General features: G+C 63.4%; 52 protein-coding genes, 2 tRNA genes, 1 pseudogene and 1 riboswitch. Of the genes and pseudogenes, 24 read left to right on the top strand and 31 right to left on the bottom strand.

Features of this window, described 5'->3' with window-relative positions; all coding sequences use genetic code 11:
• The first annotated feature begins 126 nt into the window (after positions 1-126).
• Together X744_RS166625 and X744_RS166630 are read left to right on the top strand one after the other, a co-directional pair.
• A complete protein-coding gene (locus X744_RS166625) occupies positions 127-1,125 on the top strand; it encodes a DUF1624 domain-containing protein (RefSeq protein WP_023757162.1) in 999 nt (332 codons plus the stop codon).
• Positions 1,122-1,598, top strand: coding sequence for an isoprenylcysteine carboxylmethyltransferase family protein (locus X744_RS166630; protein ID WP_023757161.1), 477 nt, complete (start codon positions 1,122-1,124; stop codon positions 1,596-1,598). The genes X744_RS166625 and X744_RS166630 overlap by 4 nt, the downstream gene beginning before the upstream one ends.
• 38 nt (positions 1,599-1,636) lie before the next feature.
• On the opposite strand, the gene X744_RS166635 is transcribed toward X744_RS166630, so the two are convergent.
• Complete coding sequence (locus X744_RS166635) at positions 1,637-2,812, bottom strand: ROK family protein (RefSeq protein ID WP_023757160.1); 1,176 nt, start codon at positions 2,810-2,812, stop codon at positions 1,637-1,639.
• Between the two features lie 114 nt (positions 2,813-2,926).
• On the opposite strand from X744_RS166635, the gene X744_RS166640 reads away from it, so the two are divergent.
• The 5 genes from X744_RS166640 (at position 2,927) to X744_RS166660 (ending at position 9,428) form a co-directional block, all read left to right on the top strand.
• The gene (locus X744_RS166640) at positions 2,927-4,198 is read left to right on the top strand and encodes an ABC transporter substrate-binding protein (protein ID WP_023757159.1); all 1,272 of its coding nucleotides are present in this window, start codon (positions 2,927-2,929) and stop codon (positions 4,196-4,198) included.
• 117 nt (positions 4,199-4,315) lie between these two features.
• A complete protein-coding gene (locus tag X744_RS166645) occupies positions 4,316-5,200 on the top strand; it encodes a sugar ABC transporter permease (RefSeq protein WP_023757158.1) in 885 nt (294 codons plus the stop codon).
• Positions 5,200-6,051, top strand: a complete 852-nt coding sequence (locus tag X744_RS166650; protein WP_023757157.1) for a carbohydrate ABC transporter permease — start codon at positions 5,200-5,202, stop codon at positions 6,049-6,051. The genes X744_RS166645 and X744_RS166650 overlap by 1 nt, the downstream gene beginning before the upstream one ends.
• A gap of 67 nt (positions 6,052-6,118) precedes the next feature.
• On the top strand, positions 6,119-7,258 hold the full coding sequence (locus tag X744_RS166655; protein WP_023757156.1) for an ABC transporter ATP-binding protein: 1,140 nt from the start codon (positions 6,119-6,121) through the stop codon (positions 7,256-7,258).
• Positions 7,259-7,283: 25 nt separating this feature from the next.
• Positions 7,284-9,428 (top strand): beta-galactosidase, encoded by a 2,145-nt coding sequence (locus X744_RS166660; RefSeq protein ID WP_023757155.1) that lies wholly within the window; start codon positions 7,284-7,286, stop codon positions 9,426-9,428.
• 41 nt (positions 9,429-9,469) lie between these two features.
• Here X744_RS166660 and X744_RS166665 read toward each other — a convergent pair whose 3' ends face one another.
• The 3 genes from X744_RS166665 to X744_RS166675 all read right to left on the bottom strand — a co-directional run bounded on the left by X744_RS166665 (position 9,470) and on the right by X744_RS166675 (position 11,667).
• Positions 9,470-9,856 carry a MerR family DNA-binding transcriptional regulator gene (locus tag X744_RS166665; RefSeq protein WP_006203215.1) on the bottom strand — a complete coding sequence of 129 codons (387 nt, stop codon included), beginning with the start codon at positions 9,854-9,856 and terminating at the stop codon, positions 9,470-9,472.
• A 113-nt stretch (positions 9,857-9,969) separates the two neighbouring features.
• Entirely contained in the window at positions 9,970-11,388 is a 1,419-nt protein-coding gene (mgtE, locus tag X744_RS166670; protein WP_023757154.1) for a magnesium transporter, read from the bottom strand.
• A 194-nt stretch (positions 11,389-11,582) separates the two neighbouring features.
• Positions 11,583-11,667: transfer RNA gene (locus X744_RS166675), tRNA-Leu, on the bottom strand.
• 178 nt (positions 11,668-11,845) lie between these two features.
• Here X744_RS166675 and lipB point away from each other — a divergent pair.
• Positions 11,846-12,589, top strand: a complete 744-nt coding sequence (gene lipB / locus X744_RS166680) for a lipoyl(octanoyl) transferase LipB (protein ID WP_023757153.1) — start codon at positions 11,846-11,848, stop codon at positions 12,587-12,589.
• A 21-nt stretch (positions 12,590-12,610) separates the two neighbouring features.
• Here the strand turns inward: lipB and X744_RS166685 are convergent, their stop codons facing one another.
• From X744_RS166685 to X744_RS166795, 24 genes are all read right to left on the bottom strand, one after another.
• A complete protein-coding gene (locus tag X744_RS166685; protein WP_023757152.1) occupies positions 12,611-13,861 on the bottom strand; it encodes a peptidase M50 in 1,251 nt (416 codons plus the stop codon).
• A 406-nt stretch (positions 13,862-14,267) separates the two neighbouring features.
• The gene (locus X744_RS166690) at positions 14,268-14,951 is read right to left on the bottom strand and encodes an ABC transporter ATP-binding protein (RefSeq protein ID WP_023757151.1); all 684 of its coding nucleotides are present in this window, start codon (positions 14,949-14,951) and stop codon (positions 14,268-14,270) included.
• Positions 14,948-16,234, bottom strand: a complete 1,287-nt coding sequence (locus X744_RS166695) for a lipoprotein-releasing ABC transporter permease subunit (protein ID WP_023757150.1) — start codon at positions 16,232-16,234, stop codon at positions 14,948-14,950. Before X744_RS166695 ends, X744_RS166690 begins: the two co-directional genes overlap by 4 nt.
• Positions 16,235-16,305: 71 nt before the next feature.
• A complete protein-coding gene (gene proS / locus X744_RS166700) occupies positions 16,306-17,634 on the bottom strand; it encodes a proline--tRNA ligase (protein WP_023757149.1) in 1,329 nt (442 codons plus the stop codon).
• 633 nt (positions 17,635-18,267) lie between these two features.
• The gene (locus tag X744_RS166705) at positions 18,268-18,552 is read right to left on the bottom strand and encodes a DUF1467 family protein (protein ID WP_023757148.1); all 285 of its coding nucleotides are present in this window, start codon (positions 18,550-18,552) and stop codon (positions 18,268-18,270) included.
• On the bottom strand, positions 18,549-18,953 hold the full coding sequence (gene mce / locus X744_RS166710; protein ID WP_023757147.1) for a methylmalonyl-CoA epimerase: 405 nt from the start codon (positions 18,951-18,953) through the stop codon (positions 18,549-18,551). The genes X744_RS166705 and mce overlap by 4 nt, the downstream gene beginning before the upstream one ends.
• A 108-nt stretch (positions 18,954-19,061) precedes the next feature.
• Positions 19,062-20,732, bottom strand: coding sequence for a ribonuclease J (locus X744_RS166715; protein ID WP_023757146.1), 1,671 nt, complete (start codon positions 20,730-20,732; stop codon positions 19,062-19,064).
• 118 nt (positions 20,733-20,850) lie between these two features.
• Positions 20,851-20,976, bottom strand: coding sequence for a hypothetical protein (locus X744_RS1000000174905; protein WP_245266388.1), 126 nt, complete (start codon positions 20,974-20,976; stop codon positions 20,851-20,853).
• An 805-nt stretch (positions 20,977-21,781) separates the two neighbouring features.
• Positions 21,782-23,218 (bottom strand): NADH-quinone oxidoreductase subunit NuoN, encoded by a 1,437-nt coding sequence (nuoN, locus tag X744_RS166720; RefSeq protein WP_023757145.1) that lies wholly within the window; start codon positions 23,216-23,218, stop codon positions 21,782-21,784.
• An 18-nt stretch (positions 23,219-23,236) separates the two neighbouring features.
• Complete coding sequence (locus X744_RS166725; protein ID WP_023757144.1) at positions 23,237-24,742, bottom strand: NADH-quinone oxidoreductase subunit M; 1,506 nt, start codon at positions 24,740-24,742, stop codon at positions 23,237-23,239.
• Positions 24,742-26,715, bottom strand: coding sequence for an NADH-quinone oxidoreductase subunit L (gene nuoL / locus X744_RS166730; RefSeq protein WP_023757143.1), 1,974 nt, complete (start codon positions 26,713-26,715; stop codon positions 24,742-24,744). The genes X744_RS166725 and nuoL overlap by 1 nt, the downstream gene beginning before the upstream one ends.
• 10 nt (positions 26,716-26,725) lie before the next feature.
• A complete protein-coding gene (gene nuoK / locus X744_RS166735) occupies positions 26,726-27,034 on the bottom strand; it encodes an NADH-quinone oxidoreductase subunit NuoK (protein ID WP_019858930.1) in 309 nt (102 codons plus the stop codon).
• 1 nt (position 27,035) lies between these two features.
• Positions 27,036-27,656 carry an NADH-quinone oxidoreductase subunit J gene (locus X744_RS166740; RefSeq protein WP_023757142.1) on the bottom strand — a complete coding sequence of 207 codons (621 nt, stop codon included), beginning with the start codon at positions 27,654-27,656 and terminating at the stop codon, positions 27,036-27,038.
• A 232-nt stretch (positions 27,657-27,888) separates the two neighbouring features.
• Positions 27,889-28,380, bottom strand: coding sequence for an NADH-quinone oxidoreductase subunit NuoI (gene nuoI, locus X744_RS166745; protein ID WP_013531098.1), 492 nt, complete (start codon positions 28,378-28,380; stop codon positions 27,889-27,891).
• The gene (gene nuoH / locus X744_RS166750; RefSeq protein ID WP_023757141.1) at positions 28,380-29,423 is read right to left on the bottom strand and encodes an NADH-quinone oxidoreductase subunit NuoH; all 1,044 of its coding nucleotides are present in this window, start codon (positions 29,421-29,423) and stop codon (positions 28,380-28,382) included. The genes nuoI and nuoH overlap by 1 nt, the downstream gene beginning before the upstream one ends.
• 2 nt (positions 29,424-29,425) lie before the next feature.
• Positions 29,426-31,336 (bottom strand): NADH-quinone oxidoreductase subunit NuoG, encoded by a 1,911-nt coding sequence (nuoG, locus tag X744_RS166755; protein WP_023757140.1) that lies wholly within the window; start codon positions 31,334-31,336, stop codon positions 29,426-29,428.
• A 73-nt stretch (positions 31,337-31,409) separates the two neighbouring features.
• Positions 31,410-32,105, bottom strand: coding sequence for an NADH-ubiquinone dehydrogenase subunit (locus X744_RS166760; protein ID WP_023757139.1), 696 nt, complete (start codon positions 32,103-32,105; stop codon positions 31,410-31,412).
• Between the two features lie 102 nt (positions 32,106-32,207).
• Complete coding sequence (gene nuoF / locus X744_RS166765) at positions 32,208-33,512, bottom strand: NADH-quinone oxidoreductase subunit NuoF (protein ID WP_023757138.1); 1,305 nt, start codon at positions 33,510-33,512, stop codon at positions 32,208-32,210.
• Positions 33,513-33,522: 10 nt separating this feature from the next.
• Positions 33,523-34,812: an NADH-quinone oxidoreductase subunit E gene (locus tag X744_RS166770; RefSeq protein ID WP_023757137.1), complete on the bottom strand. Its 1,290-nt coding sequence runs from the start codon at positions 34,810-34,812 to the stop codon at positions 33,523-33,525.
• Positions 34,813-36,003, bottom strand: coding sequence for an NADH-quinone oxidoreductase subunit D (locus tag X744_RS166775; protein ID WP_023757136.1), 1,191 nt, complete (start codon positions 36,001-36,003; stop codon positions 34,813-34,815).
• 48 nt (positions 36,004-36,051) lie between these two features.
• Complete coding sequence (locus tag X744_RS166780; protein WP_031259544.1) at positions 36,052-36,441, bottom strand: four helix bundle protein; 390 nt, start codon at positions 36,439-36,441, stop codon at positions 36,052-36,054.
• A gap of 21 nt (positions 36,442-36,462) precedes the next feature.
• Positions 36,463-37,065 (bottom strand): NADH-quinone oxidoreductase subunit C, encoded by a 603-nt coding sequence (locus tag X744_RS166785; protein ID WP_023757134.1) that lies wholly within the window; start codon positions 37,063-37,065, stop codon positions 36,463-36,465.
• A gap of 4 nt (positions 37,066-37,069) precedes the next feature.
• A complete protein-coding gene (locus X744_RS166790; RefSeq protein ID WP_023757133.1) occupies positions 37,070-37,651 on the bottom strand; it encodes an NADH-quinone oxidoreductase subunit B in 582 nt (193 codons plus the stop codon).
• Positions 37,642-38,007, bottom strand: a complete 366-nt coding sequence (locus X744_RS166795) for an NADH-quinone oxidoreductase subunit A (protein WP_010910112.1) — start codon at positions 38,005-38,007, stop codon at positions 37,642-37,644. The genes X744_RS166790 and X744_RS166795 overlap by 10 nt, the downstream gene beginning before the upstream one ends.
• Positions 38,008-38,325: 318 nt before the next feature.
• Between X744_RS166795 and X744_RS166800 the strand changes: the two genes are divergently transcribed.
• The 8 genes and pseudogenes from X744_RS166800 to X744_RS166835 all read left to right on the top strand — a co-directional run bounded on the left by X744_RS166800 (position 38,326) and on the right by X744_RS166835 (position 48,666).
• A complete protein-coding gene (locus tag X744_RS166800) occupies positions 38,326-39,525 on the top strand; it encodes a winged helix-turn-helix domain-containing protein (RefSeq protein WP_023757132.1) in 1,200 nt (399 codons plus the stop codon).
• Between the two features lie 28 nt (positions 39,526-39,553).
• Positions 39,554-39,759: riboswitch (cobalamin riboswitch) on the top strand.
• A 38-nt stretch (positions 39,760-39,797) separates the two neighbouring features.
• Positions 39,798-40,232 (top strand): DUF1636 family protein, encoded by a 435-nt coding sequence (locus X744_RS166805; RefSeq protein ID WP_023757131.1) that lies wholly within the window; start codon positions 39,798-39,800, stop codon positions 40,230-40,232.
• The gene (gene cobW / locus X744_RS166810) at positions 40,229-41,266 is read left to right on the top strand and encodes a cobalamin biosynthesis protein CobW (protein ID WP_023757130.1); all 1,038 of its coding nucleotides are present in this window, start codon (positions 40,229-40,231) and stop codon (positions 41,264-41,266) included. The genes X744_RS166805 and cobW overlap by 4 nt, the downstream gene beginning before the upstream one ends.
• Before the next feature lie 18 nt (positions 41,267-41,284).
• Positions 41,285-45,034: a cobaltochelatase subunit CobN gene (locus X744_RS166815; RefSeq protein ID WP_023757129.1), complete on the top strand. Its 3,750-nt coding sequence runs from the start codon at positions 41,285-41,287 to the stop codon at positions 45,032-45,034.
• Positions 45,031-46,543 (top strand): annotated as a pseudogene (gene cobG / locus X744_RS166820) (precorrin-3B synthase). Before X744_RS166815 ends, cobG begins: the two are co-directional and overlap by 4 nt.
• Complete coding sequence (locus X744_RS166825) at positions 46,518-47,150, top strand: precorrin-8X methylmutase (RefSeq protein WP_023757127.1); 633 nt, start codon at positions 46,518-46,520, stop codon at positions 47,148-47,150. The pseudogene cobG and the gene X744_RS166825 overlap by 26 nt, the downstream one beginning before the upstream one ends.
• Entirely contained in the window at positions 47,147-47,905 is a 759-nt protein-coding gene (locus tag X744_RS166830; RefSeq protein ID WP_023757126.1) for a precorrin-2 C(20)-methyltransferase, read from the top strand. The genes X744_RS166825 and X744_RS166830 overlap by 4 nt, the downstream gene beginning before the upstream one ends.
• The gene (locus X744_RS166835) at positions 47,902-48,666 is read left to right on the top strand and encodes a precorrin-3B C(17)-methyltransferase (RefSeq protein ID WP_023757125.1); all 765 of its coding nucleotides are present in this window, start codon (positions 47,902-47,904) and stop codon (positions 48,664-48,666) included. The genes X744_RS166830 and X744_RS166835 overlap by 4 nt, the downstream gene beginning before the upstream one ends.
• Here X744_RS166835 and X744_RS166840 read toward each other — a convergent pair.
• Positions 48,630-49,406: a cobalt-precorrin-6A reductase gene (locus tag X744_RS166840; protein ID WP_023757124.1), complete on the bottom strand. Its 777-nt coding sequence runs from the start codon at positions 49,404-49,406 to the stop codon at positions 48,630-48,632. The genes X744_RS166835 and X744_RS166840 overlap by 37 nt on opposite strands.
• A 1-nt stretch (position 49,407) precedes the next feature.
• Here X744_RS166840 and X744_RS166845 point away from each other — a divergent pair, with 1 nt between their 5' ends.
• From X744_RS166845 to X744_RS166880, 8 genes are all read left to right on the top strand, one after another.
• Positions 49,408-50,649 (top strand): bifunctional cobalt-precorrin-7 (C(5))-methyltransferase/cobalt-precorrin-6B (C(15))-methyltransferase, encoded by a 1,242-nt coding sequence (locus tag X744_RS166845; protein WP_023757123.1) that lies wholly within the window; start codon positions 49,408-49,410, stop codon positions 50,647-50,649.
• Positions 50,646-51,032 carry a cobalamin biosynthesis protein gene (locus tag X744_RS166850; protein ID WP_023757122.1) on the top strand — a complete coding sequence of 129 codons (387 nt, stop codon included), beginning with the start codon at positions 50,646-50,648 and terminating at the stop codon, positions 51,030-51,032. The genes X744_RS166845 and X744_RS166850 overlap by 4 nt, the downstream gene beginning before the upstream one ends.
• Complete coding sequence (gene cobM / locus X744_RS166855; protein WP_023757121.1) at positions 51,029-51,793, top strand: precorrin-4 C(11)-methyltransferase; 765 nt, start codon at positions 51,029-51,031, stop codon at positions 51,791-51,793. Before X744_RS166850 ends, cobM begins: the two co-directional genes overlap by 4 nt.
• A complete protein-coding gene (gene cobA / locus X744_RS166860) occupies positions 51,790-52,608 on the top strand; it encodes a uroporphyrinogen-III C-methyltransferase (protein WP_023757120.1) in 819 nt (272 codons plus the stop codon). The genes cobM and cobA overlap by 4 nt, the downstream gene beginning before the upstream one ends.
• Entirely contained in the window at positions 52,605-53,918 is a 1,314-nt protein-coding gene (locus X744_RS166865) for a cobyrinate a,c-diamide synthase (protein ID WP_023757119.1), read from the top strand. Before cobA ends, X744_RS166865 begins: the two co-directional genes overlap by 4 nt.
• 3 nt (positions 53,919-53,921) lie before the next feature.
• A complete protein-coding gene (locus X744_RS166870) occupies positions 53,922-54,698 on the top strand; it encodes an adenosylcobinamide-GDP ribazoletransferase (RefSeq protein ID WP_023757118.1) in 777 nt (258 codons plus the stop codon).
• Between the two features lie 39 nt (positions 54,699-54,737).
• The gene (gene cobT, locus X744_RS166875) at positions 54,738-55,748 is read left to right on the top strand and encodes a nicotinate-nucleotide--dimethylbenzimidazole phosphoribosyltransferase (protein ID WP_023757117.1); all 1,011 of its coding nucleotides are present in this window, start codon (positions 54,738-54,740) and stop codon (positions 55,746-55,748) included.
• A 63-nt stretch (positions 55,749-55,811) separates the two neighbouring features.
• On the top strand, positions 55,812-56,099 hold the full coding sequence (locus tag X744_RS166880; RefSeq protein ID WP_023757116.1) for a hypothetical protein: 288 nt from the start codon (positions 55,812-55,814) through the stop codon (positions 56,097-56,099).
• A 116-nt stretch (positions 56,100-56,215) separates the two neighbouring features.
• On the opposite strand, the gene X744_RS166885 is transcribed toward X744_RS166880, so the two are convergent.
• Positions 56,216-56,291: transfer RNA gene (locus X744_RS166885), tRNA-Lys, on the bottom strand.
• Positions 56,292-56,397: 106 nt separating this feature from the next.
• Positions 56,398-57,306 carry a PhzF family phenazine biosynthesis protein gene (locus X744_RS166890; protein ID WP_023757115.1) on the bottom strand — a complete coding sequence of 303 codons (909 nt, stop codon included), beginning with the start codon at positions 57,304-57,306 and terminating at the stop codon, positions 56,398-56,400.
• Between the last annotated feature and the right edge of the window lie 48 nt (positions 57,307-57,354).

The raw sequence follows: 57,354 nt of genomic DNA, 5'->3' as shown, positions 1-57,354 counted from the left end.
CCAAAGGCTTTCCGCCACTGGCCTAAAGCGGCGCCTGATCCTGTCCGCGTTGTCAGACGCCCGGCCTTCTTTTGCCCGGTGCAACCGTGATAGTCGTTCTGCCTGGCTGAATCAGAATGCGAGACCATGACCATTCAAACGCCGACCGCACCCGTCCAGGATCGACCAAGGCGCATCGTCGTCATCGACATCGTGCGCGGCATCGCGCTGATCGCCATGGCGAGCTACCATTTCACCTGGGATCTGGAATTCTTCGGCTACACCGATCCGGGCCTCACCGCCTTTGGCTGGTGGAAGATCTACGCGCGCTGCATCGCCTCGACCTTCTTGTTCCTGGTCGGCGTCAGCCTGTACCTCGCCCATGGCAAGAAAATCCGCTGGAACGGCTTTTGGAAGCGGTTCGCCATGGTCGCCGGAGCCGCGATCGCGATTTCGATCGTCACCCGCATCGCCACCCCGGACGGTTTCATCTTCTTCGGCATATTGCACGAGATTGCGCTGGCCAGCCTGCTCGGCCTGCTGTTTCTTCGCCTGCCGGCTTTGCTGACCATGGTGGTTGCCGCGCTGGCCGTCGCGGCGCCGGTCTATTTGCGCTTCGAGGCCTTCGACCATCCATGGCTGTGGTGGGTCGGCCTGTCGGCGATCAATCCGCGTTCCAACGACTACGTTCCGCTGTTCCCGTGGTTCGGCGCCGTGCTTCTGGGCATAGGCTCCACCAGGCTTGCTGCGGGCGCGGGTGTCTTGACGTGGCTGGCGAACCTCAAGACTGGGCGCTGGGCCAACCCGCTGGTCTTCATCGGCCGGCACAGCTTGGCCTTCTACCTGATCCACCAGCCATTGTTGATCGGCTGCGTGTGGGTGTTCTCGCAGATCATGCCGGCACAGGTCGAAACCCCGCAGGTGAATTTCCTCAAAACCTGCCAGCTGTCCTGCGAGCAGTCGCGCGACACCGAGTTCTGTTCCAGCTACTGTGTCTGCATGCTCGATACGCTTGAGGGCGAGGCGACGCTTGATCGGCTCTACAACAACGACCAGACTGCGGAATGGAAAGCACACTTGTCCGACCTTGCCGGCATGTGTACCGCCAAAACCGACAGCAAGTTGATGGAGGAAGGGGTCAAATGACCGAGCAACAGCCGAAGGCGGGGCTCATACCGTGGCCGCCGCTGATCTACATCGCAGCCATCGCCATCAGCATTGCCCTTGGCCTGCTCTACCCCCTGCCCTGGATCGGCGACCTCCTGGGCGATATTCTTTTCGCGGCCGGCTGGGTGGCCCTGTTCGCCGTCGCCGCACTCTGGCTTACCGCGATCCGCACCATGATCCGGGCCAAGACCACGCTCAACCCCAACGCGGTGCCCGATCACCTGGTCACGTCAGGTCCCTTCGGCATCACCCGCAATCCGATCTATCTGGCCAACACGCTGCTGTTGATCGGCGTCGCCTTTGTCTCGGGGATAGCGTGGTTCCTCCCGCTGGCGTTCATCGCGGCCTTCGCCACGCAGAAGATGGCCATCGAGAGCGAGGAAAAGGTGCTGGCGGCGAAGTTCGGCAAGAAATACCGCGACTACGCGAAACGCGTGCGACGCTGGATTTGAGCAAGCCTTACCGCGGGCGTCGGAATTCGAGATATTGCCTATACGGCCGCGACTTCTCCAGGCCTGCTTTCGAAATCAAACAGCCGCTGGGTAGCGAGGGCGGCGGCGCCCCGCGCCCACGAATCGTCTGCCCAGTCCGGCGTGATCGGCGGTGGAGTCCACATTGCGTAACGCCGTAGCGCGTCGCGCATGGGCTCGAAGAGGTAGTCGCCGAAGCTCACCGCTTCGCCGCCGCCGACAATCACCTCCGGATCGATGATGTTGCAGAAGCTGCCCAGAAACCTGCCAATGCCTTCGCCCGCTTCGCGCAGCAAATTCACGGCCACCTCGTCACCGGTCTTGGCCGCTCTGACCATGTCGTAGCGGTCAACGTCGGCTGAGAGGCCCTTCGTCTCACGCCACCGCTTCACCAATGCTGGTTCGGAGAAGAACGTCTGAAGACATCCGCGGCGGCCACACTCGCATTGCGGCCCGTTTGGATCGTAGATGGAGTGCCCGATTTTGCCCGCGGCCCCGTTCGCGCCGTGATGGACCGAACCATCGATCACCACCGCGCAACTGATCCCGGCGCCGATGGCCAGCGCGCCGACAGTGCGGTGATGCCGGCCGAGACCGAACAATTGCTGCGCCAGCGCGAAAGCGTTGGTATCGTCGTCGGCCCACACAGGCACATTGACGAGATCGGCCAGCATGGCCGCTATCGGCACGTCGGTCCAATTGAACCGGTGACTGAGCCGGCAGACGCCATGGTCGATGACCCCGGGCACGGCGATGCCGATGCCGCTGAGCTGCGCCCCGGTTGGCGCGGCCCGATCGGCAAGCAACTGGCTGACAGCGGCGGCGCAGGCTTCTACCGTGCTTCGTGGCGACTGATCGGGCACAGCGACGCGTTTGGAGACAAGCGGTGTCGTGGCCAGGTCAGTCAGCACGCAATCGATCGCACCGACCATCAGCTTGAACCCGACGACAAGGCGGCCGGCATAATTGATGTTGATCGGGATTGGCCGCCGCCCCGGCGCTCCAACGCTGGCCTCTCCCTCCATCAGAATGTTCTCGTGCAACAGGTCGGTGACGACGAACGTCACCGCCGCCGGGCTTAGTCCGGTGATCGCGGCAATCTCGGCACGACTGATCGCCCCTTCCCTTCGCAGCAGGTTGAGAATCAGCCGGCGATTGATCGAGCGCGACGTCTGCTGGTCGCCTTTCAGTTTCATTCTTCCCTCATTGTTAATTTTGTAAATTAAATATTGACCGGCTCCATCTGCATACGCTACGACTCGCCGTGGTTCAATTGGAATCCGGCTGTTCTCAGGGAGGAGATAAAAGCCATGACCATCACCGCTACAATGCTATCCACGACAAGACGCCGATTCCTGAAGGGCACGGGCGCGGCGCTCGCTGCATCTGCCACCGGAAGCCTCTGCTTGCCGGCCCTGGCGCAGGCGCAGGAAATCACCATCATTTCCAATCTCAGCAACGCCGGGCAACGCGACATCCTGCACAGGCTGGCAGCCGAATACGAGGCGAAATCCGGCGCCAAGATCACCATCAACAACATGGACCACGAGGCGCACAAGACGGCGATCCGCAGCTATTTGGTCGTCGGCGCCCCCGACATCTGCTTCTGGTTCTCCGGCAACCGCATGAAGGCCTTTGTCACCAAAGGCCTGTTCGACGACATCTCCGATCTGTTCGCCCGCGAGAACTACAAGAGCGTGCTCGGCGCCACGACAAATGCAGTCACGGTCGGCGACAAGCAGTATGGCCTGCCGATGGGCGGCCTGCTTTGGGGTCTGTTCTACCGCAAGGATGTTTTTGCCGAACACAATTGGACGCCGCCGAAGACGTGGACCGATTTTCTCGCCTTTGGCGAGGCCGCGAAATCCGCAAGCATGATCCCGATGAGCATGGGTACCAAGGAGCTTTGGCCCGCGGGCGGCTGGTTCGACCATATGAACCTGCGCATCAACGGCCTCGACAAGCACATCGCCCTGATGGACGGGAAGGTCCAGTACACCGACCCGATGCTTACGCCCGTCTTCGACAAATGGAGCGAGCTGATCAAGGCCGGGTTCTTCTCGCCGAACCACAGTTCCTTCGGCTGGGAGCAGGCCGGCGCCGCCCTGGCGCAGAAGAAGGCCGCCATGATGGACCTTGGTGGTTTCGTCAGGTCCGCCTTCCCGGAGGCAGACCTCCCGCAGCTCGCCTACGCGCCGTTTCCCGAAATCATCCCCGGTGTCGCCAGATATGAGGATTTTTCGGTCAACTCCGTTCATGTTCCGGCCAACGCCAAGAACAAGCAAGGCGCGCGCGACTTCCTCGCCTATTTCTACAAACCGGAGAATCTCGGAGCCTTCCTCGCCGCCGAGGGAGCGATCCCGCCGCGCAACGACTGCCCACCCAGCAACGACCCGCTGGTCAACGCCGCCGTGGAAGAGCTGAAGAAAGTGGTCGGCACGTCGCAATACTACGATCGCGACACCGATCCGGACATGGCCCAGGAAGGCATGACCGGGCTTCAGGAATTCATGGTCAAACCCGAACGGCGCGATCAGATCCTCGAACGGCTGGAAAAGACCCGCAAGAGAATATTCAGCTGATGCTGTCGCTCAAAAGCGCGCAGCGGTTTTGAGACAAATTGAACGCAGCTTAGTCCTCCCGGACTTGACGGGCGCCGCTTGCCCTGGCGGCCCCGTCTCCTTTTTGGATGAATTCCCATGCCCCGCTTCTGGCGCAGACATCGTCATTGGTTGACGCCGGCATTGTTCCTTCTGCCGGGCCTCATCCTGTTCAGCCTGGTGATCCTTGCCGCCTCCGTCGAGACGGTCTGGATTTCGCTGCACGAATGGGACGGTATCGGCGCCAAGACCTGGGTCGGCCTCGCCAACTATGCCGAGTTGGCCGAGGACCCGCAATTCTACGTCTCGCTGAAGAACAACGTCATCTGGTTGCTGATCTTCATGCTGGCGCCGCCGATCGGTCTCGCGCTGGCGCTGATCGTCAACCAGCAGATCCGCGGCATGCGCATTCTGAAGTCCCTGTTCTTTGTCCCTCTGGTGCTGGCTACGGTGACCGTGGGTGTCGTTTTCGGCTGGGTCTATGATCCCACCTTCGGCTTGCTGCAATTGATCTTCGGCCTGTTCGGTGCCACCGCGCCGGCGCTGCTTTCCGACGAGAATTTCGCCACTTTCGCGGTCGCCGCCGCAGCTCTCTGGCCGCAGATCGCCTTCTGCATGGTTCTGTTCCTGGCGGGGCTGAACAACCTCGACGAGGATCTGATCGGCGCCGGACGCGTCGACGGAGCACGCGGCTGGCGCATGCTTCGCCACGTAGTCCTGCCGCAGTTGTCGCAGGTCGGCTTCATCGCCATCGCGGTGACGGTGATCGGTGCGCTGCGCTCCTTCGACATGGTCGCCGTCATGACCACCGGCGGTCCCTACGGCTCATCGACTGTGCTCGCCTACCAGATGTACGAGGAATCGATCTTTTCCTATCGCTTCGGCTATGGCGCGGCGATCGCCACGGTGCTCTTCGTGATTATGAGCGCCTTCATCGCCTGGTACCTGCACGGCCTCATCAAGGCCGAACGGAGCAATGCCTGATGTATCCGCGCCCGATCCCCGAAGACGCCAAGATCAAGCGCGGGCTCTACGTCGGCGGCGTGACGCTGGTCGTCGCGCTGTGGCTGCTGCCGCTGATTGCCGTCATGCTGACCTCGATCCGCTCCAATGAGGAATTGATGGCAGGCAATTACTGGGGCTGGCCACAGAAGTTCAGCCTGATCGAGAACTACACGGCGGTCTTCGAGCAGACCGCGATGCTGCGCTTCTTCCTCAACAGCCTGCTGATCACCATCCCCTCGGTGATCGGCGTGCTGATCTTGTCGACGTTGACCGGCTTCGTGCTGTCGCGCTATCCGTTCCGCGGCTCAAATCTCATTTTCGCGCTGTTCGTCGGCGGCAATTTCCTGCCGGCCCAGGTCATGATGATCCCGGTGCGTGACCTCATGGTCAGGCTCGGCCTCTACGACACGGTCTACGCGCTGATCGTATTCCACATCGCCTTCCAGACCGGCTTTGCGACGCTGTTCATGCGAAACTTCATCGCGGCACTGCCGGGCGAATTGTTCCAGGCCGCGCGCGCCGAGGGCGCGTCGCCCTTCCAGGTGCTGCGCCATGTGGTGGTACCCCTGGTACGACCGGCGCTGGCGGCGCTGGCCATCCTCACCTTCACCTTCATCTGGAATGATTATTTCTGGGCGATCGTGCTTACCCAGAGCGACGCCGTCAAACCCGTCACAGCCGGGCTGAACAATCTGCGCGGCGAATGGACGTCCGCCTGGAACATCGTCTCGGCGGCAACGATCTTCGTCGCCCTGCCGCCCGTGGTCATGTTCTTCCTGATGCAGAAGCACTTCATCAGCGGCCTCACCATGGGGGCGGTCAAGGGATGATTTTTGTTCGAGGAATTCAGGCCGCACCGTACGGACGCAACCGGTCAATACAGAAAGGCGGCGCGCGATGAGCAGCGTGGAACTGCGCAAGGTCGACAAGCACTACGCCGGCTATCACGCCTTGAAGGCGGTCGACCTGAGGATCGAAAAGGGCGAGTTCGTCGTCATGGTCGGGCCCTCCGGTTGCGGAAAATCGACATTGCTGAAGACGATCGCCGGGCTTGAGACCATCAACTCCGGCCAGGTCGTGATCAACGGGCGCGACGTCACCAGGGAAGAGCCCGGCGATCGCGGCATCGCCATGGTCTTCCAGTCCTATGCACTCTATCCGCACATGACCGTGGCCGAGAACATGGGCTTCGGCCTGCGGATGGCGAAACGCCCGAAGGCGGAGATCGACGCCGCCGTCAAGCGCGCCGCGCAGATACTTCGCCTCGAGGAGCAACTGGACAAGCGCCCGAAGCAATTGTCGGGCGGGCAGCGCCAGCGCGTCGCGATCGGCCGCGCCATAACGCGCTCGCCTGAAGTCTTCTTGTTCGACGAACCGCTGTCGAACCTCGACGCCGCGCTCCGCACGCAGATGCGGGTCGAGCTTTCCAGCCTTCACGCCCAGCTCGGATCGACCATGGTCTACGTCACTCACGACCAGATCGAGGCCATGACCATGGCGGACCGGATCGTGGTGCTGAATAAAGGGCGAGTCGAGCAGGTCGGCTCTCCTCTCGAACTCTACGCCAATCCGGCGAATATCTTCGTCGCCGGCTTTCTCGGCGCGCCGCGCATGAACTTCATCGAAGCGAGGGTGGAAACCGTCGGTGCGGGCGAGATCACGCTGACGGCGGCCGGAATGCCGGCGCTTGCCTTTGGCGGCATCGACGGCCTTTCGGCAGGCGACGCGGTGACCGTCGGGATCCGGCCGGAAAATCTGCACCTGGTCGAAGCGGCGAATGCACGCCAGGCATCGTTCCCAGGCCAGGTGCGATTGGTCGAACATCTGGGCCGGGAAACGGTTCTTTACCTCGACGCCTCTCCTCTTCAGGCGACCAATTCGGACAGCGGCACAGGCAATTTCACGGTCCAGCTCAACAAGGTGTCTCCGATCAGCGTCGGGGCCCAGCTCACCGCTGGCTTCGATCTCGCCGATGCCTATCTCTTCGGACCCGATGGCCGCACGCTGACGCCGCGAAAACCCGTCCCCGCAACCTGACCCCCGAATCCAAGAGTATCCTTGTATGCAGCGCAACAAGCCCGCCCCGCTTTCGGTATGGCGACCACTCAACCTCGACCGCTTCCTGCTGGGAGCGCCGCATTATCCCGAACATGTCGACGAAAGCAGCTGGCGGCGCGATGCCGAACGTATGGCTGCAGCCGGCGTCAACACGGTCCGGATGGGCGAGTTCGCCTGGCACATCTTCGAACCCTACGAAGGCAAGGTCGACTTCGGCCTGTTCGACCGCGCGATCGAGGTTCTCGCGAACGCAGGGATCGACACCATCATGTGTACGCCTACGGCCACGCCGCCGCGCTGGCTCACCGCCAACTATCCGGAGGTGCTGCGTGTCGATGTGAGCGGCCGCCCCGCAAGCCACGGATCGCGCCAACATGCCGACACCACCAGCCCGGTGTTCCGCGGCCATAGCCGGCGCATCACGCGCGCCATGGCCGAACACTACAGGGACAATCCCCGCGTCATCGGCTGGCAGACCGACAATGAGCTCAATACGACCGTTTCAGAATCGTTCGCGCCGGCGACACGGCTGGAATTCCAGAAATTCCTCCAGCACAAATACGGTGCGATCGGCGCGCTGAATTTCGCCTGGGGCGGCCATTTCTGGGCGACCGCCTACGACGATTTCTCGCAGATCGACCTGCCGCGCCCGCTGATGCCGTCCTATCCGAGCCCTGGGCATGTGCAGGACTACCACCGGTTCCTGGCTGCGGCGACGGCGGCTTTCCAGCACGACCAGGTCGAGATCCTGCGCGCCACCAATCCGGACTGGTTCATCTTTCACAATCTTGGCCAGCTCGCCGACATCGATTTCCGCGGCCAGTTCGGGCAAGACCTCGATTTCATCGGCTTCGATATCTATCCGATGCTGTACGACGAGATGAGGCGCACCGGTGGACATGCGGCCACCCAGGCGCTGCATCTCGACATCTGCCGCGCATACACCGGCAATTACATCGTGCCGGAGCAGGCTTCCGGTTTCGGCAGCCAGCCGGGTTTTTCGACAATGACGCCGGAGCCGGGAGAGATGCGCCGCATGGCAATGACGTCCGTGGCGCGCGGCGCTGACGGCATAATGTTTTTCCGATGGCGCCCTGCCCATTTCGGTGCCGAGATCTACTGGATGGGGGTCATCGATCACGACGATGTGCCGCGTCGCCGCTACGACGAGGCAAGCCGCTTCTTCCATGAGATCGCCGCCATCAAGGACCAGATCCTCGGCACCGTCGTGCGCATGGACCTCGGCATTGCCAGCGCCGATTTCGACAACCAGGAGGCGCACAAGACCTATCCTATGGGATTACCGAGCCCGCTCGAAGACGCCACGCTGTTGCATCGCTACTGCTACCAGAATGGCATTGCCTGCGGCTTCATCCACCCTGAGGACGATCTGTCACGGCTCAAGGCGCTCTATGTTCCGCATTGGGTGATGTGGAAGCAGGAATGGACTGCCCCGGTCGAGACGTTCGTCCGCAACGGCGGCACGCTGATCCTGTCGGCGTTGACCGGCACCCGAGACGAGAACAACCACATTGTGCGCGAGCAAGCACCCGGGCGCGAGCTTTCGGCGTTGAGCGGCGTCAGGGTCACCGAATTCGGCCGCCTGGTTCCGGAGGGCGGCACTGGGCTGTTCCCCTTGTTCCGGCAGGCCGCGATGGGCGCCTACGTGCCTCCGTCACCACTGCCGTCTTCGTCGGCAGAGCGCAAATATCGCTTCACCCTGGGCAACAGGCAGTTCGAGGCAGCCCACCTCTACGAGCTGCTCGAGGTCGAGCCGGACGCCGAGGTGCTGGGCACATGGTCGAACCGTTTTTGCGCCGGACAGCCGGCCATCACCTCTCGCCAACTCGGCCAGGGTCGCGTCGTCTATGTCGGCACCTATCTGACGCCCGAGCTTGCCGAAGCAATCGCCGATGTCGTTCTGGCCAAGGCCGGCGTGGTGCCCTTGCTGCCGGAACTGCCGGCCGGGGTGGAGGTGTCCATGCGCGAAACCAACGACCGTCAACTGATGTTCGTTTTGAATACCAGGGATACTTCCATCACCGTGCCGAACGTACCGCTGGGTATCGATCTCTTGACGGGCCGACCGGTTGGCGGCGATATTGAACTCGAAGCCTATGGCTGCGCGGTTGTGTCGCTCGCGCTGTGAGAAGACGCAGATTTGCCGGAACGACCGCGATCATTGGCCATTCAGGTGTTGACGCCAAGCTCCACCAACCGCTCGACGCAGGACTCTTCGGCCTGGTCGAGTTCGGCGAGCGTTTCCTCGAGGTCGCGACGCTTCTGCCTGAGGTCCTCGCGCTTTTCCTCGATGCGCTTGATCATCAGCTTGAGTTGACCGACCTCGCCGGGCGGCTCCTTGTACATCTGGATGATTTCGCGGATTTCGTTGATCGAAAAACCAAGTCTCTTGCCGCGCATGATTTGCCGGATGAGGTGGCGATCGGAGGGGCGAAACAGTCGTGTGCGGCCACGCCGCACCGGCTGCACCAGTCCTTCATCCTCATAGAAGCGCAGCGTCCGCGTCGATACGTCGAACTCGCGAGTCAACTCGGTGATCGAATAATATTCCCGCATTGTCACTCCCACACGCCGGAATCCCGACCAAACCCATGCCATGCCGGAATCGACATGGCGCCCCGCGCTAGCCTCGCACGGCGTTTACGTAAAAGTCAATTGAAGGGCGCACCTCAACGCACACCGAACCACCATGTGGCGATGCCCAGAAACGCAAAGAAGCCGACGACATCGGTAACCGTGGTGACGAAGACCGCAGAAGCGACCGCCGGATCGATCTTGAAACGGTCGAGCAGCAGCGGGATCAGGATGCCGGCGAGCGCGGCCACGAACATGTTGATGATCATCGCCGCCGCGATGATGCCGCCCAGATTGGGATCGCGGAACCAGGCTGCCGCGACGACACCGATCAGGATGGCGAAGATGATGCCGTTGATGAAGCCGACCCCCATCTCGCGGCGAATGATGCGGCTGGCGTTGTAGATGTCGAGATCCCTGGTCGCCAGCGCCCGCACGGTGACGGTCATGGTCTGCGAGCCGGCGTTGCCGCCCATGCCCGCGACGATCGGCATCAGCACCGCCAGTGCCACGATATGTTCGATCGTGCGGTCGAACAGGCTGATCACCGACGCCGCCAGGAACGCGGTCAAAAGGTTGATCAGCAACCACGGAACGCGCGAGCGCGAGGTCGAAAAGATACTGTCGGAGAGCTCTTCGTCGCCGACGCCGCCCATGCGCATCAGATCTTCCTCGGCCTCCTGCTGGATGACGTCGACGACATCGTCGATGGTCAGCACGCCGACCAGCCGCTCGTTCTCGTCGACGACGGCGGCCGACAGAAGATCGTACTGCTCGAATTCCCGCGCCGCCTCTTCCTGATCCATGGTGGCGGGAATGGCGTGCCGCGTCTCATGCATCACCTCCTCGACCTTGACCGAGCGCTTGGTGCGCAGGATCTGGTCGAGGTCGATGGCGCCAAGCAGCTTGAAGCTCGGATCGATGACGAAGATCTGGCTGAAACGCTCCGGAAGGTTGTTGTCCTCGCGCATGTAGTCGATGGTCTGACCGATCGTCCAGAACGGCGGCACCGCGACGAACTCCGTCTGCATGCGGCGGCCGGCGGTCTCTTCCGGATAATCGAGCGAGCGGCGCAGCCTGATCCGCTCGGTGAACGGCAGCTGCGACAGGATCTCGTCCTGGTCTTCCTGGTCGAGATCCTCGAGAATGTAGACCGCGTCGTCGGAATCGAGTTCCTGCACCGCCTGGGCGATCTGCGCATTGGGCAGATTGTCGACGATCTCCATGCGGATCGCCTCGTCGACCTCGGTCAGCGCGGAGAAGTCGAAGTCGGCGCCCAACAGTTCAACCAGCGCGCGGCGCTGGTCGGGGTGCAGCGCCTCGAGCAGGTCGCCGAGTTCCGATTGGTGCAGGTCGTCGACTTCACGCTTCAGCGCGAGCGTGTCGCGATCGGCGATCGCAGCACCGATCTGGGCCAGGAAGGACGAAAGAACGGCGCCGTCCTCGCCATAGATATCGGCTTGGTGTTCCTCGGCGGCCCTGGCGCCGGTCATCCGTTCGTCCTGGCCTTCCACCAGCGCCTCCCGCCATCGCAATCCCGGAAAAGGTGCAAATCAGGTCTAGAACATCGGGCCCAAAAGTGGAAACCGGTTTTGGGAGAATCCGATGTTCAATGAGGAAATGGCGTAAAGCGCGGGAATATCAAACGAAATGCGCCCTGCCCGCAGCAGGCGGAGGCTGGCACAAATCGGATTCTGGGAAGAGAAACTGGTGCGGTCGAGAAGACTCGAACTTCCACGGGTTGCCCCACAGCGACCTCAACGCTGCGCGTCTACCAATTCCGCCACGACCGCACGTGGTAGAGCCGGAACTGACCGGCTCGCGGCGTGTAGCAAATCGTTTCCGGCGAAACAAGTGCGCGGCACGCAATAATGTCAGGCGATTGGCATAACGTTCCACAGGATGGCAATGCAGGGCCGAACTGGACGTTTCGCCGGATTGGCGCCATATGAGGGCAACACGAGATACGTCATGCCAGAACGAAGCCAGATCGCCACGTCGTTCCTGCCGCTCCCCGGGTCGGCACCGGTCGAATGGCGCGTCGAACCGGGCCTCACCGCCTACCCCGATGCGCTTGCATTCATGGAGGCGCGCGCCGAGGCGATCCGCAGCGGCGCCGCCGGCGAAATGGTCTGGCTGGTCGAACATCCGCCGCTTTACACGGCCGGCACCAGTGCCCGCGGCGAGGATCTGATAGACGCCAACCGCTTCCCGGTGTTTGAAGCAGGACGCGGCGGCGAATACACCTACCATGGACCGGGCCAGCGGGTTGCCTATGTCATGCTCGACCTGAAGCGACGACGCGAGGATGTGCGCGCCTTCGTCGCCGCGCTCGAACAGTGGATCATTGGCACGCTCGCAGCCGTCAACGTGCATGGCGAGCGCCGCGAGGACCGGGTCGGTGTCTGGGTTGTGCGTCCAGATCGCCCTTCCCTGCCGGACGGCTCGCCGGCCGAGGACAAGATCGCGGCAATAGGCATCCGGCTGCGACGCTGGGTGAGCTTTCACGGCATCGCCATCAATGTCGAACCGGATCTCGACCATTTCAGTGGCATCGTGCCCTGCGGCGTGCAGGACCACGGCGTCACCAGCCTCGTCGACCTCGGTCTTCCCCTGACAATGGCCGACCTCGATCTCGCGCTGAAATCCGCCTTCGAGGATGTCTTCGGTCCCGCCACGGCATTGCCTGTCGAAGCCGCACGCAAGGCGGGTTGATTCTTCCTGATCCGGCACGGCTCAAGTTAGCTGAGCTGAGGCCCACAAGACGCCGTAGCCATGGATGGCGAACACCGCCAGCAGCGCCGCCGCCATGGCGAAGCGGTCGACGGTGCGGATCGGCTTCAGCTCGTGGCGCGGCTTGAACCCGCTGCTCATCGTCAGCAGGCTGAGAATTGAAAACACCGCCCCTGTAGCGAGCAGAAAGTTGGAGGAAAAGCCGGCCTGCCAACCCACCGCCAGAAAGGCCGAGAGCAGGAAGAACGAGGCCAGCGCCAGCACGATGGGCCCCGGACAGATCTGGCGCAGCACCTGGCCGCCGTCGAACTTCCACACCGGCACAAGATTGGCGATATTGAACAGGGCGGCGAAGCCAGCCAGCGTCGCCAGCAGCCCAGCCGCCAACCGATGCCCTTCCGCGCCGGCAAAGGTGCTCGCAGCGATTGCGATCGGTACCAGGAAGGCGGAGAAGCCGGCGCCCATCAGCGCCACGAAGGCGACCTCGAAACGGCTGTCATACGGCCGCCCACCGATGGCGATGCCACCGAGCAATGGAATGAAGATCATCCGTGCCCTGTTGTGGCCCATCAGCCGAAATGCAGCCATGTGACCGAGCTCATGCAGGGCGACAACCGACGTCAGGATCGCGGCCAATGCCAGCCCGCCGAAATGAAGCCCGAAGAACGGCCACAGGATCAGCGCGGAAAGACCGGCGAAGCCGACCTGGCTGAGCGGATGCTCGAACCAGCCGCCCTTGCGATACTGCCCGGTCCGCGCCCAGCGCTGCAGCTTGGAGAGTTCGCGGCGCATGGCGAAATAGCGGAACACCAGGAAGGCAACGCCGCGATAGCGATCGGTCTGGCTGAGCGTCACCCGCGTGCCGTTGCCCTCGGAAACAAGTTCGGCGGTTTCGCGATAATCCTTCCAGAACGAAGCGTCGAGCGCGGTGTCCTCGATGACGCGCATCGAAAAGCGGCATCCCTCTACGACGTCTTCAAACCGCGACTTGCGCTCGATCGGCTTGCCATCGCGGCCTTCCCAGGACAGCATGATTCGAGCCACGCCCTCGCCGTCCGGCCCTTCGGCCGAGAGTATCTCACCGGACCAGCCGGCATCGCTGCCGAGCGGCCACAGCGCCTGCCAGAGACGTTGCCGGTCCATCGCCACCAGACGAGACAGCCGGACCGTGCGCAAACCAAACGGCACGGTCATCAAGAGAAAGATCAGCCCGAGATTGCTGGCCACCAGAATGGCCGTGACGATGGGCGACACTTGGACGTTGCTCCCCTGTCTTTCAGATCACCCTATCGTCGCGGCGGCAAGAAAGGCTTAACGGGCGCAACGGTCTTGAGCGCGCAGGATCCGCGGCGCCGAATGCCGCCAAAATCACATGGCTCCGATCCAGATTGCCATGGAAACGAGGAAAGTGCTCATGCAAACCAGTGAGATGACATCCTGAACCAGATCGGTCATAACTCTCTCCTGTTGTTGATATGTTCGTATTTTGTTCTAGTTTTGTTCAAATGTCAACGTGCACAATCCGGCTGTCTCCGAAATTTTCGGGAGGTCGGATCGGCAGGGTTAAGAAAAGGTTGACGGGCGTGCGAGGGTGGCCCGGCGCCGACCAGGGCCCGTCGAGATTCAGATCAGGCCGGCATTATCTGAGTATCGCCGTGCCCTAGAGCGGCACCACTTTGCCGTCGGCCAGCGTGACGCGCCGGTCCATGCGCGACGCCAGCTCGTGATTGTGGGTGGCGATCAGCGCCGCGAGGCCCGATTGCTTGACCAGCGCCGCCAGCGCCTCGAACACATAGGAGGCGGTGACCGGGTCGAGATTGCCGGTCGGCTCATCCGCCAGCAGCACCAGCGGCGCATTGGCAACGGCGCGGGCAATGGCGACGCGCTGCTGCTCGCCGCCGGAAAGCTCGGACGGCCGGTGCGACGCGCGCTTGCCGATCTGCATGTAGTCGAGCAGCTGTGCCGCACGCTCCGCCGCTTCCTTGCGGCTCAGCCCTTTGATGAGCTGCGGCATCATGATGTTTTCCAGCGCGGAAAACTCCGGCAGCAGATGATGGAACTGGTAGACGAAGCCGACATCGTTGCGGCGGATCGCCGTGCGGTCGTCGTCGGAGAGGCGTCCGCAGGCGCGGCCGGCGAGGATGACGTCGCCGGCATCGGGGCGCTCCAAGAGGCCGGCCGTGTGCAACAGCGTCGACTTGCCGGTGCCCGACGGCGCCACCAGCGCCACCATCTCGCCGCGCTTCAGCGAGAAATCGGCGCCGTTGAGAATGGTGAGCTTGCGCGGCCCCTGGACATAGTGCCGCTCGACGCTCTTCAACTCGATAATGGCCTCGGCCATCACTCGTACCTCAAGGCTTCGACGGGATCGAGGCGCGCGGCCCGCCATGCTGGAAAAACCGTTGCCAGGAATGACAGGCCGAGCGCCATCAGGATGACATAGGTCGTCTCGCGCGGATCCATCTTCGCCGGCAGCTGGCTGAGGAAATAGAGCTCCGGGTTGAACAGCACCTTGCCGGTCATCCAGGAGAAGAACTGGCGGATGGATTCGATGTTGGTGCAGATCAGCACGCCGAGCAGCACGCCCGCGAGCGTGCCGGTCACGCCGATCGCTGCCCCAGTCATCAGGAAGATGCGCAGGATGGCGCCGCGCGACGCTCCCATGGTGCGCAGGATGGCGATGTCGTGGCCCTTGTCCTTCACCAGCATGATCAGGCCGGAAATGATGTTGAGCGCCGCCACCAGCACGATCAGCGTCAGGATCATGAACATGACATTGCGCTCGACCTGCAGGGCGGAGAAGAACGTCTCGTTGCGCTGGCGCCAGTCGACCATGTCGATCGGCCGCTGCGCTGCCGCCTCCACCTTCGGTTTCAGCGCATCGACGTCATCGGGATTGTCGACATAGATCTCGATCGTTTGCGCCCGGCCGTCCATGTTGAAATAAAGCTGCGCCTCGGAGAACGGCATGTAGACGATGGACGTGTCATATTCCGACATGCCGACTTCGAAGATCGCCGAGATCTTGTAGCCCTTCATGCGCGGCGTCGTGCCAATCGGGGTCACATCGCCGTCCGGCGAGATCAGGGTGATGGTGTCGCCGAGCGTCAGGCCGAGATTCTCGGCCATGCGCTTGCCGATGGCCACGCCCTCGCCCGTATCGAAATCGGCGATCGAGCCCTGCTTGATGTTGCCGGCAACGATGGCGATCTTGCCGAGATCCTCGCCGCGGATGCCGCGCACCAGCGCACCGGTTCCGCCGCCGACATTGCCCTGTGCCAGCACCTGGCCATCGATCAGCGGGATGGCGTATCTGACGCCTGATACACCGTTGATGCGGCCGGCGACTTGGGCATAATCCTCGAGCGGCGAATCGAGCGGCTGCACGATGAGATGACCGTTGACGCCGAGGATGCGTGTCAGCAGCTCCGCCCTGAAGCCGTTCATCACCGCCATCACCACGATCAGCGTGGCGACCCCCAGCATGATGCCGAGGAAGGAGATCGACGCGATCACCGAGATCACCGTCTCCTTGCGCCGCGAGCGCAAATAGCGCCAGGCGACCATGCGCTCGAAAATGGAAAAAGGCCCGGCGCCCGCCGATCTTGCCGCCACCGCTTCGCTCATGCGGCGATACCGAAGCGCTTNGAAAATGGAAAAAGGCCCGGCGCCCGCCGATCTTGCCGCCACCGCTTCGCTCATGCGGCGATACCGAAGCGCTTTTTCGCATCCGCGATCGGCAGCGTCTCGCGCTCGCCGGTCCTGCGATTCTTGATCTCGATCTCGCCGGCAGCCACGCCGCGCGGTCCGACGATCACTTGCCACGGCAGGCCGATCAGGTCGGCGGTGGCGAACTTGCCGCCGGGGCGCTGGTCGGTGTCGTCATAGAGCACGTCCTTGCCGTCAGCGACGAAAGCGGCATGCAGCTCGTCGCAGACGCGGTCGCACTCGGCGTCGCCCGCCTTCATGTTGATCAGCCCGATGTCGAACGGCGCCACCGCCTCCGGCCAGATGATGCCGTTGTCGTCATGGCTCGCTTCGATGATCGCCGCGACAAGGCGCGACGGACCGATGCCGTAGGAGCCGCCGGAGACGAAATGATCCTTGCCGTCGGGGCCGGTCACCTTGGCGCCCATCGGCTTGGAATATTTGTCGCCGAAATGGAAGATGTGGCCGACCTCGATGCCTCGAGCCGAAACCTTGTCGTTCTCGCCGATCTTTTCCCAAGCCGCCTCGTCATGCATCTCGTCGGTGGCGGCGTAAGGCGTCGTCCACGTCTTGACGATGTCGCCGATCTCGGCGTCGTTGGTGAAGTCGGTCTTCTCTCCCGGCACATCGAGCGAAAGATAGTCGCGATGGCAGTAGACCTGGCTCTCGCCGGTATCGGCAAGGATGATGAATTCATGGCTGAGGTCGCCGCCGATCGGTCCGGTGTCGGCCCGCATCGGGATAGCCTGCAGGCCCATGCGCGTAAACGTCCTGAGATATGACACGAACATCCTGTTGTAGGCCGCCTTGGCGCCCTCGAAGTCGAGGTCGAACGAATAGGCATCCTTCATCAGGAATTCCCTGCTGCGCATGACGCCGAAGCGCGGCCGCACCTCGTCGCGGAACTTCCACTGGATGTGGTAGAGATTGAGCGGCAGGTCCTTGTAGGATTTCACATAGGCGCGGACGATCTCGGTGACCACTTCCTCATTGGTCGGACCGTAGAGCATGTCGCGGTCCTGCCGGTCCTTGATGCGCAGCATCTCCTTGCCGTAGTCGTCGTAGCGGCCGCTTTCGCGCCACAGATCGGCCGACTGGATGGTCGGCATCAGGATTTCCAGCGCACCGGCACGATTCTGCTCCTCGCGGATGATGCGGCAGACCTTGTCCAGCACCCGCTTGCCGAGCGGCAGCCACGAGAAACTGCCCTGCCCCTGCTGGCGGATCATGCCGGCGCGCAGCATCAGCCGATGCGAGACGATTTCAGCCTCGCGCGGATTTTCTTTCAGGATAGGCAGGAAATAGCGCGACAAACGCATGGACTGGTCCGTGAGTGAGGATCGCCGCGCGGGAATCGGCGCGGCACGGGCTTGCTTGCCCCGGCTTCATAGCCATTTCATGGCGGAATGGAAACCCGGACGCACCGGTCCGAAAATCGGAAATTGATTTTCAAAAATACGGCGCTGCTGCGAGTAAAACTGTTGCACTGTCCTTCGCGGATCGGGCAAACGCGCGGCGTTCCAAGGCGCCGTGATTGCGCCGCGCGCCTTACAGGTCGTTTCCCAAGCAACGCCTGCCGCACTATTGTGCAGCGCAGCACGAGAATGCCCGTTTCAAGGCAAAATTCTTCGTGACATTTTCATTCGCGTTAGGCTAATGTGCCCTCATAACCGAGAGGGTAGAAAAAAATCTGCTCTCCTACGCGGTCAAAGTCTTGGGAGGATGCGATCTAGGCGCGGTTACTCGCTGCCACCGGAAACCGGAAACAGATCGGACGCGTTTAAATTGCAAGGCCTTGTGCCTTGCATTTTTTTTGTGCAATCACCCGCTTAGCGCAACGAGTTGCCAAACTACCTTACCTTGCGGCAGCACTCGCGCAGCCGCAAACGGCACGGCATTCCTGTTCGGAACGCGCAGGATTCCAACTGGTAAAAACGCCCTTGCGGGGCGGTTTATTTGGTTGGGGTTTGGTTGAATTCCGGCACGATGTGCGGGATGTCGTTGAGGCTATATCCCAACCCATGCGTCAGGCCATAAAAAATGCCTATGAGGACGGCCGTGGCGAGGGTGGTGCGGATCACGGCGCGCAGCATATGGGGACCGCGCGGCGCGCTCGGAACCGTGCCCAGCGTCACATCATGATCGTCATCCTGCGTCTTCACACTGAACGGCAGCACGGCAAACAGCACCACCCACCAGGTCGCGAAAAAAAGGGCGGTGAACGAAACCCAGCTCATGATTGCTCCAGTTCGATCAGCGTGCCGAAGAAATCCTTCGGATGCAGGAACAGCACCGGCTTGCCGTGCGCGCCGGTTTTCGGGTTGCCGTCGCCGAGCACACGGGCGCCGGCAGCCTTGAGACGGTCACGCGCGGCCAGGATGTCGTCGACCTCATAGCAAAGATGATGCATGCCGCCGGAAGGGTTCTTCTCCAGGAAGGCAGCGATCGGCGACCCCTCGCCCAACGGCTCCAGAAGCTCGATCTTGGTGTTGCCGACATTGACGAACACCACCGTGACGCCATGCTCCGGCAGCGCCTGCGGCTCCGTCACTTCAGCGCCAAGCGTGTTGCGATAGGCGGCGACGGCAGCAGCCAGATCCGGCACGACAAGCGCGACATGGTTCAGGCGTTCGAGCATAGGTTTTCCTCAGGGCAATAGGCAGTAGGCAGTAGGCAGTAGGGAATGGTGATAGATCTGCATCTTTGTCATTTTTCCTCTGCTGCCTAATGCCTACTGCCTACTCCCTCATCTCGTCACAAACACCGTCACCAGCGGCTTCTTGCCCCAGGCTTCGTTGGCTGCGCCGCGCACGGCGCGCCGGACCGCTTCCTGCACAAGGTCGAGGTCTTTTCGGCGCTGACGGGGGATCGAGTCCACAGCGCCGATTGCCGCATCGATCATCAGGTCCTCCAGCGTCTCGCCACGGCCGTCGGCCTCGGCGACGCCGATGGCGACCAGGTCGGGATCGCCGGCAAGCTCATATTTGTCGTCGAGCACGACATTGACCGCGACATGGCCGGCAAACGATAGCTTGCGCCGGTCGCGGATGCCCATCGCCTGATCGGTGCCGATCAGCCTGCCATCCTTGTAGATGCGGCCGAACGGCACCTGGTCGATGATGGTGGCGGGACCGGGAGCAAGCCTGAGCATGTCGCCGTCGCGCACCTGCCCCACCTGGCCGATGCCCGAAGTCGACATCAGCGACCCCTGCCCCACAAGATGCGCCGCTTCGCCATGCACGGGAACGCCGATCTGCGGTCGAACCCATTCGTACATCTTGCGCAATTCGCTGCGCCGCGGATGGCCGGAGACATGCACCAGCGCGTCGCCGTCCTCGATGATCTTGATGCCGAGGTCGATGAGGCGGTTCTTGATCTCGAGGATCGCCTTCTCGTTGCCTGGAATGGTGCGCGAGGAAAACACCACCGTGTCGCCGGCTGTAAATGATACCGATTTCATCTCGTCGCGCGATAGCTTGGCCAATGCGGCAAGTGGCTCGCCCTGGCTGCCGGTGCAGATGATGACGAGGTTTTCGCGCGGGATGAAACCGAAATCCTCCTCGGCGATGAATTCCGGCAGCCCGTCCATATAGCCGAGTTCGCCGGCGACATCGATCACCCGCTTCAGCGAGCGGCCGAGCACCAGGCACTGGCGGCCGGCATCGCGCGCCGCCCTGGCGATGGAGACGATGCGGCCGACATTGGAGGAAAATGTGGTGACGGCAACACGGCCCTTGGCAGACTGGATAACACCTTTCAGTCCTTCGCCGACCGCGACTTCCGACGGCGACTCGCCTTCCCGCAGCGCGTTGGTCGAATCGCAGATCAGCGCCAGAACGCCCTTGTCGCCATAGGCGCGGAAACGCGCCTCGTCGGTCTTCGGCCCGATCGTCGGCTCCGGATCGATCTTCCAGTCACCGGTGTGGATGACGGTGCCGGCCGGCGAGGTGATCGCCAGCGACATCGGCTCGGGAATAGAGTGCGCGACCGGAATGGCCTCGATCTCGAACGGACCGACGGTGAATTTCTCACCTGCTCTGTAGATCGTCACCGGTATTTTCGGAGCCCCCTGCTCGCCTTGCCGCTTGGCTTCGAGCAAGCCGGCGCTGAACGGCGTCATCCACACCGGCGCCTTCAGCTTCGGCCAGGTGTCGAGCAGCGCGCCATAATGGTCTTCATGCGCATGGGTGATGACGATGCCGCGCAGATTGGCGAGGTTCTCCTCGATAAAGCGCGTATCTGGCAGCACGAGGTCGACCCCGGGGAGGGTGGCATCGGGGAAGGTCACACCGACATCGATAACGATCCACTCGCGCGCGCTCGGCGGACCGTAGCCGTAAAGAGCGAAGTTCATGCCGATCTCGCCAACGCCGCCGAGCGGCACGAAGACAAGGTCGGCGTTTTCCGCTTTCGCCATGATTTTTTCCTTCCTGGTCCTCAGACCAAGTCCATAAAGCAATTCCAGGAAAAGTGTCTAACGATTTTCCCACAGGAATTGCATGAAAACAAACACTTAGAGCCGCTAGCGAACGACCCTAGACGCGGGCAGACGCGACCGCGCCGAAATGCACGTCGCCGGCGGCAATCGTCAGAACAGAACCTTCATCGTCGCGGATCACGAAACGGCAGTCCTCGTCAATGGTTTCAAAGATCCCACGCACGACATTACCGTCAATTCTGACAGCAACCTGCCCACCGAGCCCCGCCGCGCGAGCCAACCAGCGTCGCCTGACGGCCGCAAGTCCGCGCCCCCCGTCCCACAACCGGGCATTCTCGCTCCAGGCATCCGACAGCGCCAGGAACAGTGTTTCCGCATCAGATCGGAAGAGCACACGTCTGAACTCCNTCCGCGCCCCCCGTCCCACAACCGGGCATTCTCGCTCCAGGCATCCGACAGCGCCAGGAACAGTGTTTCCGCATCGCATGTCGCGCCCAGCGCGCGCAATGATGTTGCCGGATAGGGCAAATCCTCAGGGTATGCCACCACATTCACGCCGATGCCGACCGCCACCGCGAAACGGCCGCCTTCCAGGATCGCCGATTCCAGCAGGATGCCGGCCAGCTTGGCGCCGGAGGCAAGCACGTCATTCGGCCATTTCAGCTCGAAACGGTTCTTTCCCTCACTGCCGCCGTCGAGGCCGATGGCAATCCGGCCCTTCGGCACCACGGCGTCGAGCGCATCGGCCAGCGCCAGCCCGGCGACGAAACCCAGCGTCGCGGCAAGGCGAAGCTCGGCATTGGTGATGACGAGCAGCGTCGCCGCCAGATTGCCTTCGGGGGTCGACCAGACGCGGCCACGTCGTCCACGCCCGCTTTCCTGTTTCTTGGAAACAACCCACAGCCTGCCCGGGTCACCCGCCCTTGCGTGGTCCAGCGCCAGCGCATTGGTGGAGCCGACGCTGTCATGCGCCTCGAGCCGGAACCCTTCCGACGCCGAGGTTGGAGCCAGCCGAAACGCCATGCCGTCTAGAAAAACGTCTTGGCGGCGGCTTCGGCATAGGTGCCGATCGGTCCGCCGATCAGCACATAGAACAGCACGAAGGCGCCGGAGACGCCGAGCACGACACGCAATTCGCTCGCCATCGGCACGAAACCGCCGACAGGTTCGTCGAACCACATGATCTTGATGATGCGCAGATAATAATAGGCGCCCACGACAGAGGCCAGCACGCCGATGATCGCCAGCGCGTAGAGATTGGCATTGATGGCGGCGAGGAAGACGTACCATTTCCCCCAGAAGCCGGCGAGCGGCGGAATGCCGGCGAGCGAGAACATCAGGATGGTCAGGATCGTCGCCATGATCGGGTTGGTCGACGACAGGCCGGCCAGATCGCTGATCTGCTCGACATTGCCTTCCTTGCGCCGCATGGCGAGAATGAAGGCGAAGGTGCCGAGCGTCATCACCAGATAGATCAGCATATAGATGGCGACGCCGCGCACGCCGGCCTGGCTGTTGGCGGCAAGGCCGACCAGCGCGTAGCCCATATGGCCGATCGAGGAATAAGCCATCAGCCGCTTGATGTTGGTCTGGCCAATCGCGGCGAAAGCGCCGAGCGCCATCGACGCGATCGAGATGAAGACGATGATCTGCTGCCAGTCGGCGGCGATCGGCTTGAACGCGCCCATGGTGACGCGCACGATCAGCGCCATCGCCGCCATCTTCGGTGCCGCCGCCAGGAAGGCCGTCACCGGCGTCGGGGCGCCCTCATAGACGTCGGGCGTCCACATGTGGAACGGCACCGCCGAGATCTTGAAGGCAAGGCCGGCCAGCACGAAGACGAGACCGAAGACGAGGCCGAGCTGGCGCTCGCCGCTGCCCAGTGCCGTTGCGATCTCCTGGAAGCCGGTGTTGCCGGTGTAGCCGTAGACCAGGCTGATGCCATAGAGCAGCATGCCCGACGACAGCGCCCCGAGGACGAAATATTTGAGGCCGGCCTCGGTCGAGCGCAGATTGTCACGATTGATCGCGCACAGCACATAGATCGCCAACGACTGCAGTTCGAGGCCGAGATAGAGGCCGATCATGCCGTTGGCGGAGATCATCAGCATCATGCCGAGCGTGCAGAGCAGGATCAGCACCGGATATTCGAACTTGTCGAACCGTTCCGCCTTGGCAAAGCGCATCGACATAACCAGCGTCACCGCCGAGCCGACCAGCGCCAGCACTTTCATGAAGTGGGCGAAGGTATCCTGGATGAATGCATTGCCGTAGGCGCTGCCCTGCCCGGTTTGGAAGATCAGCCAGGCTCCGGCGATCACCAGCACGGCGACGGCAATGCCAGTCACCGTGTTGGCTGTGTTGGCGCGCGAATAGGCCCCGACCATCAGCAGCGCCAGGGCGCCGACGGCAAGGATCAACTCTGGCGTCGAGAGCGACAGGCTGGAGAGAAGGTCCGGCGTCATGTTTCGCAAAACCTCTGGTCAGTTCGCCGCCGCGGTCTGCGCGGCGCCGATGGATGCAGTGACATTGGTGACGAGCGACTTGACCGATTCAGCCGTCGCGTCGAAGACGGGTGCGGGATAGACGCCGAAGAAGATGACCAGCATGACCAGCGGGTAGATGATCAGCTTCTCGCGCGGCGACAGATCCAGCAGGTTTTTCAGGCTGTCCTTGGTCAGCGCGCCGAAGATCACCCGGCGATAGAGCCAGAGCGCGTAGGCGGCCGACAGGATGACGCCGGTGGCGGCGAAGAACGCCACCCAGGTGTTGACCCGGAACACGCCGAGCATGGTCAGGAACTCGCCGACGAAGCCGCTGGTGCCGGGCAGGCCGACATTGGCCATGGTGAAGATCATGAACACGGCGGCGTATTTCGGCATGTTGTTGACCAGGCCGCCATAGGCGTCGATCTCGCGCGTGTGCATGCGGTCGTAGATAACGCCGACGCACAGGAACAGCGCGCCGGAGACGAGGCCGTGGCTGAGCATCTGGAAGATGGCACCCTGCACGCCTTCCTGGTTCATGGCGAAGATGCCCATGGTGACGAAGCCCATATGGGCGACCGACGAATAGGCGATCAGCTTCTTCATGTCCTCCTGCATCAGCGCCACCAGCGAAGTGTAGATGATGGCGACGACGGAGAGCACGAAGACCAGCGGCGCGAACATCTCGGACGCCAGCGGGAACATCGGCAAGGAGAAACGCAGGAACCCGTAACCGCCCATCTTCAAGAGGATAGCTGCCAGGATGACCGACCCCGCCGTCGGTGCCTCGACGTGCGCGTCCGGCAGCCAGGTATGCACCGGCCACATCGGCATCTTCACCGCGAAAGAGGCGAAGAAGGCGAGCCATAGCCATGTCTGCATGTTGGCCGGGAAATTGTGCGTCAACAGAGTGGGGATGTCGGTCGTGCCGGACTGGTAGAACATCGCCATGATGGCGAGCAGCATCAGCACCGAGCCGGCCAGCGTGTAGAGGAAGAACTTGAACGACGCATAGACGCGCCGCTTGCCGCCCCAGACGCCGATGATGATGAACATCGGGATCAGGCCGGCTTCGAAGAAGACGTAGAACAGCACGATATCGAGCGCGCAGAACACGCCGATCATCAGCGTTTCGAGCAGCAGGAAGGCGATCATGTAGGCTTTGACGCGCTTCTCGATCGATTCCCACGACGCCAGGATGCAGAGCGGCATCAGGAAGGTCGTCAGGATGACGAACAGCATCGAGATGCCGTCGACGCCCATATGGTAGGAAATGCCGGAGTCGAGCCAGGCAACTTTCTCGACGAACTGGAAGCCGGACTGCGAATTGTCGAAACCGGTCCAGATCAACAGCGAGATGACGAACGTGAACGTCGTCGTCAACAGAGCGATCGCGCGGATGTTGCGGCGCGCGTTTTCACTGTCATCGTTGATGAACAGGATGAGCAGCACACCAACCAGCGGCAGGAAGGTGACCAGCGAGAGGATTGGCCAGGCGGTCATCAGAGCATCATCCAGGTGACGAGTGCGGCAACGCCGATCAGCATGGCGAAGGCATAGTGGTAGAGATAGCCGGTCTGCAGCTTGACCACGCGGTTGGTGACATCGACGACCCGCGCCGAGATGCCATCCGGGCCGAGGCCGTCAATGACGGCGCCGTCGCCGGTCTTCCACAGGAAATGGCCGAGGCGCTTGGCGGGCCGCACGAACAGGAAGTCGTAAAGCTCGTCGAAATACCATTTGTTGAGCAGGAAGGCATAGAGCCCGCGATGGTGGGCAACCAGATTGACGGGCATTTCCGGCGAGCGGATGTAGAACTTCCAGGCCACCGCGAAGCCGATCAGCATGGCGATGAACGGCGACAGTTCGACCCACAGCGGCAATTCGTGGATCTCGTGCAATATGTGGTTGTCCGGCAGCGTGAACAGCGACGCCTTCCAGAACTCGGCATAGCCTTCACCGATGAAGGCGCCGTGGAAGATAATGCCGGCAAACAGCGCGCCCGCGGCCAGGATGAACAGCGGCACCAGCATCACCGGCGGCGATTCATGGACGTGGTGCATCACCTCATGGCTCGCCCGCGGCTGGCCGTGGAAGGTCATGAAGATCAGCCGCCAGGAGTAGAAGGAGGTGAAACAGGCGGCGATGACCAGAAGGATGAAGGCCATGCCGGCGACCGGGTTGTGGCTGGCAAAGGCGCTCTCGATGATAGCGTCCTTGGAGAAGAAGCCGGCGGTGCCGATGACCGTCACCGGAATGCCGACGCCAGTCAGGGCCAGCGTGCCGATCACCATCATCCAGTAAGTGGTCGGGATCAGCGTCCGCAAGCCGCCCATCCTGCGCATGTCCTGCTCGTCGGAAACGGCGTGAATGACGGAGCCGGAGCCGAGGAACAGCAGTGCCTTGAAGAAGGCATGCGTGAACAGGTGGAAGATCGCCGCGCCATAGGCGCCGACGCCGAGCGCCACGAACATGTAGCCGAGCTGCGAACAGGTCGAATAGGCGATGACGCGCTTGATGTCGTTCTGCACAAGGCCGACCGTCGCCGCGAAAAAGGCGGTGAAGGCGCCGATGAAGGTGACAACCATCAGTGCCGAATGCGACAGTTCGAAAAGCGGCGACAGGCGCGCCAGCATGAATACGCCGGCCGTCACCATGGTGGCGGCATGGATCAGTGCGGAAACCGGCGTCGGGCCTTCCATGGCGTCCGGCAGCCAGGTGTGCAGCGGCACCTGCGCCGACTTGCCCATGGCACCCATGAACAAGAGCAGGCAGACGATCGTCATGGCCGCCTGCTTGTCCAGCGCATAGCCAAGGAAGGTCAGCACGGCGGCGCCTTGTGGCGCGCCTTCGGCCGGAACGAACGTAGCCGCATTGGCGAAGATAGTGCCGAGATTGACCGAGCCGAACAGCACGAACAAGCCGAAGATGCCGAGCGCAAAGCCGAAATCGCCGACGCGGTTGACGACGAAGGCCTTGATCGCCGCGGCATTGGCCGACGGCTTCTTGTACCAGAAGCCGATCAGCAGGTAGGAGGCGAGACCGACCCCTTCCCAGCCGAAGAACATCTGCACCAGATTGTCCGCCGTCACCAGCATCAGCATGGCGAAGGTGAACAGCGACAGATAGGCGAAGAAGCGCGGGCGGTTCGGATCGTGGTGCATGTAGCCGATCGAGTAGATGTGGACCAGCGCCGACACGGTGTTGACCACCACCAGCATCACCACCGTCAGCGTGTCGATCCGCAGCGCCCAGGACGCTTCCAGTCCGCCCGACTGGATCCAGCGCAGCACGGGCACGGTGAACACCTCGCTATGGCCGAAACCGACGGTGAAGAACGCGATCCACGACAGCACGGCCGCGATCACCAGGAAGCCGGAGGTGATGTATTCGGACGCCTTGGCGCCGAGCGACGTGCCGAACAGGCCGACGATCAGGAAGCCGAGCAGCGGAAGGAAGACGATGGCCTGATACATGGTGGTTCCGTCAACCCTTCATCATGTTCACGTCTTCGACCGCGATCGAGCCGCGGTTGCGGAAGAAGACGACGAGAATGGCAAGTCCGATGGCGGCCTCGGCCGCCGCCACCGTCAGCACGAACAGCGCGAACACCTGGCCGACCAGATCGCCAAGTGCAGCCGAAAAGGCGACGAAATTGATGTTCACCGCAAGAAGGATCAGCTCGACCGACATCAGGATGACGATGACGTTCTTGCGGTTCAGGAAGATGCCGAACACGCCGAGCGTGAACAGGATCGCCGATACGGTCAGGTAATGCGCGATGCCGACAACCATCTCAGAGCCCCTCGCCTGTCTTGACCTTGCGGATTTCCATGCCCGTCGCCGGCGTGCGGCCGACCTGGGCTGCGATCGACTGCCGCTTGATCCCCGGTTTGTGGCGCAGCGTCAGTACGATGGCCCCGATCATGGCGACCAGCAGGATGAGGCCCGAAATCTGGAAGTAATAGAGGTAGTCGGTATAGAGGATGTCGCCGAGTGCGGCCGTATTTGTCCGCGCCGCGAGATCCGGGATCGGCTTCGAGACCGTCGAGGCGAGCTGCGGCGCGAATGTATAGCCGCCGAGCACGACGATCAGCTCCGCTGCCAGGATCAGCCCGACCAGCGCGCCGATCGGCGCGTATTGCAGGGCGCCTTCCTTCATCTCGGCAAAATCGACGTCGAGCATCATGACGACGAACAGGAAAAGTACCATGACCGCGCCGACATAGACGACGAGCAGGATCATCGCCAGGAACTCGGCCCCGGTCAGCATGAACAGGCCGGCAGCGTTGAAGAAGGTCAGTATCAGGAACAGCACCGAATGCACGGGGTTGCGTGACGAAATGACCATGAACGCCGACGCCACCGCGACAAAGGCGAAGAGGTAGAAAAAGGCCGCCTCTAGTCCACTCAGCATTGGGGTTCCCCCAGGTTCCTGTCCGAACAGGACGCTCGTCCTGTTTCGATCTTTGCCACCGCCTCCGGTCGGCAAGTTGCGTGTTCCTAGCCCATGTTCCGATCGGGTTGAAAGACCCGAGCGAAAGAAACATGCGCCACTCAAAATTCCTGAGGATGATCAGGTCCGAAAAGTCTGCAACTTTTCGGGATCATCCTCTGGCCGAGGCCTCGCCCCGTCAATGCGTCAAATATCAGCGGTACGGCGAGTCCAGCGAGATGTTGCGCGCCAGTTCGCGCTCCCAACGGTCGCCATTCGCCAACAGCCTGTCCTTGTCGTAGTAGAGTTCCTCGCGCGTCTCCGTCGCGAATTCGAAATTCGGCCCCTCGACGATGGCATCGACCGGGCAGGCTTCCTGGCAGAAGCCGCAATAGATGCACTTCACCATGTCGATGTCGTAACGCACCGTGCGGCGCGTGCCGTCATTGCGGCGCGGCCCGGCCTCGATGGTGATCGCCTGAGCCGGGCAGATGGCCTCGCACAATTTGCAGGCAATGCAGCGTTCCTCGCCATTGGGATAGCGGCGCAACGCGTGCTCGCCCCGGAAGCGCGGGCTGGTGGGCCCCTTCTCGTGCGGATAGTTGATCGTCTCCTTCGGCGCGAAGAACTGGCGCATCGACAGGAAGAAGGCGCTGACGAAATCCTGCAGCAGCAGCGATTTTGCGGCTTGGGAAAGAGCGGACATCACGCAAACCCCGTGATCTTGAGGACGGCGGCGGTGGCGACCACCATGAACAGCGAGATAGGCAGGAACACCTTCCAGCCAAGCCGCATCAGCTGGTCGTAGCGATAGCGCGGCACGAAGGCCTTCACCATGGAAATGCCGAAGAACACGAAGCAGACCTTCAGCACGAACCAGATGACGCCCGGCACCCAGGTGAACGGCGCGAAATCGAAGGGCGGCAGCCAGCCGCCGAGGAACAGGATGGTGGCCAGCGCGCACATCAGTACGATGGCGACATACTCGCCGAGGAAGAACAGCAGGAACGGCGTCGACGAGTACTCGACCATGTGCCCGGCGACCAGTTCCGATTCGGCTTCCACCAGGTCGAAAGGCGGACGGTTCGTCTCGGCCAGTGCCGAGATAAAGAAGATGATGAACATGGGGAACAGTGCCAGCCAGTTCCAATCGAGGAAGGTGTTGGGCAGGCCAAGCCGCGTACCAAGCCCGTCATGCTGCGACAGCACGATTTCGGACAGGTTGAGCGAGCCGGCAGTGAGCAGCACGGTGACGATGACGAAGCCGATCGAGACTTCGTAGGACACCATCTGCGCGGCCGAACGCAGCGCGCCGAGGAACGGATATTTCGAGTTGGACGCCCAGCCGCCCATGATCACGCCATAGACCTCGAGCGAGGAAATGGCGAAGACATAGAGGATGCCGACATTGACGTTGGCGATCGCCCAGCCCTGGCTGACCGGGATGACCGCCCAGGCCGAGATCGCCAGCACGGCCGAGACCAGCGGCGCCAGCAGGAAGACGCCCTTGTTGGCGCCGGACGGGATCACCGGTTCCTTGAAGACGAATTTCAGCAGATCGGCGAAGGCCTGCAGCGTGCCCCAGGGGCCGACGACGTTCGGGCCGCGGCGCAATTGCACCGCCGCCCAGATCTTGCGATCGGCGTAGAGGATGTAGGCGACGAAGATCAAAAGCACGACGATCAGCACGACCGACTTCAACAGGATCAGCAGCGCCGGCAGCACGTAGAAGGAGAAGAAAGTGTCCATGCTTATTCCGCCGCCTGCTTGAAGCCGCTCTTGGCCAGCGCCGAGCATTCCGCCATCACGGCCGATGCCCGCGCGATCGGGTTGGTCAGGTAGAAATCCTTGACCGGCGAGGTGAAGGTGCCCTTGTTCAGGCGCCCGCCGAGCTTGGCCACTTTGGCGATGTCCTCGGCATTGCCGGCCGCGACCTGATCGATGCGGGCCAGGTGCGGGTATTCTCCGTAGAGTTTTGCGCGCAGTTGCGGCAGCGAATCGAACGACAGTTTCTTGCCCAGTACATCCGACAGGGCCCGCAGGATCGCCCAGTCCTCGCGCGCTTCGCCCGGCGCGAAGCCGGCGCGGTTGGTCTGCTGCACGCGGCCCTCGGTGTTGACATAGGTGGCCGACTTTTCGGTATAGGCGGCAGCCGGCAGGATGACATTGGCGCGGTGTGCGCCCTGGTCGCCATGCGTGCCGATATAGACGACGAAGGCGCCGCCGGTCTTGGCCATGTCGATCTCGTCGGCGCCGAGCAGGAACAGCAGCTCCATGTCGCCCAGCATGCCGGCAACATTCTTGCCGCCCTCGCCCGGCACGAAGCCGAGATCGAGGCCGCCGACACGTCCGGCCGCATTGTGCAGTACGGCAAAGCCGTTCCAGTCCGCGCGAGCAGCGTTCACAGCGGCGGCTAGTTTTGCCGCCTGGCCGAGCACGGCCGCGCCATCGGCGCGCGCCAGCGCGCCCTGGCCGACGATAACAAGCGGACGTGTCGCCTTCTTAAGCACCTGGAAGAACTTGCCGTTGCCGTCCGCCAGATCCTTCAGCGAATCCGGGCCGGCGCCCAGCTGTTCGTAGTCATAGCGCGTGTCGCCGACATCGCCGACGACACCGACCGGCAAATTGCCGATCCGCCAGCGCTTGCGGATGCGGGCGTTGAGCACCGAGGCTTCGTAGCGCGGGTTGGCGCCGATGATCAGCACCGCATCGGCCTGCTCGATGCCTTCAATGGTCGGGTTGAAGATATAGCTCGCACGGCCAAGCGCCGGATCGAGGGCGGCACCGTCCTGGCGGCAGTCGATATTTCTTGAACCGAGCGAGGCCATCAGCAGCTTCAGCGCGTAGATTTCCTCGACCGCGGCGAGATCGCCTGAAATGGCGCCGATTTTCTCGGGAGCGGTCTTCGACACCTCGTCCTTGATCGCGGCGAACGCCTCGGCCCAGCTTGCCGGAACCAGCTTGCCGTCCTTGCGCACATAGGGGCGGTCGAGGCGCTGCGTGCGCAGGCCGTCCCAGATGAAGCGGGTCTTGTCGGAAATCCACTCCTCGTTCACCGCTTCGTTGACGCGCGGCAGGATGCGCATCACTTCGCGGCCCCGGCTGTCGACGCGGATCGCCGAGCCGACCGCGTCCATCACGTCGATGGATTCGGTCTTGGTCAGTTCCCACGGCCGCGCCTGGAAGGCGAAGGGTTTCGAGGTCAGCGCGCCGACCGGACACAGGTCGATGACATTGCCCTGCAGCTCCGAGGTCATCGCGCTTTCGAGATAGGTGGTGATCTCGGCGTCCTCGCCACGGCCGATCAGGCCGAGTTCGGAGATGCCGGCGACTTCCGTGGTGAAGCGGACGCAGCGCGTGCAATGGATGCAGCGGTTCATCACCGTCTTGACCAGAGGCCCGATATACTTGTCTTCGACCGCGCGCTTGTTTTCATGATAGCGCGAGGAATCGACGCCGAAGGCCATCGCCTGGTCCTGCAGGTCGCATTCGCCGCCCTGGTCGCAGATCGGGCAATCCAAAGGATGGTTGATCAGCAGGAACTCCATCACGCCTTCCCTNCAGAAGCGCGGCACTTCCGCGCCAGCGTCTTCCGCCGCCTGCAGCAGCGTGTAGTGGTCGGGTACAGTGATCTCTTTCCCGTCGACCTTGAGCTTTGCCATTCGCCTCAAACCCCTGCGGAGTTCCCGCAATCTCTTTTTCCGGGCGTGGTCGAGACCACACCGGGCATTTCATTCACTTCGTGACGGCGAGCGCCGCCGCTTGGGCCGTCCACTCGTCGCGACCGATACGGCCGCCGAGCGACAGATAGTCCTCGACCCAGGCAACCTCTTGCGGCGTCCATGCCGCGATCTGGGCATACGTCCAGATGCCCAGGCCGTTGAGAACCTTTTCCAGCTTGGGACCGATACCCGATATGGCCTTGAGATCCGCCGGTTCTGCCGGCTTTTCCATCGCCTTGGGCTGTCTGAAATCCTCTGGCATCAGCACATCGGCGGCGTCGCCGGCCGCCGGGACGGCATTCGCCGCCGGCACTGCAGTGGCGGCTTCCTTCGCGGCAATGTCCGTGACTTCCTGGGCAAAGGACTGCGCTTCGGCAATCATGGTTTTCGCCGTCGCGCGCGCCCTGGTGGAGGACGGGCTCGGATCGTCGAACTGCGCGACGCGCGCCTCGAAATCATCGACGATCGGCTGCAGCAGCCGTTGCGAGGCCTCAGCCGCCCCCGAAAGCGCGCCCAGCCAGACGCCGAACGCGTGATTGGCGAACCCGAGGCCAAGCGCCGACATCGCCGCCGCACCCGCCACGGGGTGCACGAGAAGGTTGATGGCACTGGCCATCTCCTTCGGCATCATCCTGGTCAGGTCCTGGTTCATCTTCTCGAGCTGGTCCAAATTGGGCATCAGTGGATTGGGTGTCGAATACGGCGCCATAGATTCTCCTGGTCGTTTCTTCGTTCGCCCGCCCCGGTTGTCTCAGATCAGGCACTTGCCCGTATTTCGCTTCGGGCTCTCGCCCGCATTCAAAAAATTCTTCTATTCCGCCGCCACCATCACCGGCTCGGCCCGGTGCGCGTTGCGCGAAAACTCGTCGATGCGCCGCTCCACCTCGCCGCGGAAATGCCGCATCAGGCCCTGGATCGGCCATGCCGCCGCATCGCCCAGCGCGCAGATCGTGTGACCCTCGACCTGCTTGGTGACGTCGAGCAGCATGTCGATCTCGCGCTTCTGCGCCTCGCCGCGCACAAGGCGCTCCATCACCCGCCACATCCAGCCCGTGCCTTCGCGGCACGGCGTGCACTGGCCGCAGCTCTCGTGCTTGTAGAAGTAGGAAAGCCGAGCGATCGCCTTCACGATATCGGTCGACTTGTCCATGACGATGACAGCCGCCGTACCGAGGCCGGACTTGAGGTCGCGCAATGCGTCGAAATCCATCGGCGTATCTATGATCTGCTCGGCCGGCACCAGCGGCACTGATGCACCACCGGGAATGACCGCCAAAAGATTGTCCCAGCCGCCGCGGATGCCGCCGCAATGCGTCTCGATCAGCTCGCGGAACGGGATCGACATCGCCTCTTCGACCGTGCACGGATTGTTGACGTGGCCGGAGATGCAGAACAGCTTGGTGCCGACATTGTTGGGCCGGCCGAAGGACGAGAACCACGCCGCACCGCGGCGCAGGATGGTTGGCGCAACGGCGATCGATTCGACATTGTTGACCGTGGTCGGACAACCATAAAGGCCGACATTGGCCGGGAATGGGGGCTTCAGCCTGGGCTGGCCCTTCTTGCCTTCGAGGCTTTCGAGGAGTGCTGTCTCCTCGCCGCAGATATAGGCGCCGGCGCCGTGGTGCATGTAGATTTCGAAATCGTAGCCGGAGGTGTTGTTCTTGCCGATCAGCTTGGCCTCATAGGCCTCGTCGATGGCGCGCTGCAGCGCCTCTCGTTCACGAATGAACTCGCCGCGCACGTAGATGTAGGCGGCAATCGCGCCCATCGCGAAACCGGCGAGCAGGGCCCCCTCGACTAGCGTGTGCGGGTCATTGCGCAGGATGTCGCGGTCCTTGCAGGTGCCGGGCTCGGACTCGTCGGCATTGATGACGAGATAGCTCGGCCGGCCGTCGCTCTGCTTGGGCATGAACGACCATTTGAGGCCCGTCGGAAAGCCTGCGCCGCCGCGGCCGCGCAGGCCCGACGCCTTCATCTCGTTGACGATCCAGTCGCGTCCCTTCGCGACGATGCCCGGCGTGTTGTCCCAGGCACCGCGCGCCTGCGCGCCAGCCAGCGACTTGTCGAACAGGCCGTAGATGTTGGTGAAGATGCGATCTTTGTCCTGAAGCATTTTTCGTCCCTCAGACCGGCTTCTTGCCGAAGACGCGGATGTATTCGGCGACGCCGCCCTTGGCGAGCGCCTTGGCCTGCTTGACCCAGTCGTCACGCTCGATGCGGCCTTGGAAGGAGAGATAGCCGTCCACCCACTCACGCTCGACCTTCTTCCACGATGCGATCTGCGCGAAAGTGAAAATGCCAAGGGAATGCAGGATGCCTTCGATCTTCGGCCCGACGCCCGAGATCAGCTTGAGGTCGTCGACCAGTGCCGGCCTGTCGATGCCGGCTGGACGGTTCTTGTCCTCCAGCGACGGCTTGGAAGGCTTGGCGGCTTTCGCCGCCGGCACTTTGACTTCCGGTGCTTTGAAGGCGGTCGCCGGCTCGGCTTTGTTCTTCGGGCCGCTGCGCTGCTTGGAAACCTGCTCGACCTCGGGGTCCGCCTTGTTGGCATTGGCGGCCGAATGCAACGGTGCCGAAACGCTCGCCGCCTTTTCAACGGCCGGCGCCACTTTGACCGGCGAAGGCGATTTCAGCGCCGGGCTGGTTTCCGGCGCATCGGTTTTCGGCTTGCTGGCCTTCGACGGCGCAACCGGAGCGTCAGCTGCTACTGGCGCGACCGTGGCGATGATCGCATCAGGCGCCGCCTTGGCGGCCTTGGCCGCCTCCCTGGCCTCCCTATCGCGGGTCGACTTGAGAATCGCCTTTTCGCTCTTCAGGCTGGTGAGGCCGGAGGCCGGCTCCGAGCCCGTGCGGCCGTTCTGCGGCCCCGGCGTTACCGAGGCGCCCTTGCCCGCATCATAGAGGTCGATGATCTCGGCCAGCCGTTCGGGGGTGAGGTCTTCGAAAGTATCCTTGAACACCATGACCATCGGCGCGTTGACGCAGGCGCCGAGGCATTCGACCTCTTCCCACGACAAGGTGCCCTTGTCGTTGGTGTGGAACTGGTCGTGATGGATCTTTGACCGGCAGACATCCATCAGCGCTTCCGAGCCGCGCAACATGCAGGGCGTGGTGCCGCAGACCTGGATATGCGCGCGCGTGCCGACCGGGTTCAACTGATATTGGGTGTAGAAGGTCGCCACCTCGAGGCCACGGATACGGGGCATGCCGAGCATGTCGGAGATCGTCTCGATCGCCGCCTTCGTCACCCAGCCTTCCTGCTCCTGCGCCAGCATCAGAAGCGGGATGATGGCCGACGGTTCGCGGCCCTTCGGGTACTTCTTGATCCATTGCTTCGCCGCGGCCGCATTCGCGCGGTTGAAGGCGAAGGATGCTGGCTGGACGCTGGCTTCTGCGAGACGGCGGACTGACATTTAGCGATCGACCTCACCAAACACGATGTCGAGGGAGCCAAGAACGGCGGTGACGTCGGCCAGCATGTGGCCGCGACAGAGGAAATCCATGGCCTGCAGATGCGCGAAGCCGGGCGCGCGCAGCTTGCAGCGGTAGGGCTTGTTGGAGCCATCGGAGATCAGATAGACGCCGAATTCACCCTTCGGCGCCTCGACCGCCGCATAGACCTCGCCGGCCGGCACGCGATAACCCTCGGTGTAGAGCTTGAAGTGGTGGATCAGCGCTTCCATCGAGCGCTTCATCGCCTGACGCTTGGGCGGCACCACCTTGCCGTCGAGGTTCGACACTGGACCGGTGCTTTCCTTGCCCAGCAAGAGATCGACGCACTGGCGCATGATTTTTGCAGACTGGCGCATTTCTTCCATGCGCACGAGGTAACGGTCGAAGCAGTCGCCGTTCTTGCCGATCGGAATGTCGAAATCCATTTCCGAATAGCATTCATAGGGTTGCGACTTGCGCAGATCCCAAGGAGCGCCCGAGCCGCGCACCATGACTCCGGAAAAACCCCAGGCCCAGGCATCGGCCAGCGTTACGATGCCGATATCGACATTGCGCTGTTTGAAGATGCGATTGCCGGTCAGCAACTGATCGAGGTCGTCGATCGACTTCAGGAACGGGTCAATCCACTTGCCGATATCCTCGACCAGATTCTGCGGCAGGTCCTGATGGACGCCGCCAGGACGGAAATAGGCGGCGTGCATGCGCGAACCGGAGGCGCGCTCATAGAATACCATCAGCTTTTCGCGCTCGACGAAGCCCCACAGCGGCGGAGTCAGCGCACCGACGTCCATCGCCTGCGTCGTCACATTGAGGATGTGCGACATGATGCGGCCGATTTCGCAGTAGAGCACGCGAATCAGCTGCCCGCGCTTCGGCACGTCGATGCCGAGCAGGCGCTCAGCGGCCAGCGCGAAAGCGTGCTCCTGGTTCATCGGCGCGCAATAGTCGAGCCGGTCCAGATAGGGGATCGCCTGCAGATAGGTCTTGGCCTCGATCAGCTTTTCCGTGCCGCGGTGCAGCAGCCCGATATGCGGATCGACGCGGTCGACGACTTCGCCGTCGAGTTCCAGCACGAGGCGCAAAACACCATGCGCCGCAGGATGTTGCGGGCCGAAATTGATGTTGAAATTGCGGACGGAGGTTTCAGCCATGGATCGCCCTTGGCGATGAGTGAATGGTGAATGGTGAATGGTGAATGGTCATGCGCGTGCGCCATCCTGGTCCAGCGACCGGACGAACGAAACCAGCCTCTTGCCGAGTTTTGTGTAATTCGGTTCCAGCTTCGCCGCCTGCTCCTGGGACAACAACCCGATCCGTATGCACAGCATGGTATGTGTCTCCAATTCCTTCAACGAGCCTTGTGCGATGCGAAGAAACTGAATGAACGTTCGCCGCTGCGCGCGACCAAACCCCTCCGCGATATTTGCCGGGATTGAGACCGCGCATCGTCGCATCTGGGAGGTGATCCCATACAATTCCTCGCGCGGAAACGCGCGCGTCAAAACATAGATTTCCTCGGCGATATCCATCGCCTCTTGCCAGACGATGAGATCGCGATAGTCGCGTATAGTTTCCGGCGTCTTGTCCATTCACCATTCACTATTCGCCATTCACTGTTTCGCTTTTTCGTCCCCGGGAAGAACGTAATCCGTTCCCTCCCACGGGCTCAAAAAGTCAAAGTTCCTGAATTCCTGCTTCAGTTCCACAGGCTCGTAGATGACCCGCTTGGCCTCGTCGTCGTAACGCACCTCGACGAAACCGGTCAGCGGGAAATCCTTGCGCAGCGGATGGCCTTCGAAGCCGTAGTCGGTCAACAGGCGCCGCAGATCGGGATGGCCGGAGAACAGCACGCCGTAGAGATCGTAGGTCTCGCGCTCGAACCAGTCGGCACCGGGGAACACGCCGGTGATCGACGGCACCATGGTTTCCTCGTCGGCCTGCACCTTGACGCGGATGCGCACATTCTGCTTCGGCGACAGGAGATGATAGACGACGTCGAAGCGCTTGGCGCGTGACGGATAGTCCGCACCGCAGATGTCGATGATCGAGATGAACTGGCAGCGCGCATCGTCGCGCAGGAAGGTCATGACCTCGACCAGATCGCGCGGCTCGACGCGAATGGTAAGCTCGCCATAGGCGATATCAGCGTCATTCACGCGGTCGATCAGCTTCTCGCCGAGATAGGTCGACAGTTCGCTCAGGGATGCGGTCATGGATTTACCGTTCGATCGTGCCGGTGCGGCGGATCTTCTTCTGCAGCAGAAGAATGCCGTAAAGCAGCGCTTCGGCGCTCGGCGGGCAGCCGGGCACATAGATGTCGACCGGCACGATGCGGTCGCAGCCGCGCACCACCGAATAGGAATAGTGGTAGTAGCCGCCGCCATTGGCGCATGAGCCCATCGAGATGACGTAGCGCGGCTCCGGCATCTGGTCGTAGACCTTGCGCAACGCCGGCGCCATCTTGTTGGTCAGCGTGCCGGCGACGATCATGATGTCGGACTGGCGCGGAGACGCGCGCGGCGCGACGCCGAACCGCTCCGAGTCATAGCGCGGCATCGAGGTGTGGATCATCTCGACCGCGCAGCAGGCAAGACCAAAGGTCATGAACATCAGCGAACCGCTGCGCGCCCAGGTGATCAGCGCCTCTGTCGACGTAACGAGAAAGCCCTTGTCGGCCAGTTCGTTGTTGATCTCGAGGAAGAAGGGATCGTCTCCCCCTACCGGCCGGCCGGTATTGGGATCGAGGATACCTTTAGGCTTCGGCGCGACGAGGGTGCCTGAACTGTCGTTCAATCCCATTCCAGCGCTCCTTTTTTCCATTCATACGCAAAGCCGATGGTCAGCACCGCCAGAAACACCATCATCGACCAGAAGCCGAGCATTCCGATCTTCGAGAACGACACCGCCCACGGAAAAAGGAAGGCCACTTCCAGGTCGAAGATGATGAACAGGATCGACACCAGGTAGAATCGGATGTCGAACTTCATGCGGGCGTCGTCGAACGAGTTGAAACCGCACTCGTAGGCGGAAAGCTTTTCGGGATCGGGGTTGCGGTAAGCCACCAGGAAGGGTGCGGCCAGCAGCGCCAGGCCGACAACCAGCGCCACGCCGATGAACAGGACGATGGGCAGGTATGAGCTCAAGAGTGCGTTCATGCTCGGCTTTCCGTTGGCGCCAATCCACGTTGATTACAGCACCGGACCCTAATGCGGAAGCGTGACAGTTTAACCGCTGAACCGTTTTAAGGGCCTATGCTGCAACGCGGCGAGGGTTAGCGCAGCACTTCCAGCGAAGCAAGTCAAACCTTGTTCAAAACACTGACCTGGACGGCTTATCGCGGCAAACTGGTCCGATCCGCTCCTGTTTGATTTCCTTCGCCTTTTACTCCACTTTTCTCTCCTGACATGGTTGCCGCCAAAACCCTGCTAGCATTGTCCGGAATCACCCATCATCGCCCTCAGAGTGACGCCTGCATGAAGGAAAAGATCTCGCTCCCCATGGCCCGGCGCATCGCGCTTGCAGCCCAAGGTTTTCTCGATCCCCGCCCAACAGCTACGCCCGACCGCCGCCATTTTGCCCGCGTGCTGGCTCGAACCGGTCTGCTGCAGATCGATTCCGTCAGCGCGGTGGTGCGCGCTCATTATATGCCGCTCTATTCGCGCCTTGGCCCTTACCCTCTCGCCTTGCTCGACAATGCGGCCATGACGCGCAAGCGCACGGTCTTCGAATATTGGGCGCATGAGGCCTCTTTCCTGCCGGTCGAGACATACCCGCTGATGCGCTGGCGCATGCAACGGGCCGAGCGCGGCGACGAAATGTATCTGGGCCTCGCCAAATGGGGTCGCGAGCACGCCGCCTATGTCGAAGAGATCTACCACCAGGTCGTCGAGCGCGGCCCGACGGCCGCCTCCGCGCTCGAGGGCCAGAAGGGCTCGGGCGGCTGGTGGGGCTGGAGCCATGCCAAGCATGCCTTCGAATGGCTGTTCTGGGCCGGACGCATCACCACGGCGCACCGTCGCGGTTTCGAACGCTTCTATGACCTGCCGGAGCGTGTGCTGCCGCAGGCGATCCTCGATCTTCCGGTTCCGGCCGCCGAGGACGCGCACCGCGAATTGCTGCGCATTTCGGCCCGCGCCCACGGCATCGCGACATCAGGCGATTTGCGCGACTATTTCCGCCTCTCGCCGGCCGACATGAAAGGCCGGCTGGAGGAATTGGTTGAAACAGGCGAATTGCTGCCGGTGCGCGTCGAAGGCTGGGACAAGCCGGCCTATCTTCACAAGGATGCCCGTCTGCCGCGCAAGATCGAGGCCCGCGCCCTGTTGGCACCGTTCGATCCGGTCGTCTTCGAACGCTCGCGCACGGAGCGGCTGTTCGATTTCCACTACCGCATCGAAATCTACACGCCGGCCGACAAGCGGCAATACGGCTATTATGTCCTGCCGTTCCTGCTCGGCGACAGGATCGTCGCGCGCGTCGACCTCAAGGCCGACCGGCCGGCCAGTGCCCTGCGCGTCCATGCGGCCTATGCCGAGCCCGGCGCGCCGCCTGAAACCGCTGCTCAGCTCTTCGAGGAATTGAAGCAGATGCAGGGCTGGCTTGGCCTTGAGCGCATGGAAGTGACGCCCGCCGGTGACTTGGGTCCGGCGCTGGCCGCCATCGCCGTGTCGTAAGCCGCGTTGACACCGCCGCCTGCAAAAGCCTAAATCCGGTCCAGACGGTCTCCTCTCTTCAAAGGGAGGAGCTAAGAGGGAATGCGGTGCGGGACGAAATCCCAAATCCGCGGCTGTCCCCGCAACTGTAAGCGAAGAGCCAAGGCCGAAAGCCACTGGGGTGATCCCGGGAAGGCGGCTACCCAAGGCGATGACCCGCGAGCCAGGAGACCTGCCGTCTGCGACTATAGAATCCGATCGTCCGGCGGGTTTCCGGGCAAGGAGCACGATCTTTGGACCACGACAGCAGTTTTTCGGCTGGCACAGCGGATGTTTCGTCCGGCCATGATGATGCCTTGGCTGGCGTCACCGTGATCGTCTGCGCCTCCTGCCGCGATGAAACCGGCTCCGACGCCCATCCCCGCGCCGGCGAACTGCTGGCGGACGACACGCGCCGCGCCGCGACGGGCGACAACATTCGCATCAGCAGCGTTGAATGCCTCGGCAATTGCAAGCGGCGGCTCAGCGCCGCCATCCTGCGCGACGGCTGCTGGAGCTATGTCTTCGGCGACCTGACACCAACCAGCGGCGCCGATCTGGTCACTGGAGCCAAACTCTTCGCCACTTCGACGGACGGCCTGATCCCATGGCGCGGCCGCCCCGATAGCCTGAAGCGCGGCCTTGTTGCCCGCATCCCTCCCCTCGACCTGTTGAAGGACCTGAAATGACCGCTTCCGTCTCCCGCGTCCCCTGCACCGTCGTCACCGGCTTTCTCGGCGCCGGCAAGACGACGCTGGTCCGCCATCTCCTGGAAAACGCCGGCGGCAAGCGTATTGCCATCATCGTCAACGAGTTCGGCGACATCGGCATCGACGGCGAGATCCTGAAGGGCTGCGGCATCGACACCTGCCCCGAGGAAAACATCGTCGAACTGGCCAATGGCTGCATCTGCTGCACCGTCGCCGACGATTTCGTGCCGGCGCTCGACCAGATCCTCGCGCTGACTCCGAAGGTCGACCACATCCTGATCGAGACTTCCGGCCTCGCTTTGCCCAAGCCGCTGGTCCAGGCTTTCCAGTGGCCGAGCGTGAAAAGCCGCGTGACCGTTGATGGCGTCATCGCCGTGGTCGACGGGCCGGCATTGGCCGAGGGACGCGTCGCCAACGACATGGAGGCACTCCAGGCGCAGCGCGCCCAGGACGAGACGCTCGACCACGACGACCCGGTCGAGGAAGTGTTCGAGGACCAGATCGCTTGCGCCGACCTGATCATCCTGTCGAAAAGCGACCTGATGGACGCCACCGGCACCGCCCGCGCCAACGCCATCATCAACGAACACTCCGCCCGCGCGGTGAAGATCGTGCCGACGTCGCATGGCAAGGTGGATCCCTCCGTGCTGCTCGGCCTCGGTCTCGCGGTCGAGGACGATATCGAGAACCGCAAGTCCCATCACGACGGCGCCTTCGACCATGAGCATGACGACTTCGATACGTTCACCGTCGACATTGCCTCGATCGCCAATCCGGACGAATTGGCGAAACGCGTCGCCACGGCTGCCGAGGAAGAGAACGTGCTGCGTGTGAAAGGCTTCGTCGAGGTCGGCGGCAAGCCGATGCGGCTGCTGCTGCAGGCCGTCGGGCCGCGCGTCAACCACTACTATGACCGCGCCTGGACGGCGCAGGACGACCGCCGCTCGCGCCTCGTCGTGATCGGCCTCAAGGGGCTGAACCGCCCGGCTATCGAGCGTATACTCGCCGGCTGATTTCGGACACAGGTTGCGATGCACATCCTAACCACGACATCCGCCTCGCTCGACGACCTCGCCGAGCCGGTCGATCTGCGGCAGGCCCCGGCGGATATCGTGGCCCTGTCCTTCACCGACAGCGACCTCGCCGGACTGGCGGCAGCGTGGAAGGCTGACGCCGACCGCCTGCCCTCGATGCGGCTGGCGGCTCTGCGCGACTTGCGCCATCCCATGTCCGTCGACCTCTGGGTCGACAGCGTCGCCCGTCACGCCAAGATCATCCTCGTCCGCATCCTCGGCGGCTACGACTGGTGGCGCTACGGCTGCGACCAGCTTGCCTCGGCTGCCCGCGACCGCGGAATAAAGCTGGCGCTGCTGCCAGGCGAATGCCGCGACGAGGATCTGCGCCTGATCGAAGCCTCGACGCTGCCGCGCGAGGAACTCGACGGCTTGCTCGATTATTTTCGCGAGGGCGGCCCGGCGAATATGAGCGCGTTGGTGCGAAGGTTGGCGCGGCTGGCTGGGCAGGATGAGCCTGTCGTCGAGCCGGTCGCGGTCCCGAAGGCTGGGTTTTACGAGCCCGCACGCGGAGTTGTGGAGAAGCCGGACGCATCGAATGTTGGCGTTCCTTCACACCCCCCTCTGTCCTGCCGGACATCTCCCCCGCAAGGGGGGAGATCGGACTTCATCAAAGCCGGCGCTTCTCTCGCTTCATTGGAAACTGAGGCATCTACAACCTCGACAATTGGCGAAATCATCGATGACAAAGCAATCTCCCCCCTTGCGGGGGAGATGTCCGGCAGGACAGAGGGGGGTGTGACGGAACTCGACGTTGACAACGTCAACGCCCCAGTCGTGCCTATCTTGTTCTACCGTTCGATGCTGCTGGCCGCCGATGTCGCGCCCATCGACGCCCTGTTTGAGGCGCTCCGCCAGCGCGGCATCGCCCCGGTCCCCATCTTCGTCTCCAGCCTCAAGGATCCGGCATCCCTGGCGTTCGTGGAAACCGCGCTCCCCGCACTAAAACCCGCCGCCCTCATCACCGCTACCGCTTTCGCGTCCGGCGCGGAGCCCGGCATCGAAACCCTGTTCGACCGCGCCGGCGTGCCCGTCTTCCAGGTCATCGTCGCCACCACCCGACGCGACATCTGGCAGAACAACCAGCGCGGCCTCGCCCCCGCCGACCTTGCCATGCATGTCGTGCTGCCCGAGCTCGACGGCCGCATCCTCGCCGGCGCCATTTCCTTCAAGGGCGAAAGCGAGATCGATCCCGCGCTTGGCCATCGCGCCTTCGCCAACCGGCCTGAAGCGGATCGTGTGGCGCAAGTCGCGGACCGCGTCGCGGCCTTCATCCGCCTGCAGCAGACGCCACGCGCCGGGCGCAAGCTCGCCGTCCTGATCCCGGATTATCCGAGCGCCCCCGGCCGCACCGGCTACGCCGTCGGCCTCGACGTGCCGTCCAGCGTGTTGGCGATGCTGCATGACCTCAAAGAACAGGGCTATGGAGTTGACGGAATTCCGGAGACGCCGCGTGGGTTGCTAGGGCTTCTTGAAGGTAGCAAAGATGGGCTGGGGCTGGAGGATTATCTGGACTTCTCCAAGAGCCTGCCGGCTGCGGCTGTCGCTGCCATGGAGGCGGCTTGGGGGAAGGCAGAAGGCGAGACAGGTTGGTGTGAGGCACCCCCCTCTGTCCTGCCGGACATCTCCCCCGCAAGGGGGGAGATTGGCAGTGCCGTCGCCTGCACCTCTCCTCCAACGTTTGAGATTAGCGAAAGCGCAGATGACAGGTCAATCTCCCCCCTTGCGGGGGAGATGTCCGGCAGGACAGAGGGGGGTGCTCAGGCGCCTACCTTCGCCAAATTCCCCTTCCGTGCCGCCACCTTCGGCAACATTACCGTGGCACTCGCCCCCGACCGTGGCCGCTCGACCGACCGCCGCGCCGACTATCACGACCCGACGCTCCCGCCGCGCCATGCTCTGATCGCCTTCGGCTTGTGGCTGCGCAAATCGCTCGGCGTTCATGCGCTGGTCCATGTCGGCGCGCATGGCACGCTGGAATGGCTGCCGGGCAAGACGGTTGCCCTGTCGGAAAACTGCTTTCCCGAGATCGTCACCGGTCCCTTGCCCGTCATCTATCCGTTCATCGTCTCCAACCCCGGCGAAGCGGCACAGGCCAAGCGGCGCATTGCCGCCGTCACCCTTGGCCATCTGCCGCCGCCACTGACCGGTGCCGGGCTGGACGAGAATCAACATAAGCTCGAGCGGTTGGTCGACGAATATGCCCAGGCCGACGGGCTCGACCGCCGCCGCCGTGACCGCCTGGCCAAGCTGATCGTCGACGCCGCGCAGAAGACCGGCCTCGCCTCCGAAGCCGGCGTCGCAACGACCGACGCGCCCGACGAAGCGCTGCGCCGCATTGACGCCTGGCTCTGCGACCTCAAGGATTTCGCCATCAAGGACGGGCTGCACATCTACGGCCGCGCCCCCGAGGACGAGCCCGACGCCATGCGCCGCCAAAGTGCTGACGCGGAGAAGGCGGCATTGCTAGCGGCGCTCGATGGCCGCCACGTCAAGGCCGGTCCGGCCGGCGCGCCCGCGCGGGGACGCTCGGACGTCTTGCCCACCGGCCGCAACCTGTTCACGTCGGACCCGCGCACCATGCCGACGCCGACCGCCTATGATCTGGGCCGAGCGGCAGCGGAGGAGGTAGTACGCGGTTACATGCAATCGCATGGCGACTGGCCGCGCTCGCTGGTCATCGATCTCTGGGGCTCGGCTTCGCTGCGCACCGGCGGCGAGGAGATCGCGCAAGGGCTGGCGCTGATGGGCTGCCGGCCGCAATGGGACCCTGCGACCGGCCGTATCACCGGCATCGAAGTGCTGCCGCCGGCCACGCTTGGCCGCCCACGTGTCGACGTCACCTGGCGCATATCAGGCCTGTTTCGCGACATGTTCCCGACCCAGATCGCACTGATCGATGCCGCCGCCAACGCCGTTGCCGCGCGTGACGAGGAGGATTCGGAAAACCCGCTCGCGGCGAGGACCCGCGCCGATGGCAAGGTCAGCCCACGCATTTTCGGCACCTCGCCCGGCACCTATGGCGCCGGCGTCGAGGATCTTTTGTCCTCCGGCGATTGGGGAGTGCGCGAAGAGGTCGGCCGCGCCTATCTCGACGCGACCTCGCATGCCTATGGCGGCGCCGAGGGCGAAGGCATCTCGGCCCCTGGCGCCTTCGAGGGTCGCATCGCCGAAGCGGATCTTCTCGTCCACACCGGCGACGATCCAGGCCGCGACATTCTCGAAGGCTCCGCCGATGTCGCCTTCATCGGCGGCTTTTCGGCAGCCCTCGCAACGTTGGGCAGGAACGCCGACGTCATCGTGCTCGACACCACGGACCCGCAAAAACCGAAGCCGCGCTCGGTTGGCGAGGCGGTGGCCCGCGTCGTGCGCGCCCGCGCCGTCAATCCGCGCTTCATATCGGGCCAGATGCGCCACGGCCCGCGTGGCGCCTCCGAATTCGCCGAGACCGTCGACCGGCTGGTCGGCTTCGCCGAAACCACTCATGCCATATCGGGAACGCTGATCGAGGCCGTTCATGATGCGTATGTCGGCGATCCAGCCGTCCGCGCTTTCATCCTGCGCGAGAACCCCGCCGCCGCAAAAGTCATCGCCGAGCGCTTGCTGTCGGCGCGCCGGCGTGGCCTCTGGCATCCCTTGCGCAATTCCATAGACGACGATCTCACGGCCCTGATTGCCGAGGCGGAAGCGCTTGGGGTGGCGGCATGAACGCCTTCTCACGTCGTGGCGCCTGCCCAGCTCTGTCGGCACCTATGCAGACCGGCGACGGCTTGTTGGTGCGGCTCAACCCGGTCGCGGGAGGATTGTCGCCGAAGTTTTTGATCGGACTGGCCGAATCCGCATTGCGGCTTGGCAATGGCATCATGGAAGTTACCGCGCGCGGCAGCCTGCAGATACGCGGCCTGACGGCGGAAAGCGCAACCGTGCTGGCGGCGGAGGTCGATGCGCTGGGAATCGCGGTGCGCACCGGCGTGCCGGTCGAGACCGGGCCGTTGGCCGGCATCGATCCTCAGGAGATCGCCGATCCCCTGCCATTGGCGCAACGGATCAGGGCAGCGGTCGAAGAGGCCGGGCTGACGCAACGGCTCGGCCCGAAGATTTCGGTTGTCGTGGATGGCGGCGGACAACTGACGCTGAATGCGGTGACGGCCGACGTCAGGCTTGTTGCGATGCGGACCGATGCGGGAGTTCGCTGGCAGGTGTCTGTCGCGGGCGATGGGCAGAATGCGAAGCGGCTTGTCGCGGTGGAAGATGATACGGCACACGATATTGCTGTTGCCGTGCTCAGGATGGTTGCCGAGAAAGGCCGCGAGGCGCGCGCGAGGGATTTGTCGGAGAGGCAGTTGGCTTCTCTCGCAGGTTGGCATTCTATGGCGCCCCCCTCTGTCCTGCCGGACATCTCCCCCTCAAGGGGGGAGATTAGCAGCTTCGCTGTCCGCGCCCGCAGTTCAACATTGGTGATTGGCGAAAGCAAAGACGGGAGCGCGATCTCCCCCCTTGAGGGGGAGATGTCCGGCAGGACAGAGGGGGGCGCCGTAGAGCACTCTCGCCGGCCAATTGGCTTCTTCAACTTAAGCCACGCCATCGCCCTCGGCATCGGCCTCCCCTACGGCAGCATGCCAGCCGACAAGATCATCACCCTTGCCCAAAACGCCCTCACCCTCGGCACAACCGAAATCCGCCTCGCCCCCGGCCGCGCCCTGCTTCTCCTCGGCCAACCAACAGCCGCCAGCCAGCCCCTCCAAGACACCGCCGCCACCCTCGGCTTCGTTACTTCCCCCGCCGACCCGCGCACCCGCATTGCCGCTTGTCCTGGCACGCCGGCCTGCGCCTCCGGCCGGATCGCCACGCGCGACATCGCCGAGACGATCGCCGCCGAAAACGCCGACATTCTCGACTTCACACTGCATATTTCAGGCTGCGCCAAGGGCTGCGCCCACGCAGGCAAGGCAGCCCTCACTCTGGTCGGCGGCGAAAACGGAGCCGGACTTGTCGTGAACGCGACGGCAAAGGCTCTTCCTGCCGGCTACAGGCCGGGCTATGACGCCGCGCGCGGCATCAGCCGCGTCGCGGCAATGATCCGCAGCGCACGATATCAAGGCGAGACCGCCGCTGCTTGCCTGACAAGGCTCGGGCCGGCCGCTATCGCCGAGGCTTACCGACAGGCCCGAACTTACCAACAGGAATGAGCATGGCCGCCTACGACTATATCCATGACGGCACGGCGATATACGAGCGCTCCTTCGCGATCATCCGCGCCGAGGCTGATCTGTCGCGCTTCTCCGAAGCCGAGGCCGATGTCGCCGTCCGCATGATCCATGCCTGCGGCCAGGTCGAAGCATCAGGTCGTTTTGTGTTCTCCACGGATTTCGTTGCCGCCGCGCGCGCCGCTTTGGCGGCGGGCGCGCAGATTTTCTGCGACGCGGAAATGGTCTCGCATGGCGTTACCCGCGCCCGGTTGCCGGCCGGCAACGAGGTGATCTGCACCTTGCGTGACCCGCGCACGCCCGACATCGCCAAAGCGATCGGCAACACCCGTTCCGCCGCCGCGATCGACCTGTGGGGCGAGCGCATGGCGGGGTCAGTGGTCGCCATCGGCAATGCGCCGACCGCGCTGTTCTATTTGCTGGAAAAACTGCGCGACGGCGCGCCGAAGCCGGCGGCCATCATCGGCATGCCGGTCGGCTTCGTTGGTGCGGCCGAATCCAAGGATGCTTTGGCCGAGAATTCCTATGGCGTGCCATACGCCATTGTTCGCGGCAGGCTCGGCGGCAGCGCCGTGACCGCCGCGGCGGTCAATGCGTTGGCGAGGCCGGGCCTGTGAACGCACTCCCAAAAGGTCGTCTCGTTGGCGTCGGCACCGGTCCCGGCGACCCTGAGCTGCTGACGCTAAAGGCCGCGCGGGTCTTGGCCGAGGCGGATGTCGTGGCGTACTTCGCCAAGCGCGGCAACAACAGCAACGCACGCGCCATCGTCGAAGCGCAGTTCCGGCCCGAGATGACGGAATTGCCGCTGCTCTATCCCGTCACCATAGAGATCGACAAGGATCACGACGACTATCGGTCGCAGATCACGGCATTCTACGAGGACTCGGCCGAGAAGGTCGCCGAACACCTTCAGGCAGGCAGGATGGTTGCCGTGCTGTCAGAGGGCGACCCACTTTTCTACGGCTCATACATGCATCTGCATGTGCGGCTCGCCCATCGCTTTCCAACCGAGGTCATTCCTGGCGTCACCGCCATGTCCGGCTGCTGGTCGCAGACTGGTGTCCCGATCGTCCAGGGCGATGATGTGCTGACGGTTCTGCCGGGCACGATGAGCGAGTTCGAGCTGACACGCCGGCTGGCCGACACAGATGCCGCCGTCATCATGAAGGTCGGCCGCAACCTGCCCAAGATCAGGCGGGCTCTGGAAGCTACCGGCAAGCTGACGCGCGCCGTCTACGTGGAGCGCGGCACCATGGCTGGCAGTGTGTCCATGAAGCTTGCCGACAAGCAGGATGACAAGGCGCCCTACTTCGCCATCGTGCTGGTCGCCGGCTGGTCCGGCCGCCCCGGCGCCCTGGGAGGCAAAGCATGAGTGGCCGTCTCACCGTCATCGGCCTTGGCCCCGGCAATGCCGATCAGGTCACGCCGGAAGCCAGCCGCGCTGTCGCCGAGGCCAAATTCTTTTACGGCTACAAACCCTATCTCGACCGGCTGGAACTGCGCTCGGATCAGACCCGCGTCGCTTCCGACAATCGCGAGGAGCTCGCCCGCTCCAAGGATGCATTGGTCAAAGCCGCCGAGGGCCACGATGTTGCGGTCGTCTCCGGCGGCGATCCCGGTGTGTTCGCCATGGCGGCGGCCGTCTGCGAGGCGATCGAGGCTGGCCCGGCCGAATGGCGCGCGGTCGATGTCGCCGTCGTGCCCGGCATCACCGCCATGCTCGCGGTTGCCGCCCGTATCGGCGCCCCGCTCGGCCATGATTTCTGTGCCATCTCGCTGTCCGACAATCTGAAGCCGTGGGAGCTGATCGAGCTGCGCCTGCTGGCGGCGGCCGGTGCCGGCTTCGTCATCGCGCTCTACAACCCGATCAGCAAGGCGCGGCCCTGGCAGCTCGGCCGCGCCTTTGAATGCCTGACCGCGATCCTGCCCGGCACCACGCCAGTGATTTTCGGCCGCGCCGCCGGCCGCCCGGACGAGCGTATCGAGGTCTACCTGCTGGCCGATGTCGAAGCTGAAAAGGCCGACATGGCGACCTGCATCATCATCGGTTCGCCGGAAACCCGGATCATCAGGCGCGCGGAGAAGCCGGCGCTGGTCTACACGCCGCGTTCGGCAGCGGGCTCGACAAAATGATCGACCCCAAATTGATCAACAATGGCGGTCAGCGCTTCGACGGTTTCAGCCGAAGGGACATCCGGCAGATCAGGCCGTCGGACCATGACCACGTCGAGGCCAAGCGCCCGCGCCGCAGCGATCTTGCCGTATGTGGCCGCGCCGCCGCTGTTCTTGGACACGACGACTTCGATGCGATGCTTTTCGAGCAGCGCGCGCTCATCGGGCTCGCGAAACGGGCCACGGGCCAACAGATATTCGGCATCAGGCACGGCCAACGTGGGCTCGACCGGATCGACACTGCGAATGAGATAGTGGTGCTGGGGCGCGGCTTCGAAAACCGCAACCTCTTGCCGGCCGAGCGCAAGGAAGACACGGCGCGGCAACGGCCCAAGCGCCTGCGCGGCATCGCCAAACGTATCGACCAGCGTCCAACGGTCGCCTTCGACAGGCTCCCAGCCAGGGCGTCGCAGGGCAAGGATCGGCACGCCGGACGCGCGTGCGGCTTGCGCGGCATTGGCGGAGATCTGCGCCGCATAAGGATGCGTGGCGTCGATCATCAGGTCGACGCGCATCTCCCTGAGATAGGCGGCCAATCCATCGGCACCGCCAAAGCCTCCGGTTCGCACCGGCACGCCCTGTTCGACAGGGCTCTCGGTACGGCCAGCCAGCGACAGCGTGACCGAGGCACGCGCCGCCAGTTTTCCGGCCAGTTGCCGGGCTTCAGCGGTGCCGCCGAGGATCAGAATACGGTGGGTCATCATGCCTGCTGAGCGTCCGCACGGTGCCAGGGTCAACTCACGATGGCTCACCATCGTCGGTATCGGCGAGGACGGTTTAGCGGGTCTCGGCGACGAGGCCAAGCAGCGGATTGCGCAGGCGGAGATCATCTTCGGCGGCAAGCGGCACCTGGCGTTGGTCGCATCCTTCGCCAAGGGCGAAGCGCGCCCCTGGCCGGTTCCATTCGATGCCGAGATGGCCGACGTGCTGGCGCTTGCCGGCAAAAACGTCTGCGTGCTCGCCTCCGGCGACCCCTTCTTCCACGGCGTCGGCGCCACCCTCGCCCGCAAGGTCAAGCCCCAAGAGATGCATGTCATTCCCGCCCCGTCGGCCGTTTCACTGGCGGCCGCCAGGCTTGGCTGGGCGCTGCAGGACATCGAGACCGTGTCGCTGCATGGCCGACCGATCGACCTGATCCGGCCGCTGCTGCAGCCGGACGCCCGCATCCTGGCGCTGACCTCGGATGCCGAAGCCCCTGCGGCAATCGCTCGCCTGCTCACCGAACTCGACTTCGGTGCCTCGCCGCTGACTGTCCTGGAGGCGCTGGGCGGGCCAAACGAGAATTGGCGCACGGCCCGCGCCGACGCCTTCGACCTCGAAAACATCAATCCACTCAACGTGCTGGCTATCGAGATTGATCCTAGCCCGCAAGCGCGCGTGCTGCCGCTCACATCAGGCCTTGCCGATCATCTGTTCGACCATGACGGCCAGATCACCAAGCGCGAAATCCGTGCCGTCACCCTGTCGGCTCTGGCGCCGAGGCGTAGCGAATTGCTGTGGGACATCGGCGCCGGCTCCGGTTCCATCGGCATCGAATGGATGCTGGCCCACCCCTCGATGCGCGCCATCGCCATCGAGGCCGACCCGATCCGCGCCGCCCGCATCGGCCGCAACGCGACCGCCTGTGGCGTTCCCGGCCTTGTCGTGGTGGAAGGCAGCGCGCCCAAGGCGCTTGCCAGGCTGGAGACACCTGACGCGATCTTCATCGGCGGTGGCGGCAGCGACACCGGCGTCTTGAACGCCGCCATCAAGGCCTTGCGCGCCGGCGGCCGCCTCGTTGCCAATGCGGTGACGCTGGAGATGGAAGCCCTGCTTCTTGCCCAGCATACAAAGCTCGGCGGCGACCTTACCCGGATCGCCATATCCCGCGCTTCGCCCGTCGGATCGATGCAGGCATGGCGGCCGGCCATGCCGGTCACCCAATGGAGTTGGGTGAAGCCATGATGGTCGCGGGCATCGGCAGCCGAAAAGGTGTACGCGTCGAGGACGTGCTTGCCGCGATAGAAACCGCCCTGGAAGCGCATGGGCTGGCGATGACGGCTCTTTCGGCGCTGGCGACTGCCACGCTGAAGAAGGATGAAGAAGCCATCCCTGCCGCTGGCCGCGCGCTGCGTCTTCCAGTCATCGTCGTCGATGACTCAGCGCTCCAGGCCGCCTCGCCGGAAACGCTCAGCCATTCCGACCTCTCGCAGGATCTGGCCGGCACGCCATCGGTTTCCGAGGCATCCGCCCTTGCCGTCGCCGGCAAAGGCGCCAGACTGCTTGGCCCCCGCACGGTGCTCGGCCCGGTCACTTGCGCCATCGCCATCAGCGGAGACGCGCCATGACCGTTCATTTCATCGGTGCCGGCCCGGGCGCCGCCGACCTCATCACACTGCGTGGCGCAAGGCTTCTGGCCAGATGCCCGGTCTGCCTCCATGCCGGTTCAATCGTGGCGCCCGAGCTTTTGCAGCACTGCGCGCCGGGGACAAAACTGATCGACACCGCGCCGATGTCGCTTGATGAGATCGAGGCCGCATTTCTGGACGCCCATAATACCGGCCATGATGTCGCCCGCCTGCATTCCGGCGACCTGTCGGTGTGGAGCGCCGTTGCCGAGCAGATCCGCCGGCTGGAAAAGCATGGCATCCCCTACACGCTGACACCGGGCGTCCCCTCCTTCGCCGCCGCTGCCGCAGCACTTCGCCGCGAACTGACCATTCCCGAAGTTGCGCAAAGCCTGGTGCTGACTCGCGTCTCCGGCCGCGCCTCAAAAATGCCGCCCGGCGAGACGCTGGCGGGCTTCGGCCGCACCGGCGCCACGCTCGCCATTCATCTGGCTATCCACGCCATCGACCGCGTCGTCGCGGAGCTGACGCCGCATTATGGCGGCGACTGCCCGGTAGCGATCGTCTTCCGCGCCTCCTGGCCGGACGAACGCGTGCTGACCGCCACGCTGGCGACCATCGAAGCGCAGCTCGCCGCCGACCCAATGGAGCGTACGGCAATCATCTTCGTCGGCCGTTCGCTGGCAGCGGAAGGTTTTGGCGAAAGTTCATTGTACGACGCGCACTATCAGCGGCGTTTTCGCGGGCGGGACGGATTGTGAGCGGCAGCACCAAAGATACCGGCGAGAATGCCACGCTCGAAAAAGCCTTGTCGCGGCTGAATTTCAAACCGCGCCGGCTCGAGCCAGGCCATGTCTGGCTGGCCGGGGCCGGTCCCGGCGACCCTGGCTGCCTGACGCTGGAAGTGCTGGCGGCGTTGGCCGAGGCGGATGCCCTGGTCTACGACGCGCTGGTCTCACCAGATGTCGTCGCCGTTGCCGAAAATGCCGAGCTTTTCTTTGCCGGCAAGCGCGGCGGCAAGCCGTCGATGAAACAGGACGACATCACCGCCCTCTTGGTGCGGCTGGCGCGCGCTGGCCGTCGCGTCGTCAGGCTGAAGGGCGGCGATCCCTATATTTTCGGCCGTGGCGGCGAAGAGGCTCTGGCGCTCGCGCGGGAAGCTATCCCGTTTCGCGTCCTGCCCGGCCTGACCTCGGGGCTCAGCGCGCTGGCCGCCACCGGCATCCCGGCCACCATGCGCGGCATCAACAAGGCCGTGATCCTGGCCACCGGCCATGCCGCCGGCACCGATGACGATCTCGACTGGGCGGCAATCGCCCGCACCGGCCAGCCTGTCGTCGTCTATATGGGCATGGCCAATCTGCCGCTGATCGCCGCGGCGCTGCTCGATGGCGGGCTGGCGCCGTCGACGCCGGCGGCGGTGATCGTCGCCGCAACGACACCGCAGGAGCGGACGGTCGTCGCCACGCTGGCCACCATTGCCGAGGAAGCCGCTGCCGCCGGCCTTGCCTCGCCGGCGCTGATCGTCGTCGGCGGCATCGTCGCCATGCGCGCGGCACTGGCGGGGAACGCATGACGGCTCGCGCCATCATCATCGGCGCGCCGCGCTCGGGCTCTGGCAAGACCAGCGTCACCATCGGCATCCTGCGCGCGCTCACCCGGCGCGGGCTGAAGGTGCGGGGCGCCAAATCCGGTCCCGACTATATCGACCCAGGCTTCCACACCGCAGCCACCGGGCTTTCCGGCGTCAATCTCGACAGCTGGGCGATGCCGCCGTCGCTGCTCAACGCATTGGCAGCGCAGGCAGCCGACGACACCGATTTCGTCATCCTCGAAAGCGCCATGGGACTGTTCGACGGCATTCCGGCTTCGCAGGGGCGCAGCGGTTCGGCAGCCGACCTGGCGCGGCTCTACGGCCTGCCGGTGCTGCTGGTGCTCGATGTGTCCGGCCAGTCGACCACCGCGGCCGCCGTCGCCAAGGGCTTTGCCACCTATGATGCGGACGTGCGCATGGCCGGCGTCGTGCTCAACCGGCTGGGCAGCGAGCGGCACCGCCGGCTGTCCGGCGATGCCATCGAGGCGATCGGCCTGCCGGTCGTCGGCGCTATCCTGCGCGATCCGACCCTCAACCTGCCTGAGCGCCATCTCGGTCTTGTGCAGGCCGGTGAATATGACGACCTGATGGCACATCTCGACCGGCTTGCCGACATGGCGGAAAAATCGCTCGACCTCGACGCCATTATGGCCCTGGCGACACCCCTTACCCCGGCGCCCGGCGGCTTCGCCGACGCGCTGGCACCGCCCGGTCAACGCATTGCGCTGGCCGAAGATGCCGCCTTCACCTTCCTCTATCCGCATGTCGCCGCCTACTGGCGCAAGTCGGGTGCCGAAATCGTCCCGTTCTCTCCGCTCGCCGACGAGGCACCCGATGAAGATTGCGACGTCTGCTGGCTGCCCGGCGGCTATCCCGAGCTTCACGCCGGCCGGCTCGTAGCCGCCGCAAATTTCCGCGCCGGAATGGCAAGATTCGCCGCGACGAAGCCCATCCATGGCGAGTGCGGCGGCTTCATGGTGCTTGGCGAAGCGCTCGAGGCCGCCTCCGGCGAAACGCATGCGATGCTTGGCCTGCTCGGCCATTCCACCAGCTTTGCCAAGCGCAAGATGAACCTCGGCTACCGCGAGGCCCGGTTGCGTGCCGATTGTCCGCTGGGCTCAGCTGGCGCGCTGATCCGCGGCCACGAATTCCACTATGCGCAAATGACCGCCATCGGTAATGACGAGCCGTTGGCCGACCTTGCCGACGGCCAGGGCAATCCGATCGGCGCCTCGGGCTATCGGCGGGGCCATGTCAGCGGTACCTTCTTCCACGCCATAGCGAAGGGCTAGAGCATGAGGCTCCGAAACATCAGTCTGTCGCCTCGGCAGGTCCTCGACGACATCGCGCTTTGCCTGGTCTTCTTCACCCGTCTGCCGCTGCCCGTGTTCGATTTTCGCGGCCGCAGCCTTGCCGCAGCGATCTGGGCCGCACCGGTCACCGGCCTCGTCGTCGGCCTGATCGGCGCCATCGTCTTTGCCACGGCGGAACGGTTTGGCCTTGCCATAGCTCCGGCGGCCGCCCTTGCCCTTGCGGCTACCCTGCTCACCACCGGCTGCCTGCATGAGGACGGGCTGTCCGATGTTGCCGACGGCTTTGGCGGCGGCAAGTCGCGCGGCAAAAAACTCGAGATCATGCGCGACAGCCGCATCGGCGCCTATGGTGCTGCGGCGCTGGCTCTGTCGCTGCTGATCCGCTGGAGCGTCCTTTCGCAACTCGTCGACCCCACACAGGCGCTCTTCGCCCTCGTGGCCGCACACGCGGCCTCGCGCGGTCTGCTCGGCGCCTTCATGCATTTCTTGCCGCCGGCCCGGGCCGATGGCCTGTCGGCCGACGCCGGCGCCGTCTCGCGGGAAGCCGCCATGGCCGGCGCCGTGGTCGGTGCGATCCCGCTGCTCCTGCTCGGGCTGGGAGGCGCCGTTTTTGCGCTCATCCTGCTCGGCCTTTTGTTTGCCGCGTTCTGCGCCCTTTGCCTCAACCAGATCGGTGGCCAGACCGGCGACACGATCGGTGGCTTGCAGCAGGCGAGCGAAATCGCGGTGCTTCTCGTCGCTTCAGTAGCCCTTTCCTGATTCCCTTTGACCTGATTCTCTTTTGGAGACTTTGCCCCCATGCCCTTCAAATCACTCGATGGACTGCGCGCCGCTTGCCTCGAGCTGCCGGCTGGCAGCGACGCCGCGGCCAATGCCGTTGCGCGCCGCCAGGACACCCTGACCAAGCCGCAAGGCAGCCTCGGCCGGCTGGAGACGATCGCTGCATGGCTGGCGCGCTGGCAGAGCCGCGACATGCCAAAACTCGATCGCGTCAAGGTTTTCGTCTTCGCCGGCAACCATGGCGTCACCGCGCAAGGCGTGTCGGCCTATCCTTCCGAGGTCACCGTGCAGATGGTGGCGAACTTCGCCGGTGGCGGTGCCGCCATCAACCAGCTCGCCCGCATGGCTGGCGCCGAACTCGACGTCATTCCGCTCGATCTCGACCAGCCGACCGGCGACTTCACTCAAATGCCGGCGATGGATGAGAAAGCCTTCCTCGCCGCCGTGTCGGCCGGCTACGACGCGATGACCAAAGACCTCGACCTCGTCTGCTTCGGCGAAATGGGCATCGGCAACACCACGCCGGCCGCCGCCATTTCAGCCGCGCTGTTCGGCAGTGGTGCTGAAAAATGGACCGGGCGCGGTACCGGCGTCGACGACGCCGGCCTGAGGCGCAAGGTGGTCGCCATCGAAACCGGCCTGAAGCGCCACGCCGATTCTCTTTCCGACCCACTAAACGTCGCAGCCAATCTTGGCGGACGCGAACTCGCCGCCATTTTCGGCGCCACGCTGGCCGCCCGCCATCTGGGCATACCCGTGCTGCTCGACGGCTTCGTCTGCACCGCCGCCGCGGCCCCACTGGCAAAGCTGCATCCGACCGGGCTCGCCCACACGATCGCCGCGCACGTTTCGGCTGAATCGGGCCATCGTGGCCTGCTCGAAGCGCTCGGCCTGCCGCCGCTGCTCGACCTTGGCATGCGGCTCGGCGAAGGCTCCGGCGCGTGTCTGGCCGTCAACATCGTCCGTTCAGCGCTGGAGTGCCATACCCATATGGCGAGCTTTGCCGAGGCGGGTGTTTCGGAGAAGTAATCGTCGATTTCCCTGCTCAAGGCATACAAGCCAAGGGAACAGTAGTGTCGCCGGCGTCTTCCAATGGCCGGGATTCTCAAATATATCTTGCGGATGAAGAAACTTCATCCTGCCGCAGCTGCAGTGTTTATCGCCGGGGCGGTCGCCGCTGTACTCCGTCACAGCAGCTATTCAAGTCATGGCCCGATCGATACCGGCATTTTCGTTGTCTTCCTGGTCTTCTTCTGGTGGCTCATCAGCGATTTCTCAGGCGGGGAAGGTGGAGCTGATGTCAACGAAACTGCAAGCGCGAAAGAAAGTATTGCATTTCGATTCGGCAGGTTTCTGAGCCGCATTTCTCGACGCGGTTAGATCAGATCGCTTGAGGCCCACCATTGCTGGTTAAATATCGGGGCCAGACCATTGGCCCGAGACACGGTCAAACGCGTCTCGCTTTCAGGGTCTTTCCACCAATTTTTCGAAGAATTTGGTGGGTGCGCACAGGATTGAACTGTGGACCCGCTGATTAAGAGTCAGCTGCTCTACCAACTGAGCTACGCACCCACTCGGCCGGCAAAAACCGGCGTTGGCGGGCATATAGCCGCCACCATCGGTCATGTCCAGCCCTGCCGGAGTCATTTCCCGACAAATCGCTTTCAGCCCATCGCGATCAAACGAACAGCTTGCCCTCCGCCACCTTCACGGCATTGCCGCCGATGCGTGCGGAGGCCAGTTTTCCGCCTTCCACGTTCAATTCGAGGCGAATTCGCGATGGCCTGCCCATCTCCAGCCCCTGCTCGATCCACAGCTGCCAAATGCCGTCGGTCGGCGCGTCGAAATGCATGATGGCGCCGGCAAAAGCCGCTGCCGCCGAACCCGTCGCCGGATCTTCATACGATGGCGTGCCGGGCACGATCATGCGCACATGGAAGGCGCTTTCGTGGTTCACCGTCTCGCGGCAATAGACATACGGGCTGGCGAAGGCCCAATCGCTCTTGCGCGGCGCCAGTTCCGACCAGGCCTGGTTGTCCAGCCGGATTCGCCCCGCCGCCTCGAGATTGGCAACCGGAATGGTGACGTAAGGCACGCCCGCCGACCAGAACGCGACGCGATGATTCTCGAAGCCGATTTCGTGCGGCGTCAGGCCAAGGGCCGCACCGATAGCCTCCGGATCGGCCTCCAGCTTCAGCGGCTCCGGCAGCTTCGCCAGATCGAACTCGGCAAACGTCGCTCCATCATGCTTGCTGACTGCACAACGCACCGGGCCGATGTTTTCCTCCAGCACGAAGATGCCAGCGCCGCCCTCTTCCGCCAGTTCGGCCAGCGCTATCGCCGAACCCACTGTTGGGTGGCCAGCGAACGGCATTTCATAGTCGGGCGTGAAGATACGGATACGGTTTTTATGCTTGGGATTGTTCGGCGGCAGCACGAAAACCGATTCCGACAGGTTGAATTCGCGGGCGATTGCCTGCATCGCGGCCGTGTCCAATCCCTTGCTGTCCAGCACGACGGCCAAAGGATTGCCGGCCAGTCGCTCCGTCGTAAACACATCGTAAAGCAAGTAATTCCGGGTTTTCATTCCTGCCTCAATCCAAACATGGGCGAAATTTAATTTGATATTCGAACC

Source organism: Mesorhizobium sp. LNHC252B00, assembly GCF_000502955.1.
GTDB lineage: Bacteria > Pseudomonadota > Alphaproteobacteria > Rhizobiales > Rhizobiaceae > Mesorhizobium.
The sequence above is the reverse complement of the archived record's forward strand: the minus strand, read 5'-3'. Positions and strand labels throughout refer to the sequence as shown.

Excerpts from the sequence above, each read along its gene's own strand:
- X744_RS166625 (WP_023757162.1), top strand. The coding sequence starts at position 127 with ATGACCATTCAAACGCCGACCGCACCCGTCCAGGATCGACCAAGGCGC.
- X744_RS166630 (WP_023757161.1), top strand. The coding sequence starts at position 1,122 with ATGACCGAGCAACAGCCGAAGGCGGGGCTCATACCGTGGCCGCCGCTG.
- X744_RS166635 (WP_023757160.1), bottom strand. The coding sequence starts at position 2,812 with ATGAAACTGAAAGGCGACCAGCAGACGTCGCGCTCGATCAATCGCCGG.
- X744_RS166640 (WP_023757159.1), top strand. The coding sequence starts at position 2,927 with ATGACCATCACCGCTACAATGCTATCCACGACAAGACGCCGATTCCTG.
- X744_RS166645 (WP_023757158.1), top strand. The coding sequence starts at position 4,316 with ATGCCCCGCTTCTGGCGCAGACATCGTCATTGGTTGACGCCGGCATTG.
- X744_RS166650 (WP_023757157.1), top strand. The coding sequence starts at position 5,200 with ATGTATCCGCGCCCGATCCCCGAAGACGCCAAGATCAAGCGCGGGCTC.
- X744_RS166655 (WP_023757156.1), top strand. The coding sequence starts at position 6,119 with ATGAGCAGCGTGGAACTGCGCAAGGTCGACAAGCACTACGCCGGCTAT.
- X744_RS166660 (WP_023757155.1), top strand. The coding sequence starts at position 7,284 with ATGCAGCGCAACAAGCCCGCCCCGCTTTCGGTATGGCGACCACTCAAC.
- X744_RS166665 (WP_006203215.1), bottom strand. The coding sequence starts at position 9,856 with ATGCGGGAATATTATTCGATCACCGAGTTGACTCGCGAGTTCGACGTA.
- lipB (WP_023757153.1), top strand. The coding sequence starts at position 11,846 with ATGCCAGAACGAAGCCAGATCGCCACGTCGTTCCTGCCGCTCCCCGGG.
- X744_RS166695 (WP_023757150.1), bottom strand. The coding sequence starts at position 16,234 with ATGAGCGAAGCGGTGGCGGCAAGATCGGCGGGCGCCGGGCCTTTTTCC.
- proS (WP_023757149.1), bottom strand. The coding sequence starts at position 17,634 with ATGCGTTTGTCGCGCTATTTCCTGCCTATCCTGAAAGAAAATCCGCGC.
- X744_RS166705 (WP_023757148.1), bottom strand. The coding sequence starts at position 18,552 with ATGAGCTGGGTTTCGTTCACCGCCCTTTTTTTCGCGACCTGGTGGGTG.
- mce (WP_023757147.1), bottom strand. The coding sequence starts at position 18,953 with ATGCTCGAACGCCTGAACCATGTCGCGCTTGTCGTGCCGGATCTGGCT.
- X744_RS166715 (WP_023757146.1), bottom strand. The coding sequence starts at position 20,732 with ATGGCGAAAGCGGAAAACGCCGACCTTGTCTTCGTGCCGCTCGGCGGC.
- nuoN (WP_023757145.1), bottom strand. The coding sequence starts at position 23,218 with ATGACGCCGGACCTTCTCTCCAGCCTGTCGCTCTCGACGCCAGAGTTG.
- X744_RS166725 (WP_023757144.1), bottom strand. The coding sequence starts at position 24,742 with ATGACCGCCTGGCCAATCCTCTCGCTGGTCACCTTCCTGCCGCTGGTT.
- nuoL (WP_023757143.1), bottom strand. The coding sequence starts at position 26,715 with ATGTATCAGGCCATCGTCTTCCTTCCGCTGCTCGGCTTCCTGATCGTC.
- nuoK (WP_019858930.1), bottom strand. The coding sequence starts at position 27,034 with ATGGTTGTCGGCATCGCGCATTACCTGACCGTATCGGCGATCCTGTTC.
- X744_RS166740 (WP_023757142.1), bottom strand. The coding sequence starts at position 27,656 with ATGCTGAGTGGACTAGAGGCGGCCTTTTTCTACCTCTTCGCCTTTGTC.
- nuoI (WP_013531098.1), bottom strand. The coding sequence starts at position 28,380 with ATGTCCGCTCTTTCCCAAGCCGCAAAATCGCTGCTGCTGCAGGATTTC.
- nuoH (WP_023757141.1), bottom strand. The coding sequence starts at position 29,423 with ATGGACACTTTCTTCTCCTTCTACGTGCTGCCGGCGCTGCTGATCCTG.
- X744_RS166760 (WP_023757139.1), bottom strand. The coding sequence starts at position 32,105 with ATGGCGCCGTATTCGACACCCAATCCACTGATGCCCAATTTGGACCAG.
- nuoF (WP_023757138.1), bottom strand. The coding sequence starts at position 33,512 with ATGCTTCAGGACAAAGATCGCATCTTCACCAACATCTACGGCCTGTTC.
- X744_RS166770 (WP_023757137.1), bottom strand. The coding sequence starts at position 34,812 with ATGTCAGTCCGCCGTCTCGCAGAAGCCAGCGTCCAGCCAGCATCCTTC.
- X744_RS166775 (WP_023757136.1), bottom strand. The coding sequence starts at position 36,003 with ATGGCTGAAACCTCCGTCCGCAATTTCAACATCAATTTCGGCCCGCAA.
- X744_RS166780 (WP_031259544.1), bottom strand. The coding sequence starts at position 36,441 with ATGGACAAGACGCCGGAAACTATACGCGACTATCGCGATCTCATCGTC.
- X744_RS166785 (WP_023757134.1), bottom strand. The coding sequence starts at position 37,065 with ATGACCGCATCCCTGAGCGAACTGTCGACCTATCTCGGCGAGAAGCTG.
- X744_RS166790 (WP_023757133.1), bottom strand. The coding sequence starts at position 37,651 with ATGGGATTGAACGACAGTTCAGGCACCCTCGTCGCGCCGAAGCCTAAA.
- X744_RS166795 (WP_010910112.1), bottom strand. The coding sequence starts at position 38,007 with ATGAACGCACTCTTGAGCTCATACCTGCCCATCGTCCTGTTCATCGGC.
- X744_RS166800 (WP_023757132.1), top strand. The coding sequence starts at position 38,326 with ATGAAGGAAAAGATCTCGCTCCCCATGGCCCGGCGCATCGCGCTTGCA.
- cobW (WP_023757130.1), top strand. The coding sequence starts at position 40,229 with ATGACCGCTTCCGTCTCCCGCGTCCCCTGCACCGTCGTCACCGGCTTT.
- X744_RS166815 (WP_023757129.1), top strand. The coding sequence starts at position 41,285 with ATGCACATCCTAACCACGACATCCGCCTCGCTCGACGACCTCGCCGAG.
- X744_RS166825 (WP_023757127.1), top strand. The coding sequence starts at position 46,518 with ATGGCCGCCTACGACTATATCCATGACGGCACGGCGATATACGAGCGC.
- X744_RS166835 (WP_023757125.1), top strand. The coding sequence starts at position 47,902 with ATGAGTGGCCGTCTCACCGTCATCGGCCTTGGCCCCGGCAATGCCGAT.
- X744_RS166840 (WP_023757124.1), bottom strand. The coding sequence starts at position 49,406 with ATGACCCACCGTATTCTGATCCTCGGCGGCACCGCTGAAGCCCGGCAA.
- X744_RS166845 (WP_023757123.1), top strand. The coding sequence starts at position 49,408 with ATGCCTGCTGAGCGTCCGCACGGTGCCAGGGTCAACTCACGATGGCTC.
- X744_RS166850 (WP_023757122.1), top strand. The coding sequence starts at position 50,646 with ATGATGGTCGCGGGCATCGGCAGCCGAAAAGGTGTACGCGTCGAGGAC.
- cobM (WP_023757121.1), top strand. The coding sequence starts at position 51,029 with ATGACCGTTCATTTCATCGGTGCCGGCCCGGGCGCCGCCGACCTCATC.
- X744_RS166865 (WP_023757119.1), top strand. The coding sequence starts at position 52,605 with ATGACGGCTCGCGCCATCATCATCGGCGCGCCGCGCTCGGGCTCTGGC.
- X744_RS166870 (WP_023757118.1), top strand. The coding sequence starts at position 53,922 with ATGAGGCTCCGAAACATCAGTCTGTCGCCTCGGCAGGTCCTCGACGAC.
- cobT (WP_023757117.1), top strand. The coding sequence starts at position 54,738 with ATGCCCTTCAAATCACTCGATGGACTGCGCGCCGCTTGCCTCGAGCTG.
- X744_RS166880 (WP_023757116.1), top strand. The coding sequence starts at position 55,812 with ATGGCCGGGATTCTCAAATATATCTTGCGGATGAAGAAACTTCATCCT.
- X744_RS166890 (WP_023757115.1), bottom strand. The coding sequence starts at position 57,306 with ATGAAAACCCGGAATTACTTGCTTTACGATGTGTTTACGACGGAGCGA.